The sequence below is a fragment of the Croceicoccus esteveae genome (genome assembly GCF_031846435.1).
Classification (GTDB): domain Bacteria; phylum Pseudomonadota; class Alphaproteobacteria; order Sphingomonadales; family Sphingomonadaceae; genus Croceicoccus; species Croceicoccus esteveae.
In genome coordinates, this window is sequence record NZ_JAVRHS010000005.1 from 170,574 (window position 1) to 211,517 (window position 40,944).

The window sequence follows — 40,944 nt, forward strand, 5'->3', positions numbered from 1 at the left end:
CCGCGCTGCCGCTATCGGCCATGAAATCTTTTTTGCACAGAGCAACGCCGAACATGTGCTGATCGACTGGATTCATGAAGCACGCGTGCGGTCGGTGGCAATCGTGATCAATCCGGGTGCATACAGCCACACTTCGATCGCAATTCGCGATGCGCTGGCTGCTTTCGACGGTCCCATTGCCGAAGTGCACATCACGAATATTCATGCCCGGGAAAGCTTTCGCCATCACAGCCATGTCTCTGCTGTGGCCGATATGGTCATCTGCGGCTGCGGTATCGCTGGTTACGGCTTTGCGGTGGAGGCTGTCGCCGCCGCTAACAGGTAACGCTGTTGAGCACTCGTTTCGTCAAAGACCGGCGACGATATTCAGAACACGCCGCGCATGTTCCGGACGGCAGAACAGCAGGTCGGGCAGTGCTACCTCTGGCTGGTTGTAGCGCAGCGGCGACCCATCGATCCGCGAACAATGGAGGCCATGCGCAGCGCAGATTGCGGCAGGGGCGCAGTTGTCCCATTCATATTGGCCGCCGGAATGGAGGTAGATATCCGCCTCACCCCGGATGATCGCCATTGCCTTGGCACCGGCTGAACCCATTGGTACCATTTCAGCGCCGAGCGCCTCTGCCACCGCGACCGCTTCGGCAGCCGGGCGGGTCCGGCTTACCACCATGCGCAGGCGTTCAGGTGCAGACGGCAGCGTCACCACCTCGTCGGTGCGCATGACGAGGTCGAGGCCGGGCAGCGCCACCGCGCCAACTTGTGCCTCTCCGGCTATGGCAAGACCGACATGGATGGCCCAGTCGTCGCGACTTTCACCATATTCGCGCGTACCGTCGACGGGGTCGATGATCCACACACGGTCCTTTTCCAGCCGCTCCATCGTGTCGCGGCTTTCCTCGGACAGCAAGCCATCATCAGGCCTTTGTTCGCGTAGAGCACGGATCAGGAACGCATTGACCACCTGGTCGCCGGTGTTGCCGAGCACCTTGCCATCAAGGAGGCCGCTGTCCCGCACCGACACCGCGATCTGTCCCGCCGCATGTGCCAGCCTTGCGGCCAGTTCGGCATCGTCTGCAATCAGAACCATCTTTACCACCCCAACAGATGTTCGACGATCATGTCGGCTGCTTCTTCAGGCGTCATCGCGGTTGTATCGATGCGGATATCGGGCGCTTGCGGCGGTTCATAGGGGCTGTCGATGCCGGTGAAGTTCTTGAGATTTCCGGCCCTGGCCTTGGCGTACAGCCCCTTGGTGTCGCGCTCCTCCGCGACGGCAAGCGGCGTGTCGATGAACACTTCGACAAACTCTCCATCCGCCATCATGCTGCGCACCATGTTGCGCTCTGCCTGGAATGGCGAGATGAACGCGGTCAGCACGATCAGCCCGGCATCACTCATCAACCGGGCGACCTCGCCCACGCGGCGCACATTCTCGATGCGATCGGCGTCGGTAAAGCCCAGATCCTTGTTGAGGCCGTGGCGCACATTGTCGCCATCAAGCAGGAAGCTGTGCCGGTTCATCCGGTTGAGCCGCTTGTCGACCAGATTGGCGATGGTGGACTTGCCCGATCCCGACAGGCCGGTGAACCACACCACGCGCGGGGCCTGGTTCTTGAGCGCCGCACGGGTTTCGCGCGTGATGTCCAGCGCCTGCCAATGCACGTTCTGCGACCGGCGCAGCGCGAAATGCAGCATGCCGGCAGCAACCGTCTGATTGGTGATCCGGTCGATGAGGATGAACCCGCCCAAGGTCGGGCTGACGCGGTCTTCTTCATCGCGGAAGGGAACAAAGGTGATCGGCTTTTCCGTAGCCAGTTCAGCAACGCCGATCTCGTTCAGCTCCAATGTCTTTGCCGCCAGATGGTCGAGCGTATCGACGTCGACGACATATTTGGGTTCATGGACGCTGACCGCGACCGTCTGCGTCGCGAGCTTCAGCCAGTACGACCGGCCCGGCAGCAAGGGTTCGTCCGCCATCCACACGATCGATGCTTCGAACTGGTCGGCGGTCTGCGGCGGGTTGTCGGCCGCGGCAATGACACTGCCGCGCGAACAATCAACCTCGTCTGCAAGGGTGAGCGTGACCGACTGCCCCGCCTGCGCTTCGTCAAGATCGCCTGCAAAGGTCACGATGGACCGGATGGTGCTGGTCTTGCCCGATGGTACGATGCGCACCGGGTCGCCCGGCTTCACCGTGCCGGCACTGATCAGACCGGAAAAACCGCGAAAGTCCAGATTGGGCCGGTTAACCCATTGGACGGGCATCCTGAACGGCTTGCCAATATCGGCGTCCGCCGCGATTTCCACCGTTTCAAGATGGTCCATCAGCACCGGCCCGGCGTGCCAGGGCATGTTGTCCGACCGCGCCGCGATATTGTCGCCCTTGAAGCCAGAGATCGGGATGGCAACGAAATCCTCGATCCCGATCTGCGCGGCGAACTGGCGATAATCGGCAACGATCGTGCGGAAGACCTCCTCGCTGTAATCGACGAGATCCATCTTGTTCACCGCCAGCACGATGTTCCTGATGCCGACGAGATTCGCCAGATAGGAATGGCGCCGCGTCTGGACGAGCACGCCTTTACGCGCATCGACAAGGATGATCGCGAGGTCGGCGGTGGACGCGCCTGTCACCATGTTGCGGGTGTATTGTTCATGGCCCGGAGTATCGGCCACGATGAACTTGCGCTTTTCCGTGTTGAAGAACCGATAGGCAACGTCGATGGTGATGCCCTGCTCGCGTTCTGCGGCCAGCCCGTCCACCAGCAGCGCAAAATCGATCTCCTGCCCCTGCGTGCCGACCCGCTTGCTGTCCGCCTCCAGCGCGGCAAGCTGGTCCTCGAAGATCATCTTGGAATCGTAGAGCAGGCGCCCGATCAGCGTCGACTTGCCATCGTCCACTGACCCGCAGGTGATGAACCGCAGCATCGTCTTGTGCTGGTGGGTTTGCAGGTAGGCATCGATATCCTGCGCGATCAGCGTGTCGGTCTGATAAGCGGGTCCGTCGTTATTTGCGGCCATCAGAAATACCCCTCCTGCTTCTTTTTCTCCATGCTGGCATCGCCCGCATCCCGGTCGATCGCCCGGCCCTGCCGCTCGCTCGTGGTGGTCAGCAGCATTTCCTGGATAACGCCGGAAAGATCAGTCGCCTCGCTCTCGACAGCGCCGCTCAACGGGTAGCAGCCCAGCGTGCGGAACCGCACCGACCGCATTTCGGGCACCTCCCCTTCACGCAGAGGAAAGCGCTCGTCATCGACCATCAGCAACAGCCCGTCACGCTCCACCACCGGACGCTTGGCTGCGTAATAGAGCGGCACGATCTCGATTTCCTCCAGCTGGATATATTGCCAGATGTCGAGTTCGGTCCAGTTGGAGATGGGAAAGACGCGGATGCTTTCCCCTTTCGCCTTTTTCGTATTGTAGAGGTTCCACAGTTCGGGCCGCTGGTTCTTCGGATCCCAGCCGTGCGATGCGGTGCGAAATGAAAACACCCGCTCCTTGGCACGGCTCTTCTCCTCATCGCGGCGGGCGCCGCCGAATGCCGCGTCAAAACCATACAGGTCGAGCGCCTGCTTCAGCCCTTGCGTCTTCCACATGTCGGTGTGCAGCGGCCCATGATCGAAGGGATTGATGCCGCGTGCCTTTGCCTCGGGGTTTTGATGCACGAGCAGTTCCATGCCGGCATCCCTGGCCGCTTTTTCGCGAAGCGCGTACATTGCCTTGAATTTCCAGGTGGTGTCCACATGCAGGAGCGGGAACGGCGGCGGCGAAGGGTAGAACGCCTTGCGGGCAAGGTGCAGCATGACGGCACTATCCTTGCCGACAGAATACAGCATGACCGGCTTTTCCGCTTCTGCCGCCACTTCGCGCATGATGTGGATGCTTTCGGCTTCCAGCCTTTGCAGATGGGTCAATCCTGAAGACATGAGGCGCTCACTCCCGCTGGCCGCGCGGCCTGTTTTTATCGTGGAAGAATGTCTAGCCGACCTGCGCTGCGAATTCAGGAAAGAAAATGTTGGAGCGAACAAAAGCTCCTTTGCTGCACCCCTTCGAAAGTGCCCGCCTCAGGAAGCAGGCATCAGTTCCATTGCTGCTGCGGCCAGTGCTGCTGCGCCTGTTGCAATCACCGCTTCAGCATCAGGCGCCCAGAACGGGCTGTGCAGCGATGGCAACGCCTTTTCGCCAGCCTGCGACGCCTGCCAGTCGGCAGGGGTGACCCCGCCTACCCAGAAGATCATCGACTGAATCGTATCGGGATCGGCCCGGCGGTAACGGCTGAAATCCTCGCCGCCCATGGTGGCTGGCGTTCTGGTCACGCGGTCCTGCCCGAAGCGCCCGGCAAAGACACCCGCCAGCCGGTCGGCCAGTGCAGGGTCGTTGTAGGTTGCCGGCGTGAACTGGTCCGCCATGGTGACCACCGGCATCCTGTCTTCCGGCATCCCGGCGGCGATCGCCTCACCGCGCGCGATGCGGGCGATGCCGTCAAGCAGGCGCTGGCGGCTGGCATCGCCGTAGCTGCGGACGGTAAGCTGCAGCCTGGCTTCATCCGAAATGATGTTGTGCTTGGCGCCGGCATGAAAACTGCCGACCGTGACCACCGCCGGGTCCTGCGGATCCTGCCCGCGACTGACAAGGGTCTGAAGCTGCGTAACGATGCTGCTGGCAAGGACGATCGGGTCCCTGGTCATATGCGGATAGGCACCATGCCCGCCGACGCCGGGCACCGTAATGTCGACGCTGTCCACATTGGCGAGCGCATAGCCTGGCGAATAGCCGATCACGCCGGCAGGCATTGCTGCATCGTGGAAAGCAACCGCAAAATCAGGCTTGGGGAAGCGCGTGAACAGACCATCTTCAAGCATGGCCAGCGCGCCTTCGCCCACTTCCTCGCCCGGCTGCGCGATCAGCACCAGCGTGCCCGACCATTGATCCTTGTGCTCGGCCAGAAGCTGCGCTGCGCCGATCAACCCTGCCATGTGCGTGTCGTGACCACAGGCATGCATCACCCCTGTTTCAACGCCGGAGCGGGCAGCGGCAACGGCCGTGGACGCAAACGGCAGGCCGGTCTGCTCCACCACAGGCAGGCCATCCATGTCGGCCCGCAGCATGACCGTGGGGCCAGCGCCGTTCTCCAGCACCGCGACCACGCCGGTAATCCCGACCTGTTCGGTCACGTCGTAGCCCAGCTTGCGCATCAGCCCTGCCAGCTTTGCTGCGGTGCGTGTCTCCTGCATCGACAGTTCAGGGTTGGCATGAAGATCGCGATAAAGCTCCATCAACGCCGGCATCTGCGCATCGAGCGATGCGGCAAGATCGTCGGCAGAAGCCATGCCGGGAAATGCGGCAGGAAGAGCGATTGCAGCAGCAGCGGCAAGGAAGGTTCTGATCATGGACGGCAGCGTAGCGCGTTTTGGCCACCGCGCAATGCACGCGATGCGAGCAGGCGATCCGTCCCGTCCGCAATAGCCATCATCAGTAGCCATCATATTGCCGCAGGTGCGTAGCGGCTTGCCGATCCACCTGTGAAACTGGTCGATCCAACCTGTGGTTACGGCAAGCTGAAATGATGGTGCGATGAGCCGAGCAACGATTTGCAGCCTTGCACGTTGTATCAACATAAGCCCGCATCGGCGGCAGGCGCACGGGACAGACCTGCGCTACTGATGAATGAAAAATCAAGGAGACGCACACATGGCCAACTGGAACAGGGACGAACGCTATACCCGCGACAATGACGGTTTCGCAGGTGGAAATCGCGACCGCATGAACCAGCGACAGCAGTCCTACGGCTCGGGCGATTACGACCGCAGTTATGATCGGCAGCGCGGCGATCGCAACGACTACGACCCGACGCAATATTACGACATGGATCGCTACAACATGGATCGTAATGACAGGCAGCGCGGTGGCTACAGCACTGGCTCCGATTATGATCGCTCGATGAACCAAGGTGGCTTGCGCAACATGAATCGCGGCGGCGACGATTATGGCCGCACGAGCGGGTACAGCCGGGGAGCAGGCCAGTCGGATTACGGGAGCGAGGATTATTCCAGCTTCAACTCCAACGATTACGGCGGCCGGGATCGCTATCCGACCCGTGGCAGAGGAGCCGGATATGGTGCAGGTGGTTACGGAGCTGCCGGGCGATATTCGCAGACGGCCGGTCACAATCGCTATGGTGGCGATGATGATCGCGGCTTCTTTGAAAAGGCAGGAGACGAGATTTCCAGCTGGTTTGACGATGATGATCATGACGAACGCCGTCGCAGGAGCAGCCATCGCGGACGTGGACCGTCGGGCTACAAGCGGTCAGATGAACGCATTCGCGAGGATGTTTCAGATTATCTGACAGATGATTCGCACGTCGATGCGAGCAACATCACGGTCACGGTCAGCAACAGCGAAGTGACGCTTGATGGCACCGTGGACAGTCGCCGCAGCAAGCGTCGGGCAGAGGATCGCGCAGAGGACGTGTCGGGAGTGAGCCATGTGCAGAACAATCTGCGCGTCAAGGCGGTCGATCGAAATGACCGCACTGACAACCTCGGCAAGATGCGGACCTATGACGATGACGATGCCACGAACAAGGCAACGACCAGAACAAGCTGATCCCGCCGCAAATCATTCCTGAGAATTGAACAAAAGGTCCTCGCCTACAGGTGGGGGCCTTTTGTCTTGCCTGCCCCCTTTGTTTTGCCTGCGTTACGCAAGCAGATGCAGATAAGGTGTTGAAAAGGAACTGCCGCTGGTCGAGCCAATATATTCTTGCATCCCAGAGCCCATCCTGCCCGACATGCGGCAGATGCACTGGAACGGAGCCATGCCTCGCGACGCGATAATTTGCCCGGGTTCAACGCTGCAAAACTAATTTCTTGTTGGCGCCCTACCCGACGACCATAACGCGGCCGGCAAAACAGTAGCGATGGGGGCGCGGCGCAATCAGACAGGCATTCGCCGATGGCCCGCAGGCACCTTTGGCGTCCGATGGCCGCCAAGACGCTGCGCGAAGAGCATGCCGGAACTCACGTCTCAGCCGGTGCGCGGTATACAGCCCGGCACGCTACTTCTTGCCAGAACCAAAAAGGCGTAACAGTTGATGAATGACAATGCCGGAGGACGCGACGTGAACTTCACATCCATGCACGAACACGGCTTTGTCCGGGTCGCTGCCGGCACGCCGCGCGTGCGGACCGCCGATGTGTCTTTCAACTGTGACGCCATCCTGGATCAGGCACAGCGTGCACATGACGCGCATGCAGACCTTGTCGTGTTTCCGGAACTCTGCCTGTCATCCTATGCATTGGACGATTTGCACATGCAGGATGCGATCATAAGCGTGGTCGATCACGCTCTGGCCCGGATTGCTACGGCAACGGCGCAGCTTTGTCCTGTCCTGCTCGTTGGCGCAGCACTGCGGCACGAAGGGCGGCTGTATAATTGCGCCGTCCCCATCGCGCGCGGTCGCATTCTTGGTGCCGTGCCAAAAAGCTTCCTTCCCAATTACCGCGAATTTTACGAGCGTCGCTGGTTCGCCAGTGGGCGCAATATCACAGACCAGCAAATCACCGCCGGCGGGCAGATCGTTCCTTTTGGCACGGACCTGCTGTTCGCATCGCAGGATTTGCCCGGTTTCAAGCTGCACGTGGAGATATGCGAGGATTTCTGGGCCGCGATCCCGCCATCGACATCAGGTGCACTGGCCGGGGCAACGATCCTTGCCAATTTGTCAGCGTCGAATATCACCATCGGCAAATCCGATGAACGGCATCTGCTGTGCCGGTCGCAGTCGGTACGCACGATGTCTGCTTACGTCTATTCCGCGGCCGGTCACGGCGAAAGCACCACCGATCTTGCCTGGGATGGGCAAGGCATCATCTACGAACTGGGAGATCTGCTGGCGCAATCGGACCGGTTCGAGACGGACGCCAGACTGTGCATAGCCGACATTGATTGTACGCGCATCCTCAATGAACGTCTGCGGACGCAGACTTTCAACGACGCGGCAGAAGCGGCAGACCTGCCGCAGACGCGGTTTCGCACCATCGGGTTCAATCATGCCCCTGCGCGCGGCAGCATCGGCCTTGTCCGGCCAATCCGCCGGTTTCCCTTTGTCCCCAATCGCCAAGGCAAACTGGACGAGGATTGTTTCGAAGCGTTCAACATTCAGGTCGACGGCTTGATGCGGCGGTTCGAGGCGACGAACGGCAAGACCATGGTGCTGGGCGTTTCAGGCGGGCTCGATTCCACCCATGCGCTGATCGTGGCGGCCAAGGTCTGCGACAAGCTCGGCCTGCCACGCACCACCATTCTTGGCTACACGATGCCGGGGTTCGGCACCAGCGACGAGACAAAGGCGAATGCGTGGCAACTGATGCAGGCGGTCGGCATCACCGCACAGGAAATCGATGTTCGTCCAGCCGCGCAGCGCATGCTGGAGGATATCGACCATCCTTTTGCGCGGGGTGAGCCTGTCCATGATGTAACGTTCGAAAACGTGCAGGCGGGTCTGCGCACCGATTACCTCTTCAGGCTTGCCGGACAGCATTCAGGCTTCGTCATCGGTACAGGTGACCTTTCCGAGCTGGCGCTGGGCTGGTGCACCTATGGCGTGGGCGACCAGATGAGCCATTATGCCGTGAACGCAGGCGTGCCCAAGACGTTGATCCAGTATCTGATCCGCTGGAGCACTCGCACTGACCAGCTCGATCCTGCCGCCGATGCCGTTCTGGAGGCGATCCTGGCAACGGAGATTTCGCCGGAACTGGTACCACAAGGGGAAGATGGCGAGATCCAGAGCACACAGGACCGTATCGGGCCATACGAACTGCACGATTTCTTCCTGCACCACATCATGCGGTATGGGCAAAAACCGTCCAAGGTTGCCTTCCTTACCTGGCATGCCTGGCATGATGTTGCACGTGGAACATGGCCGGCAGAATTTCCTGAAGATGCAAAAAATGCTTACGACCTGCCCACAATCCGCAAATGGCTGGAAAGCTTCCTTGTCCGGTTTTTCCAGTTCAGCCAGTTCAAGCGGTCCGCCATTCCCAACGGCCCCAAGGTGTCATCATCCGGTGCCCTGAGCCCCCGAGGCGACTGGCGCGCGCCGTCGGATGCTGTGGCGCAAGTCTGGCTCGACGAATTGCGCGCCAATGTTCCTGCCGGCGATCTTGCCGCAGCGTCGTGACAGGCAGGCACTATCCGGGCGCGATCATGTTTTCGGGCCGGACGAGACGGTCGTATTCCTGCGCGTCGACATCGCCACTGGCAATGGCCGCTTCGCGCAGGCTGATCCCCTGTTCGTGTGCCGCCTTGGCAATTGCGGCCGCCTTGTCGTAGCCGATCGATGGGGCAAGCGCTGTCACCAGCATCAGCGAATTGTCGACCCCGCGTGCGATATTGTCCCGGCGCGGCTCGAGCCCCGACAAGAGGTTGGTGGTGAAGCTGTCCGCTGCATCAGCCAGCAGGCGCACCGATTGCAGGAAGGCATGCGCCATCACCGGGCGATAGACGTTAAGCTCGAACTGCCCCTGACTGTCTGCAAAGCCGATCGTGGTCTGGTTTCCAAACACTTGCGCGCAGACCTGCGTCATTGCTTCGCATTGGGTGGGGTTCACTTTTCCGGGCATGATCGAACTGCCCGGTTCGTTCGCGGGAAGCGCCAGCTCGCCCAGCCCCGATCGCGGCCCCGATCCCAGAAAGCGGATGTCGTTCGCGATCTTGAACAATCCTGCGGCCAAGGTGTTGAGTGCGCCATGGGCGAACAGCAGTGCATCCTGTGCGGCCAGTGCCTCGAACTTGTTGGACGCGGTGCGAAATGGCTGATCCGTGTCCTGCGCGATGCGCTCTGCAACCTGCTGGGCAAAGCCTGCCGGCGCGTTCAATCCTGTACCAACAGCCGTCCCGCCCTGCGCAAGTTCGTACAGTCCTTCAAGTGTCACTCCCACCCGCGCCAGCCCCAGCTCGACCTGTCGGGCATAGCCTGAGAATTCCTGACCCAGGGTAAGCGGCGTCGCATCCTGCGTATGCGTGCGCCCGATCTTTACGATGTCGTGCCAGTCACGCGCCTTTGCAGCAAAGTCATGCTGCATCGCATGCAGGGCAGGCAACAGCCGGCCGGTGATCTCCGTGACCGCGGCGATGTGAATGGCGGTAGGAAAGGTGTCGTTTGAAGACTGGCTCATGTTGACGTGGTCATTGGGGTGCACCGGGCTTTTCGCGCCCGGCTCGGAACCGAGCAGGACGTTGGCCCGGTTGGAAATCACTTCATTTACATTCATGTTGCTTTGGGTGCCCGATCCGGTCTGCCAGACCACCAGCGGAAACTCATGATCCAGCGATCCTGCAACGACTTCGTCCGCTGCTTTCACGATGGCATCTGCAAGCCTGCGATCAAGCAGTCCCAAGGCCTCGTTCGTGCGCGCAGCGGCGCGTTTCACGATGCCGAGCGCGCGAATGACCGGCACAGGCATGGTTTCGCAGCCAATGCGGAAATTGCGCCGCGACCGTTCTGTCTGGGCTCCCCACAGGCGGTCCGCGTCGACTGCGATCCCGCCCATGGAATCGGTTTCCATTCGCGTATTGTTCATCCCTTCGCTCCTGTTTTGCCGGTGAGCTTTTGCGCGGCTCTCGCCTGCTTGTAACAGGCAGCAACCGTGCGTGTTCCTCGGTTTAAGCCAGGCGTCGCGCCAGGCTGGTATGGGCAGCTGGCCTGAGCAGCTGGTCCGGGCAGCTTTTTAGGCAGGCGCTGGTGCGGCGATTATGACCAGACCGAGGTATGAACTGCGCGTCAGCCATGGAACCTGACCGCCGGTCAATCGCTGTTCGGTCAAAAGCACGGGTCAGGCGAAAGCACGGGCCGATCAAAGCTGGAGGCGACAATGACAACAGACATGAAGACGAAAGCCGGAACGCTGACCGGGGTGAGCGTCGCGCTTGGCGCGGCGGCGGTAGGTGCATGGCTCGCCACGCGCGACCGCAAGCACCACCCTGACAATGCGCCCGGGTGGACCCAGAGGCGCAGCTTCGGCAGATATGAGGTCGTTGGCCGCACCGTGACCATCCGCAAGGAACGCGCCGAACTGTTTGCCTATTGGCGCGATTTTTCCAACCTGCCGCGCTTCATGTTCAACCTCGATCGGGTGGAGAACAGGGCCGACGGACGCACCGCATGGTTCATGCAGGACCATGGAGGCGACATCATCGAGGTGGATACCGAGGTGGTGAAGGATGTGCAGAACAAGCTGATCGCATGGCGGTCGGTCGAAGGATCGGATGTCGATACCGAAGGTCGCGTGACATTCGATGATGCGCCGGGAGACCGCGGCACACGCGTTTCGCTGATCATCGCTTACAAGCCGCGCGGCGGCGCCATTGGCAAGATCATGTCGAAACTGTTCATGGATGACCCGAGAACGCATGCCCGCCATGATCTGAAGCGGTTCAAGATGCTGATGGAAACAGGCGAAATCGCCACCTCTGCCAACCGCCCCCAAAATACCCGCGCCGCGCAAAAGCAGGAGAATTGAAATGAGAGCACTTACCTGGCACGGCAAGCACGATGTTCGCGTCGAAACCGTCGATGATCCTGAAATCGTCAATGACCGCGATGCCATCATCAAGGTGACTTCGACCGCGATCTGCGGGTCCGACCTGCACCTTTATGATGGTGTCATTCCGGCGGTGCAGTCCGGCGACATCCTTGGCCATGAATTCATGGGCGAGGTCGTGGAAACCGGCTCTGCCAGCACCTTGACCAAGGGGCAGCGGGTGGTGGTGCCGTTCACGATCGCCTGCGGCGGCTGCTTCCATTGCGAAATTCAGCAATACAGCTGCTGTGAAAACAGCAATCCGGCTGAAAAACAGGACATGTCAGCCGCCTTGTATGGTCACCCGATGGCGGGACTGTTCGGATATTCGCACCTGACCGGCGGCTATTCGGGCGGACAGGCGGAATATGTGCGCGTGCCGTTTTCCGACGTCGGACCGATTGTCGTTCCCGACTCGCTGACCGATGACCAAGTGCTGTTCCTGTCCGACATCCTGCCGACCGGGTGGATGGGCGCGCAAAATGCCGAGATCCAGCCCGATGATACCGTTGCCGTATGGGGCTGCGGCCCGGTCGGGCTGTTCGCCATCCAGTCCGCCATTGCGATGGGCGCGGCGCGGGTCATCGCCATCGACCATTATCCGCACCGGCTTGCATTGGCGCGCGGATTGGGTGCGCATACGGTGAATTTCCGCGAAAGCAATCTGCAGGAAGCGTTGATGGAAATGTCGGGCGGGATTGGCCTGGATGCCGTCATCGACGCGGTCGGCATGGAGGCGCATGGATTTGCCATCGACAACATGCTGGACGTCGCCAAGCAGACGGTCGGCATTGGCGCCGATCGTGCCCATGCCTTGCGACAGGCGATCCTGGCGGTGCGGCCGGGCGGACGCGTGTCGGTGCCGGGTGTCTATGGTGGCATGGTCGACAAATTTCCATTAGGCGCGCTGATGGAAAAAGGGCTGCAATTGCGCACGGGGCAAACCCATGTGCAACGTTACACGCATGATTTGCTGAAAAAGATCGAGAATGGCGAGATTGATACAACCTTTCTCATCAGCCATCGCCTGCCGCTGGAGGACGCGGCCGAGGGATACAAGAACTTCAGCAGCAAACAGAACGAATGGACCAAGGTTATTCTGAAGCCCGGCATGGAAAGAACCGCTGCATGAGCCGGACCATCGAAAAGTTGAGCGGCCTTGTTGTGGTGACCGGCGGGTCCAGCGGCATCGGGCTGGAACTGGCTAAGCGGGCCGCGCGCGATGGCTGCGATCTGCTGCTCGTCGCGCGCAATCCCATGCCTGAGGCCGTAGCCGAAGTAACCGCCGCCGGTGCCGCGTCGGTGGAAACGGTCGAAGGTGATCTCGCCACGCGCGACGGCATTGTCGCCTTGCTGCAAGCAGTGGGGGACCGGCCGGTTGCAGCGCTGTTCGCAAACGCGGGCGCTGGGGAAGGAGGGCTGTTCCTCGATCAGCAATGGCACCAGATTGCCCAGACCTTGCACACCAACATCACAGGCACGGTCGCGCTCGTCTACAACATCGGCCGCAAGATGCAGGAACGCGGTGCCGGGCGTATTCTGGTGACCGGATCGATTGCCGGACACATTCCCGGTCCGTTCAACCTCGTTTACAATTCGACCAAGGCCTTCATTGATGATTTCTGCATCGGGCTTGCCAATGAGGTCAAGGATAGCGGCGTCACCGTTACCTGCCTCCTGCCCGGCGCAACCGGCACGGCGTTTTTCGAGCGCGCCGAAATGGAGGATACCAAGCTCGCCAAGGCACCCAAGGCCGATCCGGCCAAAGTTGCGCAGGATGGTTACAACGCCATGCTGAAAGGCGAATCCCACGTCGTCAGCGGGTTCATGAACAAGGTTCAGGACACTTTCGCCGGCTTGCTGCCCGATGACCTGCTGGCGCAGATGCATCGCAAGCTGGCACGGCCGGACGGGTCCTGATGCGCCAATGAGCAAGGTGCGCCCGTTCAGCGCGACGGATTCCGTAAAGGCATTGCTGCGGCGACAGGTGCGCATGGTGTTCAACGACACCGCGCGCGGCGAAGCGCCGATCGGCCATAGCGAGGATGCGCTTACGCCGCGCGGCTCGATCGTGCGCACGGTGCATGCCGATGTCGTGTCGATGATGGTCGGCGGCATGGCGGCGCTGCTGCTGCAGATGCTGCACCCTGCCGCGCTGCGCGGGGTGCTTGACCATTCCAATTTCCGGCAGGACATGCTGGGCCGTCTGCGCCGCACTGCGCGGTTCATCGCGATCACCACTTATGCCGGAAAGGTAGATGCCGAAGCCGCGATCGGCCGCGTGCGATCGATCCACGAGCGGGTCGAAGGCGTCTTGCCCGACGGCACGACATATCGCGCGTCCGACCCGCATTTGCTGGCGTGGGTGCACGTCGCGGAGTCGCTGTGTTTCCTTGATGCCTATATCCGCTATGTCGATCCGGCGATGAACGCAGCCGACCAGGACTTGTATTTTGCCGAGGCGGCATATGTCGCGCGCGCATTGGGCGCCGATCCGGTGCCGGTGACGCGGGCAGAAGCAGAAGACCTGCTGCGCGACTACCGGCCCGAACTGATGGTCATTGCGGAAACCCGAGAAGTGGCCGATCTGGTACTGAAACCGTCGGGCCGCAACCCGGCAGTGGCAGCATCGCATCTGATGCTGGGCAATGCAGCGCTTGACCTATTGCCGCGCTGGGCCGGCCGCATGCTGGACCGGCGCCCGCCACCGATGTCCGCGCTGCCCAACCGCCTGGCGACCCGCGCGCTGGGCGCGACACTGCGGTGGAGTTTCCGGGGATGGGGGCAACGGATGCTTGGCATCAGGGCGCCATGGGCTATCGACGGCATGTGAACACGACTGTCATCATCGGCACCGATCCGGCAGGAGCGCCGGTCCCACTGGACATTGAGGAATTGCTGGCCACCCGATTGTTGGTGCAGGGCAATTCCGGTTCGGGAAAATCGCACTTGTTGCGCCGGCTGCTCGAACAGAGTGCAGGGGTCGTGCAGCAGATCGTCATCGACCCGGAAGGCGATTTCGTGACGCTTGCGGACCCGCATGGCCACGTCGTGATCGACGCCGGGCTTTATGCAGAGGCCGAGATCGCCAGCCTTGCTGGTCGCGTTCGCAGGCACCGCGCATCAGTCGTGCTGGCGCTGGATGAGCTGGAAGTGGAAGCGCAGATGCGCTGCGCGGCCGGTTTTCTCAACGCGTTGTTCGATGCTCCACGCGAAGACTGGTACCCGGCCCTGGTGGTCGTCGATGAGGCGCAGATGTTTGCGCCGTCGCAAGGCGGCGACGTCAGCGACGATGCGCGACGCCAATCGCTGACAGCGATGACAAACCTGATGTGCAGAGGGCGAAAGCGCGGGTTGGCAGGGGTGATCGCAACGCAGCGTTTGGCCAAGCTGGCCAAGAACGTCGCGGCAGAAGCTTCCAATTTCCTGATGGGGCGCACCTTTCTTGACATTGACATGACGCGCGCCGCGGATCTTCTGGGCATGGAACGGCGGCAGGCGGAACGGATCCGCGACCTTGAACGCGGACGCTTTCTCGGGCTTGGCCCGGCGATTTCCCGCAGACCGGTCGATGTGCGGATTGGCAGCGTCGCCACCGGCACCCGCGGCGCAGCGCCTGGCCTCCTACCCCTGCCGCAAGCAGATGCACAGGAAATGGAGCTGCTGCTGCGCCACCCCCACTCGAACGAGTCCCAATCGGACGAGCCTCAATCGGACGAGGATGGCAGCACCATGGCGCAGGCAGCTTTGCACGACGCCTCCAGCGCGTCAGAGGCAGCGCGCATCGATGCGAACACCGTCCTGCAACAGCTTGTGGCACAGCAGGAGCGGACCGACGGCGGCGATCCGCCCGACGTCTGCGCAGCAGGCGAAAGTTCCGACGGCAAGGGATCGACGCACCGCGACGTGATTGTCGCTAAAGTGCTGGCGCAGATGGCAGCAGCAGACGATGCAGCCTTCCAATCGGCTGCTACCCTGTTCCAGGATTTCACGTTGCGCTGCCGCGCGCGCAATGCACCGCTGCATGGTATGGACATGCGCATGTTCAACCGCCGGTTCGCAATGGCACTTGCCGATTTCGACCAACACGACCCGCAGTTCGCACAGGTGGTCGAGCTCAGCAGCGATGTGCCGGAAGAAATGCTTGCTCCATTCCTCGCCATCGCGGCAGCAGCGCAGCTCGGCCAGCCCTGCCCCGACGACAAGGCACTGGCGCGGATCTACGGCACCAATTCGCCTGGACGCATCCGCCGTCTGCTCGAAAATTTTGAACGCATGGAGTTGCTTGTGATCCGCACTGATTTTGCCGGCAGGCGCACCATTGCGGTGCCCGCGCTCGGCACTGCAACTCTCCCGCAATAGGGCGGTCCGCTCAGCGAGGATCAGGACGAACGAATGTAGTCGCGCATTGCCCTGGCTTCTCCTTCGATCGCATCGATCTTGTATTTGACCAGGTCGCCGATCGACACGAAGTGGACGATGCGGCCGGCTTCCACGACTGGCAAATGTCTCACCCGGCGGTGCGTCATCAGCGCAAGCGCTTCGTTCACGGTGCTTGCCGGCGGGATCGTTATGGCCGGGCTTGTCATGGCATCGGCAACGGTGATGTCGAGAGTATCATTGCCATTTCGCTTCAGGCACCGGATCACGTCACGCTCGGAAAACAGGCCGAGCACCGCACCCTTGCTGTCCAGCACCGGCATGGCGCCGATCCGCTTGTCTGCCAGCAGCGCCACAGCTTCCCTCACCGGGAGGTCCGAAGTACAGCTGATGACGGGGAAGTCACGACCGGCAATGATGTTCTGAATAGTCATTGGCAATCCTTTGCTAAGGTGCGTGTCGGGATGCTTGTTGTCATCCTGCCATTAAATGCTCAACCTTGCCAGCGGCTCGAAACAGGCCCATCTTGTCACCATGACGAGCCGCTCCCCTCTCGACGATCCGGACAATTCATCCTTTGCATGGTCAAGGTTCAAGCGGCTCATGTGGTTCATGGCGGTGTTCACCATTGTCATGATCGTGCTGTCGCTGGGTGTGCTTTACTGGCGCAACGGGCCGATCTCGATCCATTTCTACATCGCGACGGCTTTGGGCGTCGGCTTTGCAATGCTGCTGATGTCGGCACTCATGGGGCTGGTGTTCATGTCGAGTGGCACCGGACACGACGAGTCCATCGACGATCGTCTTGGCGATAACACCAAGGACGTGTGGTAACAGACAAGTCGTTGCGCAGGCATGCCGTCGTGCCAGTCAGCCAACCTGATCCGCACCAATAACTCCTGGTGACGGCGGCCGGGCAAAGGATCGGCTTGCCAGAGCGGTTCGGGCATGCTTTGCCTGCCTGCTTTCTCATTCCTCTGCAGGAAGGTTCTGCTCATGAAAACGCGCGCTGCCGTTGCTTTTGAAGCAAGAAAACCGCTGGAGGTGGTCGAGCTTGATCTCGCCGGCCCCAAGGCAGGAGAAGTGCTGGTCGAGATCATGGCGACCGGCATCTGCCACACCGACGCATACACATTGGATGGCTTCGACAGCGAAGGCATCTTCCCCGCTGTGCTTGGCCATGAAGGTGCAGGGATCGTGCGGGAAATCGGCGCAGGCGTGACTTACGTGCAGCCCGGCGACCATGTCATTCCCCTCTACACGCCCGAGTGTCGCCAGTGCAGGATGTGCCTGTCGGGAAAAACAAACCTTTGCAGCGCAATCCGCGATACGCAGGGGCGCGGGGTCATGCCAGACGGAACAAGCCGCTTTTCCTACAAGGGGCAGACGGTCTTTCATTACATGGGCTGCTCCACCTTTTCCAATTTTACCGTGCTGCCGGAAATTGCGGTGGCGAAAATCCGCACCGACGCCCCGTTCCAGACAAGCTGCTACATCGGCTGCGGGGTCACGACAGGCGTGGGTGCTGTGGTGAACACTGCCAAGGTAAGACCAGGCGACAACATCGTGGTGTTCGGGTTGGGGGGAATCGGCCTCAACGTCATTCAGGGCGCCAGAATGGCCGGCGCAGGGCGGATCGTCGGCGTCGATATCAACGACGACAAGGAGGAGTGGGGCCGCAGATTCGGCATGACTGATTTTGTAAATCCCAAGAAGCTTGGCGACGCAGAACTGGTTGAAACCCTCGTCGCCATGCTGGATGGCGGAGCGGATTATTCGTTCGATTGCACCGGCAACACCGATGTGATGCGCCAGGCGCTGGAATGCTGCCACAAGGGGTGGGGCACCTCGATCATCATTGGCGTTGCCGAGGCAGGCAAGGAAATATCAACCCGGCCGTTTCAACTTGTTACCGGGCGCAACTGGCGCGGCTCTGCCTTTGGCGGCGCAAAGGGCCGCACTGATGTTCCCAGGATCGTCGACTGGTACATGGAAGGCAAGATCGCCATCGATCCGATGATCACCCATGTGCTTAGCCTTGATGAAATCAACCAGGGTTTTGATCTGATGCACGAGGGAAAGAGCATTCGCAGCGTGGTTGTTTACTGAACCGTTCAACGCGATCGGCAGAACCGCAGATGTAAAGGGCTGTCGCTGCGCGGCGCGTCGGGGTCGGGATGTATGTGGCAATACAATCTTTCCCAATGTGCCATCGGGTGCCGGCCCGGTTCCCGCGCAGTGCGTTGCCGACAAGTCCTGAGGCTTGCCGGTGACGCTGTTGCCCGCGCTCATTCCTGTGGCGGGTAGCTCGCCAGAAAGCCTGCGTCCGCCAGCAGGGCCTGTCCGTTGATGCCGCCCGACCTTCGGCTGGCAAGAAACAGGGCAACCTCGGCGATATGTTGCGGCAGGAGCGTGCCTGCGTAGTCCGGAACAGCGAGCGTGTCGGCATCTTGCAGCGTTGGCATCTCGGTCACGCCCAAGATCGCGGTCCCCACAGGACCGGGGCACACGGCATTTACCCGCAACCCGCGTGCAGCAAAAGCCTGCGAAGCCGAGCGCACCAGACCCACGACGCCATGCTTTGCTGCACTGTACGCTGCTGCATCCGCAAGGCCGGTCATACCGGAACTCGATCCGGTTACCACCGCCGATCCGCCATGGCGCAGCACGGGCAGAACCGCCTGCAAACCCAGGAACACGCCTTTGAGATTGATCGCGATCATCCTGTCGAACATCTCGGCATCATGATCGCCAAATTGCTTTGTTGCATAGGATCCGGCATTTAGAAACGCGGCGTCCAGTCCGCCGAAGGCATCCACCGCCGCATCGACCATCGCCTGATTGTCGCTGGCGCTCGAGATATCGGCGGTAAACGCCTTGGCCCTTCCGCCATTTTTCTGGATTACCTGCGCAACATCCTGGGCGCTTTGGGCGTTCAGATCGACCGCGAGCACCGCTGCACCTTCCTGTGCGAACCGCTGTGCTGCAGCAGCGCCAATGCCGGAACCGCTGCCAGTGATCAGTACGACCTTGTCCTTGTACATTCCCATGATGATTGTTCTTCCCTGCATTGTTGACACCGGTTGGCCTGAACAGCCAAGGTCATGCTGCCGCAGGATTGCGACCGTTGCAAAGGAGATATTCAAAATGCCGCTCAATCCTGCTTTCGAACCGATCCTGGAGGCCTTTGCCGGCATGGAGGCTGCCGATTGGTCCGCAATGGACGTCGGCTTCATGCGCCAGACCGGCGACGCACCGATCGAAGTGGGCGAGCAGGTGCAGGTGGCATCGGTGCGCGATCTCCAGATCCCGCTGGACGGGCGCACCTTGGCAGCGCGGCTGTACCTGCCGCTTGGCACGTCGGGAACACCGCCGCTGACGCTGTATCTGCATGGCGGAGGCTGGGTCATGGGAACGCTCGATACGCACGACCGCAGCTGCCGCGAACTTGCCAATGCCAGTAGCAGCGCCATCTTGTCTCTTGCCTATCGTCTTGCGCCCGAGGCGCCGTATCCAGCTGCTGTCCACGACAGTTTCGATGCCTTGTGCTGGGCAGAACAACATGCCTCCCGGTTTGGAGTGGACGTGTCGCGGCTTGCCGTTGCCGGTGACAGCGCGGGCGGCAATCTGGCCATGGCCGCAGCCTTGCTCGCGCGCGACCGCGGGCCAACGCTGCGCCATCAACTGCTGCTGTATCCTGTTGTTCAGGACGATTTTGGTACTGGCTCCTATGGCCGCTGCGGTAATGGACGCTATTTCCTGTCGACAGAGATGATGCAGTGGTTCTGGAAGCAATATCTTGGCGATACGCAGGCTGATGCGGCACCGCTTGCGGCATTGTTGCAAAACGACGATCTGAGCAGGCTCCCCACAACGACTATCATGGTTGGCGAATACGACCCTCTGCACGATGAAGGTGTGGAGCTTGCCCGGCGATTGTCAGCCGCAGGAGTAGCAACTGAACTGATTGACGCATCAGGCATGATCCACGGCTTTTTCGCCATGTCGCCGCTGGTTCCTGATGTCGGACCGTACATCTTGCAGGCCGGCGCAGCACTACGCAAGGCACTTGAGGCCTAACGGCCTGCCTGCAAGGGCCCATATGGACAGGAAATATGGCGCAGCACTGCTATGCGAGCCCATCTTTTGCCCAGCCGGCTTGCCGCCAGCGCCGCGCTCGCCTATCTTCAAGCCATGCCAAGTGATCCCATACATCTAAGCCCGTCTGCCGCTCAGCGTGTCGGTGCGATTGCGCAGCGGCAGGGCAAACCGGCCCGGTTGCGTCTTTCGGTGGAAGGCGGTGGATGTTCGGGGTTTCAGTATCGGTTCGGACTGGCCGATGATCTTGCAGACGACGATGTCGTTGTAAAAGAAGATGGTGTTGAGTTGGTGGTCGACGCCATGAGCCTTGATCTGGTCCGCGGCTGTACGGTCGATTATGTTGAATCGCTGGGCGGTTCGGCGTTCCGGGTTGATAATCCGATGGCCGCTGCCGGTTGCGGCTGCGGGTCCAGTTTTGCCGTCTGACCACTATCGGTGAAAATTGCCAGCTTCAACATCAATGGCGTAAAGGCACGCCTGCCCCGGCTGCTGGAATGGCTGGAAGAGACGCAGCCCGATATCGCCTGTCTTCAGGAAATCAAGTCATCGGATGGTACCTTTCCCGCCGATGCCTTTGCTCCGTTGGGCTATGAGGCAATCTGGCACGGTCAGAAGGGTTTCAACGGGGTTGCCGTATTAAGCCGGCAAGGATCGCCGGCGGTTCTGGTCAAGACCGGACTTGACGGTGATGAGGACGATACTCAGGCCCGTTACCTCGAGTGCCGGTCCCAGGATGTGCATATCGCCTGCATCTACCTTCCAAACGGCAATCCGCAGCCCGGCCCCAAATTTCTCTACAAGCTGCGCTGGTTCGAACGCCTACGGGCGCGCATGGCGCATCTGCGTGATCTGGAAGTGCCTGCTGTCGTGATCGGCGATTTCAATGTGATCCCCACCGATGCTGACATCTGGTCGCCGGCTGCGATGGGTGACGATGCACTCACCCAGGCAGAAACGCGTGACGCCTGGTTCAGGCTGGTCTACGACGGTTGGACAGATGCAATCCGCCACTTCTACCCGCAAGGCGGCCTCTGGACGTTCTGGGACTATCAGGCAGGCGCATGGCAACGCGATCATGGCTTTCGGATCGACCATGCACTGCTATCGCCCAAGGCGTCGGACCGCCTTGTTGCCGCAGGAGTGGACCGCTCGCACCGCGGACGGGAAAGGGCCAGCGATCACGCGCCGATCTGGGTCAATCTGCGCGACGCATGAAAACCGCCCAAGAAGGAGCGGTTCTCATGCGTCGCTGCTATGATCAGCGGTAAAAGATGTGGTTGTCGATCTGCGCGAGCCGCGCCATGCGGTTGCGCCAACCCGGGGCGGCGTATTTTGCATGGAAGAACAGCGCGCCTTCCGCTTCGCTCTGCCAACTACCGGCGTTGGCGATCATCGCGAGCTTCTTGGCCCGGCTCCACGCTTTGCTGGACTGGTTGATCGACGGGATCCTCCCGCCGCGGACAAAGCTGAACTGCGATCTCTGCAACACGACGCCGCAATAGCTTTCCGGAAAACGTCCCGATTGCGCACGAGCGATGATAACGCGGCCTACTGCAAGCTGGCCTGCAAGCGATTCGCCCTTCGATTCAAAATAGATAGCTCCAGCCAGGCAATGCAGCTCTTCGCCGAGGCTGGAAGGTTCCGGCATAGCCGTAACGAGATCACCCAAGGAGGTCGCTTCGACCATGTCGAAGTCGGGTTTGCGGTTAATGGGTTCAACAGGGGCAGGAATCGCCTGTACGACAGGCGCCGATACGAACACTGTCGTACGTTCCAGCGCCGCATCGGCAGGAACTGAATTGGCAACCAAAGCTGTTTCAGCCTGAGTTGTCACGAATTGGGGTAGATAATCAAGAACTTCTGCGTTGGCGCGGGAACCTTCCACGCTGAACAGCATTATACTCAGTGTTGCCAACATCGACAGCACACTGGCGCGCTTGCATCTGAGACTCATCCATCTGCGATCATGAGCGGTGAGCGTTCCTGCACAGTGCTTGCGACACTTCAGCCAGTTGGCCGAAACGTCGACATTTGTTTCACTGCCGGTCGTTCCCCGTCTGCGTGCCTTTGAGCCATGCGGTAATGCATGGCACACTGCCTACGCCTTCGTTCGCGCTTTCTTTGGGAATGTGGCGCAAATGTGTCAAGTTTGGGCTGGTAAAATGCCGATGAACCGTTCTGCACATGCGATATCCAGTTCGACGATCCAGCAGTCCGCATCTTGGCTGCCGCGCCGCGCCAGATAGTCAAGGAAATCTTGCTTGTTTTCAATGTCTTGTTGCTTGGCCAATGTCCATCGGCGCGTGCCATCCACCGTTGGCAAACGCTCGTAAAGACATGATATGTCGTTACTTTGCCGCGCAACTGTCAGGATCGTACCGCAATCGCGTTCACCGCTTTTCAGCACAGTTGCAAATCCACCTGCTGCATTGACTGCGCGAATAAGGCCGCTCACTTCAACATGCGCTGGCAGCCGATCGTTCATGACGATCTGCTCTCTGGCAGTGAGGCGTGATCATCATCCTCGCCAAACTGCACCCTGTAACCCGGCAGCCCCGATAGCGAGATTTGCGAGCGCATGAAGCTGCCACTTCCGCGGCCCACCTCCTCCCCATCAAGGTCAAGCAGACGCGATTCGGCAACAAGCACTCGTCTGCGCCCACTGATCCAGCGCCCTTCAGCGATGATCCGCCCGCCGCGCAAAGGACGGGAAAAATGGAGGTTGAAGTTGGTGGTAAGCAAGAACCGATCCGAAACCATCGTGTTGGCTGCGTAGAAGGCCGCATCGTCCAGCATCTTGAAATAGACAGTGCCATGTGCCGCGCCAGCGGCATGGAACATGCCTTCATCAACGTCGAAATCTATGCGCGCGTGACCCTCGCCGATGATAGCGAGGCTGGAGGCAAACATCGCATTGATCGGGGCAGAAGCATACAGCGCCTCAAGCGCACGCCAATGCACGCTTGCGCCTGCACGGTCGGTTTTCACGACAGGAGGGAGTGGATCAGGCGGCATCGCGATCGTTCCCGCCGATTAGCAAGGCGTAAACCGCCTGATTGTCCGGTGCGCTGAGCAGACGTTCACGCATGGCATCATCGCGCAACAGCCGTGAGATTGCTGCCAAGGCATGAAGATGGTCGGCTCCGGAATGGCAAGGCGACAGCAGCCCCACAACAAGCTCCACCGGAAGCTGGTCAGCAGCATCGAACGGAACCGGCGTTTTCAGGCGCAGAATCGCGCCTATGGCCCGATCCGTCCCGGCAAGCCGGGCATGCGGAATGGCGATCCCTCGACCAAACCCGGTACTGCCCAGCTCCTCACGTTCTACCAGCCCGGCAAGAACCTGCGCCGCGTCCACGTGGTAAGCCGAGGCAAAACAATTCGCCAGATCTGACAGGATCTGCGCCTTTGTCGTGGCTGAACATGCTGCAACGGCAGCAGGATCAATCTGGAAGGGCGGTGTCATACAAGTGGTGCCTTGTGCCGGTAGCAAAGGTAAGCCGGCAAGCCGAAACGTCGCAGGCCCGAAAAGATTGAAATATTCGCCAATCCCGGCTTTGCAACGACTATCGGCAGCGCAAGCTTCGGTTCAGCCCGTTACAAGCCGACCGAGTGTGGTCATGCCGGTTCGACCCACCCTATCGCGCCGTCCTCGCGCCGATACACCATATTGTGGCGCCCGGTAGCAGAGTTTTTGAAAAACAATGCAGTGGTGTTGCGCAGGTCCAACATCATCACTGCATCTGACACGCTTGCTTCGGGAATATCGACCCGGGTTTCAGCAATCACCGGCTGAGCGTCGGCGACAATTTCCTCATCGCTTTCGGCAGAGCCACCGGCGAACACGGTATAGGCAGCATCCTCCATCTTCTGGGCAAAATCGGCCTGTTCATGCCTGCCCTTCAGCCTGCGCTTGTAACGGCGCAGTTGCTTTTCGATCTTATCGGCCGCTTCATCGACAGCCCGGTGGGCATCATGCGCCCGTCCATGCGCCTTGAGGATCAATCCTTGTGTCACATGCGTGATGATATCAGCAGTGAAGCTGTTCTGCGGCCCTTTGCCAACTGTCACCTGAGACGAAATGGCCTGGCGAAAATATTTGTCGACGACATCGCTCAAACGCTGCGCTGCATGGTCCTGCAACGCGGCACCTGTTTCAACCTGATGACCTGAAACGCGGATATCCATCAACCACTCCTTTTACTTTTCTGCGCTGCCATCATTGTGGCAGACTGCTCCGCTTGCGACCATCGACAATCGAACTGTCTCTGGTCCAGATCGGATCAATCATGTTAGCTACAAACCTTGCGTGGCGAACAAGTTCCTCTTCACTTGCGCAGTGAGGCCGTGCTGTGCGCATGATGCGCTTGATGCCATTCGCCGGCAACAGGGACCCAGTTGCCGATGGCGGACCGTTGGGTGATCCTTCAAGGGCAGCAAGCTCAAGTCCGATCTGCCGCCCGCCGTTCAGCTCGACGTAAAGCTGCGCCAGCAATTCTGCATCAAGCAGCGCCCCGTGCCTGGTGCGGTGACTGCGATCGATGCCATATCGCGTGCACAATGCATCGAGCGAAAGCTTCGCGCCGGGATGCTTCTTCTTGGCAATCTCGACTGTATCGATCATCCTGCTGAGGCACACCGGCTCACGCTGGCAAGAAATCAGTTCTGCATTAAGGAACTTGAAGTCAAAGCGTGCATTGTGCGCGATCAGCTTGGCATCACCCAGAAAATCGAGCAATTCTTCTGCATGTTCGTGGAAACGCCGCTTGTCGGACAGGAAAGTCGCTGAAAGACCATGCACTGCCTCTGCTTCGGCCGGCATGGCGCGATCAGGGTTGAAATAGGTGTGAAAGACCCGGCCGGTCGCAACCTGATGCAGCAATTCGATGCAGCCGATTTCCACCATCCGGTCGCCAGTGTCAGGATCAAGACCGGTGGTTTCGGTATCAAAGACAATTTCGCGCATATGTGCTGATCATGCGCGCTGCCCCGGTGCAAGGCAAGTGGGGATCCGGCCGATTTGGATCATCTTTTCGGCTATTCAGCTACGCCCGGCTTACGTTGCACGAAGCCATGGTCGAATTGGTCAGCATTGCCTGCAACCATCATTCACGAGGCACAGCAGCTACGTCGGCGGCCGCAGCTTCGGCCGCCTGCCATTCCACGAGGCTGATCTTGCCGTCCCCATCTGCATCGCGGCGTTCGAAATTGCTGTTGGACGATGCGACATATTCGGCAAGTGTGAGCCGGCTGTTGTTGTCCTGATCGGCGCCGGCAATGAGCCGTTCCGATGAAAGCGCGCTCAACCGGCCGATCGCGGAACGGGCAGCGTCCATTTCTGCCACGAGCAGGGTGCCGTCTCCGTCTGCATCCATGGCCTTGAACGTCTTGGCCCAGCCGGTTGCGTGCTCTGCTGCCGAAACAAAGCCATCGTCATCAAGATCGAGCCCGTCAAAACTGAACAAGGCGCGGGCAACCCCAGGCTGCGTCGTTGCCTTGGGCACAGGACTGGCGACTGCCGGCGCTGCGGTGTGCTTGTCGTCCGTGTCCGCCCCGATCTGACTGTCGCCGCAGGCAGAAAGCGCGATCAATGCCGCCACGACCACAAGATGGGAAGATCTGCACATCAAAACCCTGCCGCGCTGCGAGCAGGCCCGCTCCTGTAGGTCAGCAGCTTGCTTGTGCATGGCGTTCCTCGTTCGTTATGCCTTGTTCATCAGGCCTTGCTTGTCAGACGTTCCGCCGCTGCACCTGATCAGAAATGCCGCAGGAGAACGGCATGATACGCAATTTACTCCCCCACGCAATCCGCGGCACAGGCGGAACATCCAACATCAATTACCGTTTTCATCCACCATGGGGTCGCAACCACTGCCTTTCGACTGGATCCGCCCGGAGCCATGGGGGATACACATTCCGCCATGCGGTGTCTGGATAGACCCCGCTCGCCCGGTCGATATCGCCCTGGTTACGCATGGCCATGCCGATCATGCCCGCGGCGGTCACGAGCGCGTCTTTGCAACCTCCGAAACGCTGGCCATCATGGGGCTGCGCTATGGGGTGGGAAACGAAGGGGTTGCGGTTGGCTTGCGGGAGCCAGTGGAGCTGGGTGGCGGAGTTACGGCGACATTCTTTCCGGCTGGCCATGTGCTGGGTTCCGCACAGATATTGCTGGAGCATCGCGGCGAGCGGGTCGTGATTACCGGCGATTACAAGCGGCGTGCCGATCCCACCTGCGCTGCCTTTGAGGTCGTGCCATGTGATATCTTCATTACCGAGGCAACCTTTGGCCTGCCTGTATTCATCCATCCGCCGATCGCGTGCGAGATCGACAAATTGTTGTCTGCCCTGCACGGCAATCCGCAGCGCTGCGTCGCGGTTGGCGCCTATGCGCTCGGCAAGGCGCAGCGCGTGATAGCGGAGCTGCGCGCCGCCGGTCATGACGCTCCGATCTACCTTCATGGCGCCATGGAAAAGACGTGCGCGCTTTATGAGGAGCATGGCATTGCGCTGGGCGATCTGCGCCCTGCCACCGTAGCGGCCAGGGACGAGATGCGCGGGCATATCATCGTCTGCCCGCCCGCTGCGCTCAATGACAGGTGGAGCCGCCGCCTGCCCGATCCGATCACGGCCATGGCTTCTGGCTGGATGCAGGTGCGCGGCCGTGCCCGCCAGCGCAATGTGGAACTGCCGCTGATCATTTCGGACCACGCCGACTGGCACGAGCTCACCACCACGATTGCCGAGGTCAACCCGCAGGAAAGCTGGATCACGCATGGCCGGGAAGCGGCGCTGCTGCGCTGGTGTCAATTGAACCAGCGGCGCGCCCGCGCGCTGGCGATGCTCGGCTATGAGGATGAGGACGATTGATGCAGGCGTTCGCGGCCCTTGTCGATCAGCTTACCTATACTCGCAGCCGCAATGGCAAGCTTGCGCTGATTGCGCGTTATCTGCAGGATACACCCGACCCTGACCGGGGATGGGCGCTTGCTGCCTTGACTGATGCGCTGGATTTTCCGGCGGTGAAAAGCGCCACGATCCGCCGGCTGATGACGGAGCGGGTTGATCCTGTGCTATACACGCTGAGCCGCGAGTTTGTTGGCGACACGGCCGAAACCGCAAGCCTGCTATGGCCCGACCCCCCGGTGGTGCAGGCAACAGGCTCGGAGCCTGACCTGCCGCAGGCAGTGGCGGCTTTGCATGCGATGACCCGCGCCAATGTCATGACGCAACTGCCGCAGCTGCTTGACGTGCTGGATGCGAACGGACGCTACGCCTTGTTGAAATTGGCAACCGGCGCAATGCGCGTGGGCGTATCTGCGCGGCTGGCAAAGCTTGCCTTTGCGCAGGCTTTCGAAGTGTCAGTCGATGCGGTGGAGGAATTCTGGCACGGGCAGAAGCCGCCCTATGGACCGCTGTTCGCCTGGGCTGAAGGAGGGGAACCGCCGCGCACTGACCTGCTGCCGCTGTTCCGCCCGTTCATGCTGGCGCATCCGCTCGACGATCTGCAAGTCGATCTGAAGGATTTTGCCGCGGAATGGAAATGGGACGGCATTCGCGTCCAGGTCGTTCATGTGGCGGGCGAGACGCGGGTCTATTCACGTTCTGGCGACGATATTTCCGCAAGCTTTCCGGAAATTGCCGCAACGCTCGATTTTCCTGCCGTGCTGGATGGCGAGCTGCTGGTGCGTGGCAACGATCAGGGCGGCGCTGATGGCGGTGCGGCAAGCTTCAATGCCCTGCAGCAGCGGCTCGGGCGCAAAACGGTGTCGAAGAAAATGCTGGCCGAAGCACCGGCCTTTGTCCGGCTATACGATGTCCTGCTGCTCGATGGTGCGGATCTGCGGGAACTGCCTTGGACCAGACGACGCGCACAGCTGGAAGCGTTGCTGCCAAGGCTTGACCCCGATCGGTTCGATCTGTCGCAGCTGATTGTGGCCAATGATTTCGCGGCATTGACTGCGGTCAGGGAAAAGGCGCGCGATGATGCAATCGAGGGGGTCATGCTAAAGCGTCGCGATTCGCCATACGTCACCGGGCGGCGCAGCGGCTTGTGGTACAAGTGGAAACGCGACCCGTTGCTGATCGATTGCGTGCTGATGTACGCGCAGCGCGGGTCAGGCAAACGCTCCAGCTTCTATTCGGATTACACCTTCGGTTGCTGGAACGGCGATCCTGATGACGGGGCAGAGATACTGCCGGTCGGCAAGGCATATTCCGGCTTCACGGACGAGGAGCTGAAGATGCTGGACCGTCACATCCGCACGCATACGATCAAGCGGTTCGGGCCTATCCGTGAAACCGACAAAAGCCTCGTCCTCGAAATTGCGTTCGATTCGGTTCACGACAGCAAGCGGCACAAGTCCGGGCTGGCAATGCGTTTCCCGCGCGTGCACCGCATCCGCACCGACAAGCCCGCACACGAGGCTGACCGGATCGAGACGCTGCGGGCGATGGTCCGGTGATCGCCGGATCGGACGCCGTTCGGGCAAGTCCTTGCAGACCCGGACGATCAGACTGAAGCGTTGAGGATGCGAGCGATGCGTTGTGCGGCCTTGCCATCGCCGAATACGTCGGCGGGGATCGGGTCGGTGTTGTCTGCCAGATGTTGGCGCGCTGCCTGCAGCATGGCTGTCATGTCGTTGCCGACCAGCTGCGCTGCGCCTGCCGTAACGGCCTCCGCCCGCTCTGTCACCGAACGCAACACGAGGACGGGTTTGCCAAGGGCAGTGCCTTCTTCCTGGATACCGCCGCTGTCGGTCAACACCAGCCGCGCCGCGTCGAGCAGGCGGATGAAGGCAAAATAGTCGAACGGGGCGACCACATGGATCGCGGGATGATCCTTCACCACGTCGATCAGCACCCGGCTTTCCGGCCGCGGATGCGCCGGCAGCACGATGGCGATGTCCTGCGCAAGGTCGCACAAGGCCGCGCCGATGTTGCGAAGATCGTCGCTGTCCTGTTCGCGCCGGTGAATAGTGGCAAGCGCGAAGGGTGCGCCGCCGAGCGCCGCCAGCACCGTATCCGCTTCGCTGCCGAGCGCCGGTTTGCTGCGCAGCATTTCGCGCGCAAGGTGCAGCGCGTCGATGACGGTGTTGCCGGTCTGGTGGATGGCAGCAGGATCGATATTTTCCCGCCGCAGATTGTCAGCCGCGCCTGCCGTCGGCGCGAAATGCCAGCGGGCCAGCGGGGAAATGATGCGGCGGTAGCCCTCCTCCGGCCATGGCAGGGCAAGGTCGCCGCTGCGCAGACCAGCTTCGACATGGGCGATGGGAATGCTGCGGTTGAAGGCGGACAGCGCCCCGGCGGCGGCAGTCGCGGTATCGCCCTGCACGATGACCAGATCGGGATGATCAGTATTGAGCACCGCGCCTGTTTCGGCAATCAGGCGCGGAAACAGATCGGCAAGCAGTATGCCGGTTTCGCGCGACAGCATGTGATCGCACTCAATTCCGGTCGCCGCCAGCAGATCAAGGCCGAGCGCCTGATGCTGCCCGGTATGGCAGAGGCGCACCTCGACACCGGCACAATTGCGCAGCGCGAGGATGACCGGCACAAGCTTGATGATCTCGGGCCTGGTGCCCAGAATTGCCAAAATCCGCAAGATTGCCCCGCTTGCCCCTATCAGGCACCATGTTCCCTGTGCCCCGACCTATGCCGTATCTCACAGGTAAAAGTCCAGTCTGGCTGCCCCGCGGCTTTTTGCGCGTAGTGTCAGAAGGCAGAGATGCTGCATCTGACGATCGCGTCACGACAAAGGCGGCGTGCCTGCGGGTCATCCATCCCATCGGCGTAGCGTCTGTGCGATCTCCTGCTTATGTGCGCGGCCATTTTCAACATAGGCGGCAACGCCGGTCGCCATTTCGGCAAGCGCGCTGTCGGCAAGATCCCGCAGATGCCTGGCGGGCCGTCCGGTCCACAGTTCCCGCGGGCCGATGGTCTTGCCCGGAGTCAGCATAGCGCCAGCCGCCAGCATGCCTTCGCGAGCGATCACGGTTCCGCTCATCACGATCGCGCCTAGGCCGATAAAGCCACGATCCTCCACGATGCAGCCATGCACCATCGCCATATGGCCGATCAGCACGTCTTCGCCAATAATCGTGGGAAAACCATCGGGGTGGCCGGCATCCGGACTGTCGCAATGGATGGTCGAGCCATCCTGCACATTGGTGCGGGCACCGATCCGGATCGCATTGACGTCAGCGCGAAGGACGCAATTGTACCAGATGCTTGCGTCGGGTCCAATCTCGACGTCACCGATAATCCGGCAGCCGGGCGCGACGAAGGCGCTGTCGTGGATGCGCGGCCACTTGCCCGCAAAGGGGAGAAGGGTCACTCCGGGCTGCGCTGCCGTGGCGTGAGAGCGGTTGAAAGCCATGCTGGTCGTCCTTTCGGCTGCCGGATCAGCGGTGCGCGCGCAGCGGTGCGGCGCTGCCTTGCGCCCGCCATGCTTCGGCGGTGATGTCATAAATGATGATGTGCTTGGCCCACAACCCGTCCTGCGCTGCCGTGAAATCCAGATCCTGGCGCCGCTCCATACCAAGCCGGTCCATCAGCCGCCGGCTTTCTGCATTGCCTTCAACGGTCAAGGCCACGACGTGCGGCGCGGCAAAACGGGCAAAGGCCAGATCCATCGTCGCGCGGGCCGCTTCTGTTGCATAGCCTCTGCCCCAGGCATCCTCTCGCAAACGCCAGCCGATTTCCACGTCTCCCATCGGCCCCGGTTCCATATTGGCGCGCTTCAGCCCGCAAAATCCCAGGATCTCGCCTGCAAGGTGCCCGCCGTCCTCCTTGCGCTGCAGGATCCAGAAGGTGAAGCCATGTTCGCGCTGATAGAACTGCACCCGGTCCAGCATTGCCTGCGCGCCAGCCTGTTCCATCACCCCGCCCAGCCAGCGCATCACCACAGGGGTGTTGGTCGCTTCAAGAAAAGGAGCAAGATCTGCCTCCTGCCAGTCGCGCAGGATGAGGCGTTCGGTCTGTGCGTGAAATCCTGCGTGCTGCATATCATCGTGCATGAAGAAGCTCTGCCACCACGGGCGCGTGATAGGTCAGCACGCCTGTTGCGCCCGCACGCTTGAAGGCAATCATCGTTTCCATGATCATCGCGTCACGGTCGCCTGCACCGGCAGCGGCAGCGGCCTCGATCATCGCGTATTCGCCGCTGGTGTGGTAGACGAAAACCGGCACGTGCAAGGACTGCTGCAACCTGTAGACGATGTCCAGATAGGCGACCCCAGGCTTTACCATGATGCTGTCGGCACCTTCGGATACATCGGCGGCGGCTTCGCGCAATGCTTCTGCGCCATTGGCAGGATCCATCTGGTAGGTTTTCTTGTTGCCCTTCAGCAGCCCGGCCGAACCGACCGCGTCTCTGAACGGTCCGTAAAACGCGCTCGCGTATTTGGCGGAATAGGCCATGATCTGCACATTGGGGCGGTCCTGCTCCTCCAGTGCGGACCGGATCGCAGCAACTCTCCCGTCCATCATGTCGGAAGGAGCAATGATATCGGCTCCAGCCCTTGCCTGAACCAGAGCCTGGCCAACCAGCAGGTCCACGGTGGCGTCATTGACGACATAGCCGTCCCTGTCGAGCACACCATCCTGTCCATGGCTGGTGTAAGGATCGAGCGCCACGTCGGTAAGCACGCCCAGAGCGTCGCCGCATCGCTCCTTGATCCCGGCGATCGCACGACACATCAGATTGCCGGGGTTGAGCGCTTCGCTTCCTGTCTCATCGCGCAATGCGTGCGGAGTATTGGCAAACAGTGCCACGCAGGAAATGCCCAGATCAACCGCTCGCTGCGCCTGCTGCGCGATGATGTCGACAGAAGCGCGTGACACGCCCGGCAGGGAGGCAATCGGCTCCTCCACCCCATGGCCGTCGGTCACAAACAGCGGCCAGATGAGGTCAGCAGGGGAGATTGCCGTCTCCCGGTGCATGGCCCTGCTCCATGCAGAGGCGCGGGTGCGACGAAGGCGTTCCAGAGGAAATTGGCTCATGCTGCGTCTGATGCCCGATCTGCCGATGGGATGAAAGGGGGTCTGGCGCACGCGCGGACAGAAGCAAGCTGGTGGTTCAGACATGTCACACGCTTGCTTGCGCATGGGCTGCGCCGATGCCACATCATGGCGCAATGCAGGGCAATGCAATCAAGGCGGTGCTTGGTCCCACCAACACGGGCAAGACCCATCTGGCGGTGGAGCGGTTGTGCGCCCATTCCAGCGGCGCGATCGGCTTTCCGCTGCGCCTGCTTGCTCGCGAGGTGTACGAGCGTGTCGTGGCGATCAAGGGCGCGGACAAGGTCGCCCTCATCACCGGCGAGGAACGGATCGAGCCGGCAGGAGCGCGCTGGCGGTTGTGCACCGCAGAAGCGATGGACCGCGACGCCGATGTCGCGTTCATGGGGATCGACGAAGCGCAGCTTGGTGCCGATCGCGAACGTGGCCATGTTTTCACCGACCGCCTGCTCAATGTGCGCGGGCGGGAGGAGACCATGATCCTTGGCTCCTCTGCGCTTGGGCCGATGGTGCGTGCACTGGTGCCGGAAGCCGAAATCGTCACCCGGCCCCGTTTTTCGACGCTGTCGCATGCAGGCGCGATCAAGCTGTCGCGGGTGCCGCCGCGCAGCGCCATTGTCGCCTTTTCGGCAGAGCAGGTGTATGTCGTGGCAGAAATGCTGCGCCGTTTCCGGGGCGGTGCAGCGGTGGTGATGGGGGCGCTGAGCCCGCAGACCCGCAACGCCCAGGTCGAACTCTTCCAGTCGGGCGAGGTCGATTATCTGGTGGCTACCGATGCCATCGGCATGGGGCTCAATCTGGATGTCGCGCATGTCGCATTTGCCGGACTGTCGAAGTTCGATGGCGTCCGGCGACGGCGCTTGACGATTGCGGAAATGGCGCAGATCGCCGGACGGGCGGGGCGGCATCAGCGCGATGGCACGTTCGGAACCCTGGCAGGAGAAGGCGCAGAATTCACGCCTGAGGAAATTTACGCGATCGAGGAGCACAGGTTTGCGCCCCTCGATCATCTGTTCTGGCGCGATGCCCGCCCCCGCATCGACAGCCTTCGCACTCTGATCTGCGATCTGGAAGCTGCGCCTGATCATCCGGCGCTGGCCGCTGCACCCGAGGCTGTCGATCTGCAGGTGGCAAAGATCCTTGCGGCCAATCACGAGCTCGCGAAGAACGTGCGTGGCAAAGCGCTGGTAAGCCGTTTCTGGGAGGCCTGTTCGCTTCCTGATTTCCGCTCGCTTGGTTCGGAAAACCACGCGCGCTTTGTGGCTCGCCTGTGGCAGGACCTGTCGCGCGATACCGGCCGCCTGGGGCATGATTTCGTTGCCGGCAAGATTGCCGAACTCGACAATGTGGCAGGTGATATCGACACCCTGCAAGGGCGGATTGCAGCGATCCGCAGCTGGTCCTATATTGCCCAGCGGCCGGACTGGGTGCTGCACCCCGAAACCATGGCAGGCCGCGCCCGCGATGTCGAAGCGCGGCTTTCCGACGCGTTGCACGCCCGGCTGACCGAACGGTTCGTGAACCGGCGCACCACAGTGCTGATGCGCAGAATGGGCACGGACGCAGGGCTGCTGCCGGTGCGTCAGGGGGAAAATGGCGAAGTGCTGGTCGACGGCGAGGAGATTGGCAGACTCGACGGGTTCGCCTTTCAAGTCGATCCGCAAGCACGTCTCGAAACTCGCCGCCTGTTGCTCGCCGCGGCGGACAGACATCTGCCGGCGATACTGAACAGCCGGGCAGAAGCCTTGTTGCGCGATTGTGCGGACCGAACGGGTGCTTTGGCCTGGCAGGCTGAGACGATTCTTTGGAACGGACACACGGTGGCTCGCCTGGTAGCCGGATCACGCCTGCTGAAACCGGAGCTGCGGCTTGATCCTTCGATTGCCTCGCTGGCATCAGCGCTGCGGCAGCGGCTGGAAAAAAGCCTGGCAGATTGGGTCGATGCGACCATAAAAGAGGCGTTGAAGCCGCTGTTCATCGTGGCATCCGCGGCCGCACAGGAAGAAACAGGGCCTCAGCTTCGTGCCTTGCTTGTCGCGTTGGTCGAGGCTGCAGGAGTGCTGCCGAAGGACGGGTCGGGCATCGAAATGCTGGAACCGGAGCAGCGGGCAAAATTGCGCAAGCTGGGCATCAGGATCGGCGCGCTTGACCTGTTCATTCCCGCCATGCTGAAACCCGCGCCGCTGGCGCGTTGGGCAAGCCTTGCACAATTGGCCGGCAAACGCCCTCCATTGGTTACAACCGTATTTTCGCCGACCCGTACCGCAAAGGATGGTCGCGCTACGGGCTACCGCCGGGCCGGTGAGCAGCAGGTGCGTGTCGACCTTGCCGACCGCCTGATCAGCAGCGCTCATGAACGTCGCGAACGCTGGACCAAGGCAGGCAAATCAACCCGGCGGAGCAGCAGAAGCGGAGCGCAGGCAAGCTTCACGCTTGATCCCAGCATCGCGCTGTCCATGGGACTGACAACGCGCAGCTATGCGATATTGCTACGCGACGCGGGGTTCTATGCCGGGCCTGTAGCGACGCTTGCTCCCGGCGCGTTCGGTCCGCCTTCTCCGCCACGGTTCACCTGGCGGCCGCGCCCGCGCAAGCGTACAGATCCCCTCGTCAAGGCCGCGCCGGCATCGGCTGGCAATCCTTTTGCCGGATTGGCAGACCTGTTTGCATGAACGCGCCGGCCGCACCAACGCCTGGTGACGCGGATGGCAAGATGCGCATCGACAAGGTCTTGTGGATGCTGCGACTGACCAAGACCCGAAGTGCGGCGCAAGCGCAGATCCAGCGCGGTCATGCTCGGGTGAACGGGCGGCGGGTGCTGCGTCCCGCGCAGGCAGTCGGCGTCGGCGATATCCTGGTCTGCCCGCTGGCAGGTGCAGTGCGCGTGCTGGAGATCACGCAACTGCCGGTCCGACGCGGCCCGCCTGCAGAAGCGCGGCTTCACTATCGTGAGCTTGCAATCGATCCGCAACCGGCGTCCGACGCTTGACGAAGCCGGCGCGCGATCATAACCCGAAGTTTCCTTTCCCGATCAGAGGCCGGGTTGATCCCGGAGACGTGCTGAAATGACCTATGTCGTCACCGATGCCTGCATAAAGTGCAAATTCATGGATTGCGTCGAAGTCTGTCCAGTCGACTGCTTCTATGAGGGCGAGAACATGCTCGTCATCAATCCCAGCGAATGTATCGACTGCGGCGTATGCGAACCGGAGTGCCCGGCAGAAGCAATCCTGCCTGACACTGAAAACGGCCTCGAACAATGGCTGGAACTGAATACGCAATATTCTGCCGAATGGCCCAATATCACGGTGAAGCGCGAACCGCCCGCTGACGCAGATGAGCACAAGGGCGAGGAAGGCAAGTTCGCCAAGTATTTTTCGGCTGAACCCGGCGAAGGCGACTGATCCCCTCCCAAGCTGTCAAAGCTGAAGGTGTTTCGGTAATTACCCGCAGTGGCTGCGTTTTACGCTGGTCTGCTGCGACGCGACGTGTTAAAGACCGCGCCGTGTTGCGATACAGCAACGCGGTTCGTTCTTGTGAACGGGCTTGCCAGATGTTCGGCCGCTTGTCTGGTGCAGATCGGACAGGGATCCATTCGATCGCCGGTGCAGCGACATTCAGCCCTCGCACTTCGTGCAGGTGGTTTGTTGCATGCACTATTGCGGAATGGCCGCGGCCCAGAAAGGATCATGCATGACTGCCAAGGCAAACGCCTTTGATGTCGGAGATTACGTAGTCTATCCCAAACATGGAGTTGGCCGCGTTATCGAGCTGCAGAACCAGGAAATTGCCGGGATGCAGCTTGAGCTTTACGTGCTTCGGTTCGAAAAGGAGCGCATGACACTGCGCGTGCCGGTCAACAAGGTGGAATCCATCGGAATGCGTAAGTTGTCCTCGGACAAGACGCTGGGCGAAGCCATGGACGTGCTCAAGGGCAAACCCAAGGTCAAGCGCACGATGTGGTCCCGCAGGGCGCAGGAATACGAGGCTAAGATCAATTCGGGAGATCTGGTGTCCATCGCAGAAGTCACACGCGACCTGTTCAGGGCAGATGACCAACCCGAGCAGAGCTATTCCGAACGGCAAATCTTCGAAGCGGCTTCCAGCCGTCTTGCACGCGAACTTGCCGCAATGGAACAGACGGACGAGCCAGCAGCACTTGCCAAGATCCTGAGCATATTGAACGAATACGCGCCGCGTTATTACGATCAGCAGCCGGCCTGATACACGCCTGGTTCCCGGACGACCAGCGTCTGCCGGTTTCTGCAACGGGATCAGGGTTTATAATGGTTTTCCATGCTTTCCGCGTGGTCTGGGCATTGGCTTTCGGGCGGCATCGCGGCGCGGCTTAGCCGATCGTTGATGGCGATGCCAAACCCGTGTGATGGAACCATAGCGACGGCAACTGCGGGACATGGCGATGCCGCTGCAAGATGCAGGCAGGCATAAAGATTGGCCGCCGCTTCCCGCAGATCCGCAGCTGCGGACAGGTTCACGTCGCCATCGGTGGAACCAAACCCAATGAAGAATTCGTGCGAGGCTGGCTTGCGGGCGTTGAGGCGAACCGGCTTTCCTGGTGCGTAGTGGCTTGCATGCTGTCCGGGCGCCTCCACCATGTGGAAAGGTGCTTCAATCTGCGGCCCCGCCAAAGCTGTGATGTCCTCTGCCAGGACGGGGCCTGGTCGCAGCAATTGCCAGCCTGTGTCGCGCAGGATCACAATTGTCGATTCCAGGCCGTCTGCGGTGTGTCCGCCATCCACGATCATGTCGACCGTGGAACCAAGGGACGCAAGGACATGCTGGGCTGCAGTGGGACTGACAGCGCCGCTGCGGTTTGCAGAAGGTGCGGCAAGTGGAAAATCGACGCTGTCCAGCAACGCCTGCATGACCGGATGAGACGGACACCGCAGTGCCACTGTGGCAAGTCCGGCCGATACCGCTTCGGCAAGATGCGAATCCGCTTTTCTTGACAGGACCAGCGTCAGCGGGCCGGGCCAGAAACGTTCGGCAAGTGCGTCGGCCCGCATGTCAAAGTGCGCGAGGGCAGCTGCCGCCGTTCTGTTTGCGACATGGACGATCAGAGGATTGGTCGACGGTCTGCCCTTGGCGGCGAAAATCCGTGCAACTGCAGCAGGATCATCTGCCCTTGCGCAAAGTCCGTAAACGGTTTCTGTCGGCATTGCGACAATACCACCGGCGCGAAGCACTTCTGCTGCCTGTAACAGCCCATCAGCATCCGCAAACGCAATTGGCGGCCTCACCTTGTGTGCTTTTCCGTCATCGATCATCACCCTATGACCCTAAACGGCTGATGCCGGGTAATACAGACGAAAAGAGCAGGCGATGAACGAGGCAAGATCAGACCCACTGCAGCGGATAGCCGATGCATTAGACCGGCTTGCTCCTGAACAGGCGACCGCGCCCGACCTGTACGCTGGTCCTGCATTTCTGTGGAAGGGAGACCAGTTCAAGGCCGTAGCCGAACTGCAGGCATTGCCGGCGCATCTCTTGCGTGGCATCGACAGGCAGCGTGACACCATGGTCGAGAATGTTGCCCGCCATGCACGCGGTGATGCCGCGCATGACATGTTGCTATGGGGCGCCCGCGGCATGGGCAAATCCGCGCTTGTCCGAACGGCCACTGCCTTGGCGGCGCAGTCGCATGACGTCGCGCTTGTGCAGCTTGCTGGCGATGCGCTCCAAACTCTTGACACCTTGCTTGAGCATCTTGGGCGTACTGAACGTCGCTTCATCCTGTTCATTGATGATCTCGGCTTCGATGCCGGCAAGGATCAGCAGATGCGGGCACTAAGATCGCTGCTTGACGGCGGGATCGCGGCTCGTCCGGACAATGTGCGGCTCGCCGTGACCACCAATCGGCGCGCGATCGTTAACCGCGTCAGTGCTGATCAGAATGATCCAATCAACGCTGCTGACATGGTGAGTGATGCTCTGGCGCTTGCTGACCGGTTTGGATTGTCACTCGGCTTTCACAATTGCGATCAGGCCACCTATCTTGCCATTGTTGCGGCTTACGCCAGCCATTATGACTTGCTCTGGAGTCAAGCGGACGCGCTTGAATGGGCGCAGCGGCGTGGTGCGCGGTCAGGCAGAGTGGCGCGTCATTTCATTACTGAAATTGCGGGCCGCGCCGGGATACGCCTCAATTAAAGCGGCATCCCTGCTCACCACCGTTCAGCGTGAGAGCTCAGGACCAGTGCTTACCCGCCAGATGATTCCGGCAGTGTCGTCGCTGACCAGCAAGGCGCCGTTCTTGTCCCAGGCCAGCCATGTCGGCCGCCCCCGCGCCTTGTCCCGATCTTTTGTCAGAAAGCCGCCGAGGACCGTCACTGGCGTTTCCCCGACCGGATTTCCTCTCTCGTCAAAAGGCACAAAGACGACATCATAACCTGACGGTGGTTTGCGATTCCATGAGCCATGTCGCGCAATAAAAGCTCCACGGGAAAACTGCGGACCTAGATTACCACCCTCAGCAAACAACAGGCCCAGCGGCGCCGTGTGCGCGCCAAGCGCATATTCTGGTCGCCGGGTGTATTCCGTCAGGAACTGCGGCATCGGTGCTTCTACGCGCTCGTCGACATATTCCTTCCAATACACCCAGGGCCACCCATATTGCGCGCCAATGGGCACATTGGTGAGGTAGTCGAGCGGCACGTCGGGACCCAGCATGTCGCGCTCGTTGACGCTGGTCCACAGTTCCCCGCTGCTCGGCTCCAGCGCAAGACCATTGGGATTGCGCAGACCGCCTGCAAACTGCCGGCTTGCTCCTGTCACAAAATTGTATTCATGGATGGCCGCTCTACCGCTTTCCTCCGCCATACCGTTCTCACCAATGTTGCTGGCAGAGCCGACCGTGATGAAAAGACGCTTCTCATCCTTGCTCAGCAAGATGTTCCGCGCCCAGTGATTGCCCGCTCCCGGCAGGTCCAGCAGCTTGTGAGGCGACCCAGATATCTGCAGATCGCCCATGGTGTAGGGAAAGGACAGAACCGCATCGGTATTCGCCACCAGAAGCCGCTCATCCCGCATTGCCATGCCAAACGGCGACTTCAAACCATCCAGCAGGACAGTTGACAGTTCCGCTACCCCATCTCCATCGGCATCGCGCAATAACCGGATGCGGTCGGCAGAAGGGGTCCCGGCCCCCACCCGATCCATGATCCAGCCGCGGATCCAACCGAATATCCCATCATCATCATTATCGGCAGGGCCGCTCGTTTCAGCGACAAGCACATCACCATTGGCGAGCGTCAGCATCGTGCGTGGATGGGCCAGACCTGTCGCAAAGCGGTTCACGCGCAATGGGCCAGTCGCAACCGGCGCTTCGCTGTCGTTCCAGCCAATCGGTTCGGCAAGATTGACAGTGGGGATAATACTGGTTTTTATCTCGGCAATGACCGGGTCGGGGCCGGTCAGCTGCGCATCGCTGTATTGCGCTAACATCGGGCGCAGCAGCAACGCCGCTATCAGCACGATGACTGCTATGACGACGACGATGATAATCATCGTCTTTCTGGTTGGTCGGTTCATGCCGGCAAAATAGGCCAGTGGCCTTTCAAGGGCAATGGCCAGCCGATCAGGGATTTGTTAGAGGATGCAGATGTTCGAAATGAGACCGACTGACCGCAGCGACAAGGCGTTGCTTTACCGTGAATTGTATGAAGCGGTTGACGCCATCACCGATGGCGAAACTGATCAGATCGCCAACATGGCCAATACGGCCGCATTGATCTGGGGGTTCGTTCCTGATCTCAACTGGGCTGGCTTTTACCGCCTTGCAGGTGAGGAGTTGGTGCTGGGCCCGTTTCAAGGATCGGCCGCATGCATTCGCATCCCCATGGGAAGAGGCGTATGTGGCATGGCTGCATTGCAGCAGCGCTCTGTGCTCGTGCCAGACGTGCACGCGTTTGAAGGGCATATTGCATGTGATGCAAACAGCCGATCAGAACTCGTGGTGCCGATCGTAAGCAACCGCGACACCGTCGCTGTTCTTGATTGTGACAGCCCGCTGCTCGGTCGCTTCGACAAGGATGATCAAGCAGGATTGGAGCGCATCGCGTCATTGCTTGCCGCGCGGTTGGCCCGATGATGGGAGTCGCAAGCCAATAGCGTGGGTGGACACGGAGTGCTGGAACTGGGGAAACATGAGAATCATGTGGAATACATCGGATACCATGTCAGTCAGCATACCTCCTTGGTGATTTAAGCTCCGGAGCCGCAAGAGCCATCAGGTGACGGAGGCTGCGATGACGATGGTTGCCATGAAGGTCTTGATGTTGCAATCGAAGCGGTCGGCGACCCGGCGCCAGTTCTTGAAGCGGCAGAACATGCGCTCGGCGACGTTGCGCTGGCGGTAGATCTGTCGGTCCTGCCCGGTTCGGATTGTGCGGGTTGGACGTTGAGGGATGACAGGTGCAGTCCCTCGCTTGGTGAGCCAGCTTCGCAAGGCGTTGCTGTCACAACCCTTGTCAGCGGTCAGAAACTTCGACGGCGGCGCGGCATCGATCGCCAGCATGGTGACCCGGCATCATGCGTTTTGCCGGGTGTCAGGAGCAGGACGTGGGGCGGCCTCCTTTCGTCGCAGATTGCATGAAGACTGATGTTCCTCCCGCCTTTGGTGATGCTGATGGCATGAGGCAAAGCTTATCCTTTTACGCCTCCGGCAGTGCGGTGGACCTTGATGCAGGAGCTGTTGATGAACAGCCTGGCCGATGAATAGCTTGGCGGGCAAACCCTCGGCCCCGCGCCGGAAGCGGTCCCAGAGCGTCTCATTCAGCCCATGAATGTGTTCCGGACAGCTTCAGCGACCCCCACTGTTCAGCCCTTGGACGAC

At 60.7% G+C, this 40,944-nt stretch carries 42 protein-coding genes (1 of these 42 cut by a window edge); 21 read left to right on the forward strand and 21 right to left on the reverse strand.

Annotated elements, in window-relative coordinates; genetic code table 11:
- Positions 1 to 325: the 3' portion of a type II 3-dehydroquinate dehydratase gene (gene aroQ, locus RM533_RS08335; RefSeq protein WP_311340760.1), read on the forward strand. It extends 110 nt beyond the left edge of the window; only the last 325 of its 435 coding nucleotides appear in the window; the start codon falls outside the window, past its left edge; its stop codon occupies positions 323 to 325.
- A gap of 21 nt (positions 326 to 346) precedes the next feature.
- Here aroQ and RM533_RS08340 read toward each other — a convergent pair whose 3' ends face one another.
- The 4 genes from RM533_RS08340 to RM533_RS08355 all read right to left on the reverse strand — a co-directional run bounded on the left by RM533_RS08340 (position 347) and on the right by RM533_RS08355 (position 5,390).
- Complete coding sequence (locus tag RM533_RS08340) at positions 347 to 1,087, reverse strand: 3'(2'),5'-bisphosphate nucleotidase CysQ (protein WP_311340761.1); 741 nt, start codon at positions 1,085 to 1,087, stop codon at positions 347 to 349.
- A gap of 2 nt (positions 1,088 to 1,089) precedes the next feature.
- Positions 1,090 to 3,021, reverse strand: a complete 1,932-nt coding sequence (gene cysN / locus RM533_RS08345) for a sulfate adenylyltransferase subunit CysN (protein WP_311340762.1) — start codon at positions 3,019 to 3,021, stop codon at positions 1,090 to 1,092.
- Positions 3,021 to 3,965 carry a sulfate adenylyltransferase subunit CysD gene (gene cysD / locus RM533_RS08350; RefSeq protein ID WP_311340813.1) on the reverse strand — a complete coding sequence of 315 codons (945 nt, stop codon included), beginning with the start codon at positions 3,963 to 3,965 and terminating at the stop codon, positions 3,021 to 3,023. The genes cysN and cysD overlap by 1 nt, the downstream gene beginning before the upstream one ends.
- Before the next feature lie 99 nt (positions 3,966 to 4,064).
- A complete protein-coding gene (locus RM533_RS08355) occupies positions 4,065 to 5,390 on the reverse strand; it encodes an amidohydrolase (RefSeq protein ID WP_311340763.1) in 1,326 nt (441 codons plus the stop codon).
- 301 nt (positions 5,391 to 5,691) lie between these two features.
- Between RM533_RS08355 and RM533_RS08360 the strand changes: the two genes are divergently transcribed.
- Both RM533_RS08360 and RM533_RS08365 read left to right on the forward strand, forming a co-directional pair.
- The gene (locus RM533_RS08360; RefSeq protein ID WP_311340764.1) at positions 5,692 to 6,609 is read left to right on the forward strand and encodes a BON domain-containing protein; all 918 of its coding nucleotides are present in this window, start codon (positions 5,692 to 5,694) and stop codon (positions 6,607 to 6,609) included.
- Between the two features lie 487 nt (positions 6,610 to 7,096).
- The gene (locus RM533_RS08365; RefSeq protein ID WP_311340765.1) at positions 7,097 to 9,187 is read left to right on the forward strand and encodes an NAD(+) synthase; all 2,091 of its coding nucleotides are present in this window, start codon (positions 7,097 to 7,099) and stop codon (positions 9,185 to 9,187) included.
- Positions 9,188 to 9,197: 10 nt separating this feature from the next.
- Here the strand turns inward: RM533_RS08365 and fumC are convergent, their stop codons facing one another.
- Complete coding sequence (fumC, locus tag RM533_RS08370; RefSeq protein ID WP_311340766.1) at positions 9,198 to 10,589, reverse strand: class II fumarate hydratase; 1,392 nt, start codon at positions 10,587 to 10,589, stop codon at positions 9,198 to 9,200.
- A gap of 291 nt (positions 10,590 to 10,880) precedes the next feature.
- On the opposite strand from fumC, the gene RM533_RS08375 reads away from it, so the two are divergent.
- Genes RM533_RS08375 through RM533_RS08395 form a run of 5 tightly spaced genes read left to right on the forward strand, consistent with a single transcriptional unit; the run spans position 10,881 to position 15,950 of the window.
- Positions 10,881 to 11,528: an SRPBCC family protein gene (locus RM533_RS08375; protein WP_311340767.1), complete on the forward strand. Its 648-nt coding sequence runs from the start codon at positions 10,881 to 10,883 to the stop codon at positions 11,526 to 11,528.
- Position 11,529: 1 nt separating this feature from the next.
- Positions 11,530 to 12,720 (forward strand): zinc-dependent alcohol dehydrogenase, encoded by a 1,191-nt coding sequence (locus tag RM533_RS08380; RefSeq protein WP_311340768.1) that lies wholly within the window; start codon positions 11,530 to 11,532, stop codon positions 12,718 to 12,720.
- Positions 12,717 to 13,508, forward strand: coding sequence for an SDR family NAD(P)-dependent oxidoreductase (locus RM533_RS08385; RefSeq protein WP_311340769.1), 792 nt, complete (start codon positions 12,717 to 12,719; stop codon positions 13,506 to 13,508). The genes RM533_RS08380 and RM533_RS08385 overlap by 4 nt, the downstream gene beginning before the upstream one ends.
- 7 nt (positions 13,509 to 13,515) lie before the next feature.
- A complete protein-coding gene (locus RM533_RS08390) occupies positions 13,516 to 14,421 on the forward strand; it encodes an oxygenase MpaB family protein (RefSeq protein ID WP_311340770.1) in 906 nt (301 codons plus the stop codon).
- Positions 14,400 to 15,950 carry a helicase HerA domain-containing protein gene (locus RM533_RS08395; protein WP_311340771.1) on the forward strand — a complete coding sequence of 517 codons (1,551 nt, stop codon included), beginning with the start codon at positions 14,400 to 14,402 and terminating at the stop codon, positions 15,948 to 15,950. Before RM533_RS08390 ends, RM533_RS08395 begins: the two co-directional genes overlap by 22 nt.
- A 20-nt stretch (positions 15,951 to 15,970) precedes the next feature.
- Here RM533_RS08395 and RM533_RS08400 read toward each other — a convergent pair whose 3' ends face one another.
- Positions 15,971 to 16,402, reverse strand: a complete 432-nt coding sequence (locus RM533_RS08400; protein ID WP_311340772.1) for a CBS domain-containing protein — start codon at positions 16,400 to 16,402, stop codon at positions 15,971 to 15,973.
- Positions 16,403 to 16,502: 100 nt separating this feature from the next.
- Here RM533_RS08400 and RM533_RS08405 point away from each other — a divergent pair, with 100 nt between their 5' ends.
- Both RM533_RS08405 and RM533_RS08410 read left to right on the forward strand, forming a co-directional pair.
- A complete protein-coding gene (locus RM533_RS08405; RefSeq protein WP_311340773.1) occupies positions 16,503 to 16,802 on the forward strand; it encodes a hypothetical protein in 300 nt (99 codons plus the stop codon).
- A gap of 162 nt (positions 16,803 to 16,964) precedes the next feature.
- Positions 16,965 to 18,077 carry an S-(hydroxymethyl)glutathione dehydrogenase/class III alcohol dehydrogenase gene (locus RM533_RS08410; RefSeq protein ID WP_311340774.1) on the forward strand — a complete coding sequence of 371 codons (1,113 nt, stop codon included), beginning with the start codon at positions 16,965 to 16,967 and terminating at the stop codon, positions 18,075 to 18,077.
- A 179-nt stretch (positions 18,078 to 18,256) separates the two neighbouring features.
- On the opposite strand, the gene RM533_RS08415 is transcribed toward RM533_RS08410, so the two are convergent.
- On the reverse strand, positions 18,257 to 19,039 hold the full coding sequence (locus tag RM533_RS08415; protein WP_311340775.1) for an SDR family NAD(P)-dependent oxidoreductase: 783 nt from the start codon (positions 19,037 to 19,039) through the stop codon (positions 18,257 to 18,259).
- Between the two features lie 76 nt (positions 19,040 to 19,115).
- On the opposite strand from RM533_RS08415, the gene RM533_RS08420 reads away from it, so the two are divergent.
- The 3 genes from RM533_RS08420 (at position 19,116) to xth (ending at position 21,284) form a co-directional block, all read left to right on the forward strand.
- Positions 19,116 to 20,048 (forward strand): alpha/beta hydrolase, encoded by a 933-nt coding sequence (locus tag RM533_RS08420; RefSeq protein WP_311340776.1) that lies wholly within the window; start codon positions 19,116 to 19,118, stop codon positions 20,046 to 20,048.
- 114 nt (positions 20,049 to 20,162) lie between these two features.
- On the forward strand, positions 20,163 to 20,495 hold the full coding sequence (gene erpA / locus RM533_RS08425) for an iron-sulfur cluster insertion protein ErpA (protein WP_311340777.1): 333 nt from the start codon (positions 20,163 to 20,165) through the stop codon (positions 20,493 to 20,495).
- Between the two features lie 9 nt (positions 20,496 to 20,504).
- Positions 20,505 to 21,284, forward strand: coding sequence for an exodeoxyribonuclease III (gene xth, locus RM533_RS08430; protein WP_311340778.1), 780 nt, complete (start codon positions 20,505 to 20,507; stop codon positions 21,282 to 21,284).
- 43 nt (positions 21,285 to 21,327) lie between these two features.
- Here the strand turns inward: xth and RM533_RS08435 are convergent, their stop codons facing one another.
- The 7 genes from RM533_RS08435 to RM533_RS08465 form a co-directional block, all read right to left on the reverse strand.
- Complete coding sequence (locus RM533_RS08435; protein ID WP_311340779.1) at positions 21,328 to 21,966, reverse strand: cell wall hydrolase; 639 nt, start codon at positions 21,964 to 21,966, stop codon at positions 21,328 to 21,330.
- 246 nt (positions 21,967 to 22,212) lie between these two features.
- Positions 22,213 to 22,554: a DUF1491 family protein gene (locus RM533_RS08440; protein ID WP_311340780.1), complete on the reverse strand. Its 342-nt coding sequence runs from the start codon at positions 22,552 to 22,554 to the stop codon at positions 22,213 to 22,215.
- Positions 22,551 to 23,084, reverse strand: a complete 534-nt coding sequence (locus RM533_RS08445) for a PaaI family thioesterase (RefSeq protein WP_311340781.1) — start codon at positions 23,082 to 23,084, stop codon at positions 22,551 to 22,553. Before RM533_RS08445 ends, RM533_RS08440 begins: the two co-directional genes overlap by 4 nt.
- Entirely contained in the window at positions 23,074 to 23,535 is a 462-nt protein-coding gene (locus RM533_RS08450; protein ID WP_311340782.1) for a PTS sugar transporter subunit IIA, read from the reverse strand. Before RM533_RS08450 ends, RM533_RS08445 begins: the two co-directional genes overlap by 11 nt.
- A 152-nt stretch (positions 23,536 to 23,687) precedes the next feature.
- Positions 23,688 to 24,257, reverse strand: a complete 570-nt coding sequence (gene hpf, locus RM533_RS08455) for a ribosome hibernation-promoting factor, HPF/YfiA family (RefSeq protein ID WP_311340783.1) — start codon at positions 24,255 to 24,257, stop codon at positions 23,688 to 23,690.
- A gap of 31 nt (positions 24,258 to 24,288) precedes the next feature.
- Positions 24,289 to 25,035, reverse strand: a complete 747-nt coding sequence (dnaQ, locus tag RM533_RS08460) for a DNA polymerase III subunit epsilon (protein WP_311340784.1) — start codon at positions 25,033 to 25,035, stop codon at positions 24,289 to 24,291.
- Positions 25,036 to 25,174: 139 nt separating this feature from the next.
- Positions 25,175 to 25,696, reverse strand: a complete 522-nt coding sequence (locus RM533_RS08465; RefSeq protein ID WP_311340785.1) for an EF-hand domain-containing protein — start codon at positions 25,694 to 25,696, stop codon at positions 25,175 to 25,177.
- 229 nt (positions 25,697 to 25,925) lie between these two features.
- Between RM533_RS08465 and RM533_RS08470 the strand changes: the two genes are divergently transcribed.
- Together RM533_RS08470 and RM533_RS08475 are read left to right on the forward strand one after the other, a co-directional pair.
- Positions 25,926 to 26,939 (forward strand): ligase-associated DNA damage response exonuclease, encoded by a 1,014-nt coding sequence (locus RM533_RS08470; protein WP_311340786.1) that lies wholly within the window; start codon positions 25,926 to 25,928, stop codon positions 26,937 to 26,939.
- Positions 26,939 to 28,534: a cisplatin damage response ATP-dependent DNA ligase gene (locus RM533_RS08475; RefSeq protein WP_311340814.1), complete on the forward strand. Its 1,596-nt coding sequence runs from the start codon at positions 26,939 to 26,941 to the stop codon at positions 28,532 to 28,534. The genes RM533_RS08470 and RM533_RS08475 overlap by 1 nt, the downstream gene beginning before the upstream one ends.
- Before the next feature lie 47 nt (positions 28,535 to 28,581).
- Here RM533_RS08475 and wecB read toward each other — a convergent pair whose 3' ends face one another.
- The 4 genes from wecB to hemB form a co-directional block, all read right to left on the reverse strand.
- On the reverse strand, positions 28,582 to 29,673 hold the full coding sequence (gene wecB, locus RM533_RS08480) for a non-hydrolyzing UDP-N-acetylglucosamine 2-epimerase (protein WP_311340787.1): 1,092 nt from the start codon (positions 29,671 to 29,673) through the stop codon (positions 28,582 to 28,584).
- 171 nt (positions 29,674 to 29,844) lie between these two features.
- Complete coding sequence (locus RM533_RS08485; RefSeq protein WP_311340788.1) at positions 29,845 to 30,447, reverse strand: gamma carbonic anhydrase family protein; 603 nt, start codon at positions 30,445 to 30,447, stop codon at positions 29,845 to 29,847.
- A gap of 25 nt (positions 30,448 to 30,472) precedes the next feature.
- Positions 30,473 to 31,087 (reverse strand): GNAT family N-acetyltransferase, encoded by a 615-nt coding sequence (locus RM533_RS08490; RefSeq protein WP_311340789.1) that lies wholly within the window; start codon positions 31,085 to 31,087, stop codon positions 30,473 to 30,475.
- A complete protein-coding gene (gene hemB / locus RM533_RS08495; RefSeq protein ID WP_311340790.1) occupies positions 31,077 to 32,072 on the reverse strand; it encodes a porphobilinogen synthase in 996 nt (331 codons plus the stop codon). Before hemB ends, RM533_RS08490 begins: the two co-directional genes overlap by 11 nt.
- Positions 32,073 to 32,206: 134 nt before the next feature.
- Here hemB and RM533_RS08500 point away from each other — a divergent pair, with 134 nt between their 5' ends.
- The 4 genes from RM533_RS08500 to RM533_RS08515 all read left to right on the forward strand — a co-directional run bounded on the left by RM533_RS08500 (position 32,207) and on the right by RM533_RS08515 (position 36,314).
- Positions 32,207 to 34,762 carry a helicase-related protein gene (locus RM533_RS08500; RefSeq protein ID WP_311340791.1) on the forward strand — a complete coding sequence of 852 codons (2,556 nt, stop codon included), beginning with the start codon at positions 32,207 to 32,209 and terminating at the stop codon, positions 34,760 to 34,762.
- Complete coding sequence (locus tag RM533_RS08505; RefSeq protein ID WP_311340792.1) at positions 34,759 to 35,079, forward strand: RNA-binding S4 domain-containing protein; 321 nt, start codon at positions 34,759 to 34,761, stop codon at positions 35,077 to 35,079. Before RM533_RS08500 ends, RM533_RS08505 begins: the two co-directional genes overlap by 4 nt.
- A gap of 76 nt (positions 35,080 to 35,155) precedes the next feature.
- Positions 35,156 to 35,494, forward strand: a complete 339-nt coding sequence (fdxA, locus tag RM533_RS08510) for a ferredoxin FdxA (protein ID WP_311340793.1) — start codon at positions 35,156 to 35,158, stop codon at positions 35,492 to 35,494.
- A gap of 289 nt (positions 35,495 to 35,783) precedes the next feature.
- Positions 35,784 to 36,314 carry a CarD family transcriptional regulator gene (locus tag RM533_RS08515; protein WP_311340794.1) on the forward strand — a complete coding sequence of 177 codons (531 nt, stop codon included), beginning with the start codon at positions 35,784 to 35,786 and terminating at the stop codon, positions 36,312 to 36,314.
- A gap of 50 nt (positions 36,315 to 36,364) precedes the next feature.
- On the opposite strand, the gene RM533_RS08520 is transcribed toward RM533_RS08515, so the two are convergent.
- Positions 36,365 to 37,378: an L-threonylcarbamoyladenylate synthase gene (locus tag RM533_RS08520; RefSeq protein ID WP_311340795.1), complete on the reverse strand. Its 1,014-nt coding sequence runs from the start codon at positions 37,376 to 37,378 to the stop codon at positions 36,365 to 36,367.
- A 55-nt stretch (positions 37,379 to 37,433) separates the two neighbouring features.
- Here RM533_RS08520 and RM533_RS08525 point away from each other — a divergent pair, with 55 nt between their 5' ends.
- Positions 37,434 to 38,261 (forward strand): DUF815 domain-containing protein, encoded by an 828-nt coding sequence (locus RM533_RS08525; RefSeq protein WP_311340796.1) that lies wholly within the window; start codon positions 37,434 to 37,436, stop codon positions 38,259 to 38,261.
- Positions 38,262 to 38,285: 24 nt separating this feature from the next.
- On the opposite strand, the gene RM533_RS08530 is transcribed toward RM533_RS08525, so the two are convergent.
- Positions 38,286 to 39,641 (reverse strand): PQQ-dependent sugar dehydrogenase, encoded by a 1,356-nt coding sequence (locus tag RM533_RS08530; RefSeq protein ID WP_311340797.1) that lies wholly within the window; start codon positions 39,639 to 39,641, stop codon positions 38,286 to 38,288.
- A gap of 70 nt (positions 39,642 to 39,711) precedes the next feature.
- Here RM533_RS08530 and RM533_RS08535 point away from each other — a divergent pair, with 70 nt between their 5' ends.
- Complete coding sequence (locus tag RM533_RS08535; RefSeq protein WP_311340798.1) at positions 39,712 to 40,200, forward strand: GAF domain-containing protein; 489 nt, start codon at positions 39,712 to 39,714, stop codon at positions 40,198 to 40,200.
- A 138-nt stretch (positions 40,201 to 40,338) separates the two neighbouring features.
- Here the strand turns inward: RM533_RS08535 and RM533_RS08540 are convergent, their stop codons facing one another.
- Positions 40,339 to 40,626, reverse strand: a complete 288-nt coding sequence (locus RM533_RS08540) for a transposase (RefSeq protein ID WP_311340799.1) — start codon at positions 40,624 to 40,626, stop codon at positions 40,339 to 40,341.
- Between the last annotated feature and the right edge of the window lie 318 nt (positions 40,627 to 40,944).

What these genes read in the sequence shown, in the direction of transcription:
- RM533_RS08340 (WP_311340761.1), bottom strand. Translation starts at nt 1,087, where the DNA reads ATGGTTCTGATTGCAGACGATGCCGAACTGGCCGCAAGGCTGGCACAT.
- cysN (WP_311340762.1), bottom strand. Translation starts at nt 3,021, where the DNA reads ATGGCCGCAAATAACGACGGACCCGCTTATCAGACCGACACGCTGATC.
- RM533_RS08355 (WP_311340763.1), bottom strand. Translation starts at nt 5,390, where the DNA reads ATGATCAGAACCTTCCTTGCCGCTGCTGCTGCAATCGCTCTTCCTGCC.
- RM533_RS08360 (WP_311340764.1), top strand. Translation starts at nt 5,692, where the DNA reads ATGGCCAACTGGAACAGGGACGAACGCTATACCCGCGACAATGACGGT.
- RM533_RS08365 (WP_311340765.1), top strand. Translation starts at nt 7,097, where the DNA reads ATGAATGACAATGCCGGAGGACGCGACGTGAACTTCACATCCATGCAC.
- fumC (WP_311340766.1), bottom strand. Translation starts at nt 10,589, where the DNA reads ATGAACAATACGCGAATGGAAACCGATTCCATGGGCGGGATCGCAGTC.
- RM533_RS08375 (WP_311340767.1), top strand. Translation starts at nt 10,881, where the DNA reads ATGACAACAGACATGAAGACGAAAGCCGGAACGCTGACCGGGGTGAGC.
- RM533_RS08380 (WP_311340768.1), top strand. Translation starts at nt 11,530, where the DNA reads ATGAGAGCACTTACCTGGCACGGCAAGCACGATGTTCGCGTCGAAACC.
- RM533_RS08385 (WP_311340769.1), top strand. Translation starts at nt 12,717, where the DNA reads ATGAGCCGGACCATCGAAAAGTTGAGCGGCCTTGTTGTGGTGACCGGC.
- RM533_RS08390 (WP_311340770.1), top strand. Translation starts at nt 13,516, where the DNA reads ATGAGCAAGGTGCGCCCGTTCAGCGCGACGGATTCCGTAAAGGCATTG.
- RM533_RS08395 (WP_311340771.1), top strand. Translation starts at nt 14,400, where the DNA reads ATGGGCTATCGACGGCATGTGAACACGACTGTCATCATCGGCACCGAT.
- RM533_RS08400 (WP_311340772.1), bottom strand. Translation starts at nt 16,402, where the DNA reads ATGACTATTCAGAACATCATTGCCGGTCGTGACTTCCCCGTCATCAGC.
- RM533_RS08405 (WP_311340773.1), top strand. Translation starts at nt 16,503, where the DNA reads ATGACGAGCCGCTCCCCTCTCGACGATCCGGACAATTCATCCTTTGCA.
- RM533_RS08410 (WP_311340774.1), top strand. Translation starts at nt 16,965, where the DNA reads ATGAAAACGCGCGCTGCCGTTGCTTTTGAAGCAAGAAAACCGCTGGAG.
- RM533_RS08415 (WP_311340775.1), bottom strand. Translation starts at nt 19,039, where the DNA reads ATGCAGGGAAGAACAATCATCATGGGAATGTACAAGGACAAGGTCGTA.
- RM533_RS08420 (WP_311340776.1), top strand. Translation starts at nt 19,116, where the DNA reads ATGCCGCTCAATCCTGCTTTCGAACCGATCCTGGAGGCCTTTGCCGGC.
- erpA (WP_311340777.1), top strand. Translation starts at nt 20,163, where the DNA reads ATGCCAAGTGATCCCATACATCTAAGCCCGTCTGCCGCTCAGCGTGTC.
- RM533_RS08435 (WP_311340779.1), bottom strand. Translation starts at nt 21,966, where the DNA reads ATGCTGTTCAGCGTGGAAGGTTCCCGCGCCAACGCAGAAGTTCTTGAT.
- RM533_RS08440 (WP_311340780.1), bottom strand. Translation starts at nt 22,554, where the DNA reads ATGAACGATCGGCTGCCAGCGCATGTTGAAGTGAGCGGCCTTATTCGC.
- RM533_RS08445 (WP_311340781.1), bottom strand. Translation starts at nt 23,084, where the DNA reads ATGCCGCCTGATCCACTCCCTCCTGTCGTGAAAACCGACCGTGCAGGC.
- RM533_RS08450 (WP_311340782.1), bottom strand. Translation starts at nt 23,535, where the DNA reads ATGACACCGCCCTTCCAGATTGATCCTGCTGCCGTTGCAGCATGTTCA.
- hpf (WP_311340783.1), bottom strand. Translation starts at nt 24,257, where the DNA reads ATGGATATCCGCGTTTCAGGTCATCAGGTTGAAACAGGTGCCGCGTTG.
- dnaQ (WP_311340784.1), bottom strand. Translation starts at nt 25,035, where the DNA reads ATGCGCGAAATTGTCTTTGATACCGAAACCACCGGTCTTGATCCTGAC.
- RM533_RS08465 (WP_311340785.1), bottom strand. Translation starts at nt 25,696, where the DNA reads ATGTGCAGATCTTCCCATCTTGTGGTCGTGGCGGCATTGATCGCGCTT.
- RM533_RS08470 (WP_311340786.1), top strand. Translation starts at nt 25,926, where the DNA reads ATGGGGTCGCAACCACTGCCTTTCGACTGGATCCGCCCGGAGCCATGG.
- RM533_RS08475 (WP_311340814.1), top strand. Translation starts at nt 26,939, where the DNA reads ATGCAGGCGTTCGCGGCCCTTGTCGATCAGCTTACCTATACTCGCAGC.
- RM533_RS08485 (WP_311340788.1), bottom strand. Translation starts at nt 30,447, where the DNA reads ATGGCTTTCAACCGCTCTCACGCCACGGCAGCGCAGCCCGGAGTGACC.
- RM533_RS08490 (WP_311340789.1), bottom strand. Translation starts at nt 31,087, where the DNA reads ATGCACGATGATATGCAGCACGCAGGATTTCACGCACAGACCGAACGC.
- hemB (WP_311340790.1), bottom strand. Translation starts at nt 32,072, where the DNA reads ATGAGCCAATTTCCTCTGGAACGCCTTCGTCGCACCCGCGCCTCTGCA.
- RM533_RS08500 (WP_311340791.1), top strand. Translation starts at nt 32,207, where the DNA reads ATGCAGGGCAATGCAATCAAGGCGGTGCTTGGTCCCACCAACACGGGC.
- RM533_RS08505 (WP_311340792.1), top strand. Translation starts at nt 34,759, where the DNA reads ATGAACGCGCCGGCCGCACCAACGCCTGGTGACGCGGATGGCAAGATG.
- fdxA (WP_311340793.1), top strand. Translation starts at nt 35,156, where the DNA reads ATGACCTATGTCGTCACCGATGCCTGCATAAAGTGCAAATTCATGGAT.
- RM533_RS08515 (WP_311340794.1), top strand. Translation starts at nt 35,784, where the DNA reads ATGACTGCCAAGGCAAACGCCTTTGATGTCGGAGATTACGTAGTCTAT.
- RM533_RS08520 (WP_311340795.1), bottom strand. Translation starts at nt 37,378, where the DNA reads ATGATCGATGACGGAAAAGCACACAAGGTGAGGCCGCCAATTGCGTTT.
- RM533_RS08525 (WP_311340796.1), top strand. Translation starts at nt 37,434, where the DNA reads ATGAACGAGGCAAGATCAGACCCACTGCAGCGGATAGCCGATGCATTA.
- RM533_RS08530 (WP_311340797.1), bottom strand. Translation starts at nt 39,641, where the DNA reads ATGAACCGACCAACCAGAAAGACGATGATTATCATCGTCGTCGTCATA.
- RM533_RS08535 (WP_311340798.1), top strand. Translation starts at nt 39,712, where the DNA reads ATGTTCGAAATGAGACCGACTGACCGCAGCGACAAGGCGTTGCTTTAC.
- RM533_RS08540 (WP_311340799.1), bottom strand. Translation starts at nt 40,626, where the DNA reads ATGCTGGCGATCGATGCCGCGCCGCCGTCGAAGTTTCTGACCGCTGAC.